The sequence below is a fragment of the Pseudocitrobacter corydidari genome (assembly GCF_021172065.1).
In the GTDB taxonomy this organism is placed as follows: Bacteria; Pseudomonadota; Gammaproteobacteria; order Enterobacterales; family Enterobacteriaceae; genus Pseudocitrobacter; species Pseudocitrobacter corydidari.
Genome location: NZ_CP087880.1, coordinates 3389099 through 3446769, shown reverse-complemented (window position 1 = coordinate 3446769; position 57671 = coordinate 3389099). Strand labels below are relative to the sequence as shown.

At 54.2% G+C, this 57671-nt stretch carries 36 protein-coding genes, 1 tRNA gene and 2 rRNA genes (2 of these 39 running past the window's edge); 15 read left to right on the top strand and 24 right to left on the bottom strand.

Translation table 11 applies throughout. The features are described from left to right. From phnG to kdgT, 8 genes are all read right to left on the bottom strand, one after another. Positions 1-46, bottom strand: partial view of a phosphonate C-P lyase system protein PhnG gene (gene phnG, locus G163CM_RS16035; protein WP_000542796.1) — the 5' end (the start) only. It extends 407 nt beyond the left edge of the window; only the first 46 of its 453 coding nucleotides appear in the window; its start codon is at positions 44-46; the stop codon falls past the left edge of the window. Further along, the gene (gene phnF, locus G163CM_RS16030; protein ID WP_001295387.1) at positions 47-772 is read right to left on the bottom strand and encodes a phosphonate metabolism transcriptional regulator PhnF; all 726 of its coding nucleotides are present in this window, start codon (positions 770-772) and stop codon (positions 47-49) included. A gap of 20 nt (positions 773-792) precedes the next feature. After that, the gene (gene phnE, locus G163CM_RS16025) at positions 793-1572 is read right to left on the bottom strand and encodes a phosphonate ABC transporter, permease protein PhnE (RefSeq protein ID WP_001193500.1); all 780 of its coding nucleotides are present in this window, start codon (positions 1570-1572) and stop codon (positions 793-795) included. A gap of 88 nt (positions 1573-1660) precedes the next feature. Continuing rightward, a complete protein-coding gene (gene phnD, locus G163CM_RS16020; RefSeq protein ID WP_113859062.1) occupies positions 1661-2677 on the bottom strand; it encodes a phosphonate ABC transporter substrate-binding protein in 1017 nt (338 codons plus the stop codon). Between the two features lie 24 nt (positions 2678-2701). After that, positions 2702-3490 carry a phosphonate ABC transporter ATP-binding protein gene (phnC, locus tag G163CM_RS16015; protein WP_231825614.1) on the bottom strand — a complete coding sequence of 263 codons (789 nt, stop codon included), beginning with the start codon at positions 3488-3490 and terminating at the stop codon, positions 2702-2704. 130 nt (positions 3491-3620) lie between these two features. Next, a complete protein-coding gene (gene yjdN / locus G163CM_RS16010) occupies positions 3621-4061 on the bottom strand; it encodes a VOC family metalloprotein YjdN (RefSeq protein WP_015966276.1) in 441 nt (146 codons plus the stop codon). Between the two features lie 136 nt (positions 4062-4197). Then, the gene (locus tag G163CM_RS16005; protein WP_015966275.1) at positions 4198-4533 is read right to left on the bottom strand and encodes a zinc ribbon domain-containing protein YjdM; all 336 of its coding nucleotides are present in this window, start codon (positions 4531-4533) and stop codon (positions 4198-4200) included. A gap of 151 nt (positions 4534-4684) precedes the next feature. Continuing rightward, complete coding sequence (kdgT, locus tag G163CM_RS16000) at positions 4685-5686, bottom strand: 2-keto-3-deoxygluconate transporter (protein ID WP_231825613.1); 1002 nt, start codon at positions 5684-5686, stop codon at positions 4685-4687. Between the two features lie 824 nt (positions 5687-6510). Here kdgT and proP point away from each other — a divergent pair. Both proP and pitA read left to right on the top strand, forming a co-directional pair. After that, on the top strand, positions 6511-8013 hold the full coding sequence (gene proP / locus G163CM_RS15995) for a glycine betaine/L-proline transporter ProP (protein ID WP_015966273.1): 1503 nt from the start codon (positions 6511-6513) through the stop codon (positions 8011-8013). Positions 8014-8292: 279 nt separating this feature from the next. Beyond that, positions 8293-9792, top strand: coding sequence for an inorganic phosphate transporter PitA (pitA, locus tag G163CM_RS15990; protein ID WP_231825612.1), 1500 nt, complete (start codon positions 8293-8295; stop codon positions 9790-9792). 42 nt (positions 9793-9834) lie between these two features. Here the strand turns inward: pitA and G163CM_RS15985 are convergent, their stop codons facing one another. Continuing rightward, on the bottom strand, positions 9835-10542 hold the full coding sequence (locus G163CM_RS15985; protein ID WP_231825611.1) for a dTMP kinase: 708 nt from the start codon (positions 10540-10542) through the stop codon (positions 9835-9837). Positions 10543-10715: 173 nt separating this feature from the next. Between G163CM_RS15985 and G163CM_RS15980 the strand changes: the two genes are divergently transcribed. The 7 genes from G163CM_RS15980 (at position 10716) to lptG (ending at position 17231) form a co-directional block, all read left to right on the top strand. Then, positions 10716-11429, top strand: coding sequence for a nucleoside/nucleotide kinase family protein (locus G163CM_RS15980; protein ID WP_231825610.1), 714 nt, complete (start codon positions 10716-10718; stop codon positions 11427-11429). 39 nt (positions 11430-11468) lie between these two features. Further along, positions 11469-12221, top strand: coding sequence for a nucleoside/nucleotide kinase family protein (locus G163CM_RS15975; protein WP_231825609.1), 753 nt, complete (start codon positions 11469-11471; stop codon positions 12219-12221). Between the two features lie 87 nt (positions 12222-12308). Then, the gene (locus G163CM_RS15970; protein ID WP_231825608.1) at positions 12309-13646 is read left to right on the top strand and encodes a lipopolysaccharide biosynthesis protein; all 1338 of its coding nucleotides are present in this window, start codon (positions 12309-12311) and stop codon (positions 13644-13646) included. Beyond that, positions 13643-14467: a hypothetical protein gene (locus G163CM_RS15965; protein WP_231825607.1), complete on the top strand. Its 825-nt coding sequence runs from the start codon at positions 13643-13645 to the stop codon at positions 14465-14467. Before G163CM_RS15970 ends, G163CM_RS15965 begins: the two co-directional genes overlap by 4 nt. 16 nt (positions 14468-14483) lie before the next feature. Then, entirely contained in the window at positions 14484-15098 is a 615-nt protein-coding gene (locus G163CM_RS15960; protein ID WP_231825606.1) for a YtfJ family protein, read from the top strand. After that, positions 15085-16155 carry an LPS export ABC transporter permease LptF gene (gene lptF, locus G163CM_RS15955; RefSeq protein WP_231825605.1) on the top strand — a complete coding sequence of 357 codons (1071 nt, stop codon included), beginning with the start codon at positions 15085-15087 and terminating at the stop codon, positions 16153-16155. Before G163CM_RS15960 ends, lptF begins: the two co-directional genes overlap by 14 nt. Continuing rightward, complete coding sequence (gene lptG, locus G163CM_RS15950) at positions 16152-17231, top strand: LPS export ABC transporter permease LptG (protein ID WP_231825604.1); 1080 nt, start codon at positions 16152-16154, stop codon at positions 17229-17231. Before lptF ends, lptG begins: the two co-directional genes overlap by 4 nt. A gap of 45 nt (positions 17232-17276) precedes the next feature. Here the strand turns inward: lptG and spt are convergent, their stop codons facing one another. From spt to G163CM_RS15930, 4 genes are read right to left on the bottom strand one after another with little or no spacing between them, the layout of a single operon-like run. Next, positions 17277-18449, bottom strand: a complete 1173-nt coding sequence (gene spt, locus G163CM_RS15945) for a serine palmitoyltransferase (RefSeq protein WP_231825603.1) — start codon at positions 18447-18449, stop codon at positions 17277-17279. Then, positions 18436-18696 (bottom strand): acyl carrier protein, encoded by a 261-nt coding sequence (locus G163CM_RS15940; RefSeq protein WP_015966262.1) that lies wholly within the window; start codon positions 18694-18696, stop codon positions 18436-18438. Before G163CM_RS15940 ends, spt begins: the two co-directional genes overlap by 14 nt. Positions 18697-18727: 31 nt before the next feature. Continuing rightward, a complete protein-coding gene (locus G163CM_RS15935; RefSeq protein ID WP_231825602.1) occupies positions 18728-19639 on the bottom strand; it encodes an NAD-dependent epimerase/dehydratase family protein in 912 nt (303 codons plus the stop codon). After that, complete coding sequence (locus G163CM_RS15930; RefSeq protein WP_231825601.1) at positions 19636-21372, bottom strand: fatty acyl-AMP ligase; 1737 nt, start codon at positions 21370-21372, stop codon at positions 19636-19638. The genes G163CM_RS15935 and G163CM_RS15930 overlap by 4 nt, the downstream gene beginning before the upstream one ends. Positions 21373-21661: 289 nt before the next feature. Between G163CM_RS15930 and G163CM_RS15925 the strand changes: the two genes are divergently transcribed. Continuing rightward, positions 21662-22801, top strand: coding sequence for an N-acetyltransferase (locus G163CM_RS15925; RefSeq protein ID WP_231825600.1), 1140 nt, complete (start codon positions 21662-21664; stop codon positions 22799-22801). Between the two features lie 75 nt (positions 22802-22876). Here the strand turns inward: G163CM_RS15925 and G163CM_RS15920 are convergent, their stop codons facing one another. The 11 genes from G163CM_RS15920 to G163CM_RS15870 all read right to left on the bottom strand — a co-directional run bounded on the left by G163CM_RS15920 (position 22877) and on the right by G163CM_RS15870 (position 45078). Continuing rightward, positions 22877-24241 carry an HlyD family type I secretion periplasmic adaptor subunit gene (locus G163CM_RS15920; protein WP_420851097.1) on the bottom strand — a complete coding sequence of 455 codons (1365 nt, stop codon included), beginning with the start codon at positions 24239-24241 and terminating at the stop codon, positions 22877-22879. Further along, positions 24228-26411: a type I secretion system permease/ATPase gene (locus G163CM_RS15915; protein ID WP_015966257.1), complete on the bottom strand. Its 2184-nt coding sequence runs from the start codon at positions 26409-26411 to the stop codon at positions 24228-24230. The genes G163CM_RS15920 and G163CM_RS15915 overlap by 14 nt, the downstream gene beginning before the upstream one ends. A 114-nt stretch (positions 26412-26525) precedes the next feature. Continuing rightward, positions 26526-27878 (bottom strand): TolC family outer membrane protein, encoded by a 1353-nt coding sequence (locus G163CM_RS15910; protein ID WP_015966256.1) that lies wholly within the window; start codon positions 27876-27878, stop codon positions 26526-26528. A 134-nt stretch (positions 27879-28012) separates the two neighbouring features. Beyond that, positions 28013-33499, bottom strand: coding sequence for a retention module-containing protein (locus tag G163CM_RS15905; RefSeq protein ID WP_231825599.1), 5487 nt, complete (start codon positions 33497-33499; stop codon positions 28013-28015). Positions 33500-33894: 395 nt separating this feature from the next. Next, positions 33895-34236, bottom strand: coding sequence for a tryptophan synthase subunit beta (locus tag G163CM_RS15900; protein WP_149465127.1), 342 nt, complete (start codon positions 34234-34236; stop codon positions 33895-33897). 17 nt (positions 34237-34253) lie between these two features. Next, entirely contained in the window at positions 34254-36197 is a 1944-nt protein-coding gene (lapD, locus tag G163CM_RS15895; protein WP_231825598.1) for a cyclic di-GMP receptor LapD, read from the bottom strand. Between the two features lie 9 nt (positions 36198-36206). Then, positions 36207-36899, bottom strand: a complete 693-nt coding sequence (lapG, locus tag G163CM_RS15890; protein ID WP_015966252.1) for a cysteine protease LapG — start codon at positions 36897-36899, stop codon at positions 36207-36209. Next, positions 36896-39964 (bottom strand): glycosyltransferase, encoded by a 3069-nt coding sequence (locus G163CM_RS15885; protein ID WP_231825597.1) that lies wholly within the window; start codon positions 39962-39964, stop codon positions 36896-36898. Before G163CM_RS15885 ends, lapG begins: the two co-directional genes overlap by 4 nt. Before the next feature lie 161 nt (positions 39965-40125). Continuing rightward, positions 40126-41448 carry an HlyD family type I secretion periplasmic adaptor subunit gene (locus G163CM_RS15880; protein WP_420851447.1) on the bottom strand — a complete coding sequence of 441 codons (1323 nt, stop codon included), beginning with the start codon at positions 41446-41448 and terminating at the stop codon, positions 40126-40128. A gap of 25 nt (positions 41449-41473) precedes the next feature. Further along, positions 41474-43663: a type I secretion system permease/ATPase gene (locus G163CM_RS15875; protein WP_231825595.1), complete on the bottom strand. Its 2190-nt coding sequence runs from the start codon at positions 43661-43663 to the stop codon at positions 41474-41476. A 68-nt stretch (positions 43664-43731) separates the two neighbouring features. Then, positions 43732-45078 carry a TolC family outer membrane protein gene (locus tag G163CM_RS15870; RefSeq protein ID WP_231825594.1) on the bottom strand — a complete coding sequence of 449 codons (1347 nt, stop codon included), beginning with the start codon at positions 45076-45078 and terminating at the stop codon, positions 43732-43734. Between the two features lie 279 nt (positions 45079-45357). Between G163CM_RS15870 and G163CM_RS15865 the strand changes: the two genes are divergently transcribed. The 5 genes from G163CM_RS15865 to G163CM_RS15845 all read left to right on the top strand — a co-directional run. Continuing rightward, entirely contained in the window at positions 45358-52197 is a 6840-nt protein-coding gene (locus tag G163CM_RS15865; RefSeq protein ID WP_231825593.1) for a retention module-containing protein, read from the top strand. 51 nt (positions 52198-52248) lie between these two features. Then, on the top strand, positions 52249-52578 hold the full coding sequence (locus G163CM_RS15860; protein ID WP_231825592.1) for a tryptophan synthase subunit beta: 330 nt from the start codon (positions 52249-52251) through the stop codon (positions 52576-52578). Between the two features lie 530 nt (positions 52579-53108). Continuing rightward, positions 53109-54650 (top strand): 16S ribosomal RNA (locus G163CM_RS15855). Between the two features lie 85 nt (positions 54651-54735). Continuing rightward, positions 54736-54811, top strand: a tRNA-Glu gene (locus tag G163CM_RS15850). A gap of 192 nt (positions 54812-55003) precedes the next feature. Further along, positions 55004-57671: ribosomal RNA gene (locus tag G163CM_RS15845) — 23S ribosomal RNA — on the top strand; it runs 239 nt beyond the window's last position. The 16S and 23S rRNA genes sit together here with 1 tRNA gene alongside, the layout of an rRNA operon.

Here is a 57671-nt window from a genome sequence, read left to right as displayed (position 1 = left end):
CCAGCACGGACATCCAGTGCTGGCGGGTCGCGGTATCTGCGTGCATTCAGTGCTCCATAGTGAATTCAATCATGTCGGCGCGCGTCAGGCTGACGGAGTACTCCGCCGGGCTGCTTTCACCGTCACGGTGGTTAAGGGTGCGCACGCACAGCAGCGGCGACATATTCGGGATTTCAAGGCGCTGGCACTCTTTGGCCTGGGCGCGGCGGGCGCTGATCCGCGTCTGGCTGCGGCGCAGCGCAATCCCCGTTTGCTCGCGTAGAAAATCGTGCAGCGAGCCGCTGTCGAAGCGTTGCAGCGTCGGCCAAAGGGTGAGGTCCGCAAAGTAGTGGTCGATTAAACAGAGCGCGACGCCGTTGACCCGACGCAGGGTGCGCAGGTGGATGACGTTCTCGCCCTCGGTAATCCCCAGTGCGTCAGCGACGTGGCCGGACGCGGGGCGCAATACCGACAGCAGTTTTTCGCTGGTGGGATGGCTGCCCTGGTCCAGCAGGTTCTGGCTAAAACGCGCCTGGGCGTTGAGCGGGTAATCGAACGGGCGCATCAGCACCAGCACGCCGACGCCCTGACGGCGCTGTACCCAGCCTTTTTCCACCAGTTGGTCGATGGCGCGGCGCAGGGTGTGGCGGTTCACCTCAAAGCGCGCTGCCAGTTGCTGCTCGGCGGGAAGATAGTCGCCGCAGCGGTAGTGTTGACGAAGCTCCTGCTCAAGTTTTGCGGCTATCTCCTGATAGCGTGTTGGGTAGCTGGTCGGATGTGTAGACAAGTGCATAGCTATCAATGCCTCGCTTATCAGATAAAGTGCTTACGCAACCGTTGAGAGAGGAAATCCAGCAGGCTGACCGTGACGATAATCAGCACCATCAGGGCGCAGGTTTGCTGGAACTGGAAACCGCGAATCGCTTCCCACAGGGTGACGCCGATCCCGCCTGCGCCGACCATGCCGACGACGGTCGCCGAGCGGACGTTGGACTCGAAGCGATAGAGGGAGTAGGAGATCAGCAGCGGCATCACCTGCGGCAGCACGCCGTAGAGGATCTCTTCCAGCTTGTTGGCGCCGGTGGCGCGAATGCCTTCCACCGGGCCAGGTTCAATTGCTTCTACCGCTTCGGAAAGCAGCTTGGAGAGCACGCCGGTGGTGTGAATAAATAGCGCCAGCACGCCAGCGAATGGGCCGAGACCGACGGCGACCACGAACAGCATGGCGAAGACCATTTCGTTAATGGCGCGGCAGGCGTCCATCAGGCGGCGAACGGGCTGGTAAACCCACCACGGCACCAGGTTTTCGGCGCTCATCAGACCGAAGGGGATGGAGAGAACCACCGCCAGCGCGGTGCCCCAGACGGCGATTTGCAGCGTGACGGCCATTTCGGTGAGGTAATCCTGCCACTGGCTGAAATCGGGCGGGAAGAAGTCGGCGGCGAACGTCGCCATGTTGCCGCCGTCTTTAATCAGCGTGAGCGGGGCCATTTCCGCGCCCTGCCACGAGACGACCAGCACGGCGAGAACAACGGCCCAGCTCAGAAGCGAGAACCAGCTACGCTTGGGTGGGGCGATGGTGATGGTTTGCATAGATTGCTCCGTTTTTTTGCCGGATGGCGGCGTTGCCTTATCCGGCCTACGGTAGGCCCGGTAAGCGTAGCGCCACCGGGCAAAGGGGTTACTGCACCGCTTTACTCACCGAACTCATCGCGCTTAACGCGTTGTTCAGGCGGTCCAGGTCATCCAGTTGCGCCTGAATCTCGGTGGTTTTCGCGAGCTTGTCCTGCTCATTCAGCCCTTTATTGCCTTTCACGCCCTGCATCTCTTTAAACAGCGCGAGCTGGCGAATCGGTACCAGTTGCAGGTCGCTGGAGGCGCGGAACGGGGCCCAGCCCAGGCGTTCCAGCACCGCTTTCTCTTCCGGCGTTTTGCCGTAGTTCATAAAGAAGTCGTAGATCTTGTCTTTGGTGGTTTCGGACAGATTTTTGCGCCAGACGATCGGATCGCCGGGGATCAGCGGCGACTTCCAGATCACTTTCAGTTCTTTCAGCTTCTCTGGCGCGGAGGTTTTCAGCTTGTCGAGGTTCTCGGTGTTGTTGGTGGCGACATCCACCTGCTTGTTGGCGACGGCCAGCGCGTTGGTTTCATGCCCGGCGTTGACGGTGCGCTTAAAGTCGCTGGCGGAGATATTGTTTTTGGCGAAGACGTAGTAGCCGGGGACGAGGAAGCCAGAGGTGGAGTTAGGATCGCCATTGCCGAAGGTGAGATCTTTCCGCTTGGCCAGCAGATCGTTCAGGTTGTTGATCGGGCTATCTTTGTTGACGATCAACACGCTCCAGTAACCCGGCGATCCGTCCGCCGCGACGGTCTGGGCGAAGACCTGGCCATTGGCGCGATCCACCGCTTCCATTGCCGACAGGTTGCCGTACCAGGCGATATCCACTTTATTGAAGCGCATCCCCTGGATAATGCCCGCGTAGTCCGGGGCAAAGAAGGCGTTGACCTTCACGCCCAGCTTCTTCTCCATATCCTGTAAAAACGGCGTCCATTGCGGTTTCAGGTTTTGCTGTGATTCCGTTGAAATAATGCCGAAATTCAGCGCCTTTTCCTGCTCTTCGGCGTGCGCCGGGGTTAACAGGGTGCTGAGGCTGAACATGCTGGTGAAGGCCAGCGAGGCAATTATCTTAGCGTTCATTCGTTTTCCTCAATGATGGGGATGTCAGGCAGCTTTCGCGTTCTCTTCGATGCGATTAATGCTGCGGTAGAGATGGTCAAAACGTTCGTTATCAAACTGTTGGCTGCTGCCGTCGTAGAAGACGTGCCCCTGGCGCAGGGCGACGATGCGTTCGCAGTAGCGCAGGGCGTAATCCACCTGATGCAGCGTGACGACCACGGTGATGCCGTCGTTCTGGTTGATGTCGCGCAGGGTGTCCATCACGATGCGCGCTGATTCCGGGTCCAGCGAGGCGATGGGCTCATCGGCGAGAATCACCTTCGCCTGCTGCATCAGCGCGCGGGCAATCGCCACACGCTGCTGCTGGCCGCCGGAGAGCGTGGAAACGCGTTGGTATGCAAAGTGCGCCATACCGACGCGGGTCAGCGCCTGTAACGCGCGCTGTTTCTGCTCGCGGGTAAACCAACTAAAACAGGTGCGCCAGAACGGCGTGCTGCCGAGCGCGCCAATTAGCACGTTCTCCAGCACGGTCAGGCGGTTCACCAGGTTGAATTGTTGGAAGATGTAGCCGGTATGGGCGCGGCTTTTGCGGATATCGCGTGCCAGACGGCCATTTTGCTGGACGGTACGGCCCAGCAGTTCGACGCGGCATTCTGGCTTTTTATCGCCGATAATCAGGCCGCTTAAGTGACGTAAAAGGGTGGATTTGCCGGAACCCGACGGCCCAAGCAGAGCCACCATTTCACCGTGATGAATGTTCAGATCAACCGCATGCAGCGCCTGATGCTGATTGAAGGTTTTGCTCAGTTGTTCGACGCGGATAATCGTTTGCATGCTGGAGCCTCCCTAAAAAAGTGGCTCCATCGTGGCGAATTTTTGTGACAGTTGGGTTAAGCGTGAGTGACGTAAAGATGAAGAGTTAGGGTGAAAATGATGACAGCGGGAGGGCGTGCCTCCCGCAGAGTTATCCGCCAGGCTGTTTGACGACGTTGATCATCCAGGGCAGGCCGTAGCGATCGGTGACTTTGCCGAAACCGTGCGCCCAGAAGGTTTCCTGCCAGGCCATTTCGATCTGGCCTTCTGCCGCCAGGCTATCGAACCAGCGTTTCCCTTCGTTGACGTCCTGGGTATCCAGCACCAGCGTGAAGCCGCTGTAGCCGGTATTTCCGCTTTGCGCGCCGTCGCTCATCATGATGTCGCTTCCCGCAATTTTCAGGTTGGCATGGGCAATCGCGCTTTCAGGATAGGTTTGGCCGGAGGGGCAGCCGTCGCTGCTTTCCTGCGCATCTTTCGGCATTTCGCCAAAGGTGATTTTGTAGAGCAATTCCGCGCCCAGCGTCTGTTGATAGTAGGCGATGGCATCGGCGCAGTTTCCGGCGAAAGCAATGTAGGGACTTAACGGCATAATCGTTACCTCAGGTAAGAAGAGCCCATTAAGTGTAGTTCGAATTTTGTACAGATGAGGGTGGAGCGGGGATTTGTAGGCCGAATGCGGCGCGTGCGCCTTATCCGGCCTACCGATCGTGTGACAACAGATACAATTAGTTCTTTTTCACAAACTCAGATTTCAGCTTCATCGGGCCGAAACCATCGATTTTGCAATCGATGTTGTGGTCGCCTTCCACCAGGCGAATGTTTTTCACTTTGGTGCCGATCTTCAGCATCGAAGAGCTGCCTTTCACTTTCAGATCTTTCACCACGGTGACGCTGTCGCCGTCGGCCAGCAGATTGCCGTTGGCATCTTTCACAATCAGCTCATCGCTGTCCTGTGCGGGTTCAGCATCGTTCCATTCGTGGGCGCATTCCGGGCAGATATACATGCCGTTATCTTCGTAAGTGTATTCGGAATTGCATTTCGGGCAGTGGGGTAATGACATGGGGATTTCCTCAAAAGTGCGAAAGGGCAATAAGCCCCTAAAAACCGGCATAATGCCGCAAACAGTCGCTAATGATAGCGCAAAACCACACTTTTGTCGGCGTTATTCCAGGGAGGAAACAGAACCCCCTCCGAAGAGGGGGCGGGGGATGTTAGTGATGCGCGGCCTGAGAGACGCTCGCGGTGGTGCTGGTTTCCGCTGCGGGAACCTTGCCGAAACGTCTGGCGTAAAGCGCGGTGATGATAGGTACCAGAATCGCCGTGACGATGACGCTTGCCGCGACCAGCGCGGTGGCAGAGGCGGCAACCGGAGCAAACGATGGGTTAATCTGGGCGATAATCACCGGGTTGGCGACTGCCGCACCTGCCGCGGAGGAGGCCGCAATGCCCGCCGTACCGTTACCACCGCCAATCACGCGGTCAGCAATAATCAGTGGAATACCGGTGATAACGATAACCGCAACGCCCAGGGCTATGCCCAGCAGGCCGGTGTCCATAATCACGCTCAGGTTGATGGTATTCCCCAGCGCGAAGCCGAAGAATGGAATCAGTACCGGCGTTGCTTTGCTGAAGAAGGCACGCAGATCGTGGTCCAGGTTACCTAACGCGAAACCAACCAGGAACGGCAGTACGGCGCCGATAAAGTGATGCGGTTCGAAAGTGGCCAGGCCAGCGGAACCCAGAATAACCATGGTCATCAATGGGCCGGACTCCAGCGACATCAATACGAACGCGCCGGACTCTTCTTTCGTGCCATATTGGTTCATCAGGCTGGCATATAAGCCACCGTTGGTCATATCCATGGCGGAAACAATTGCCAGAACGGACAGACCCGCAAAGAATCCGGTCTGGATACCATTTTCTGGAATAAACATCGCTGCAATCAGTGCCACGATCCAGGCGACGCCAATTTTGGTCAGTACCAGCGTACCGGATTTACGTAACACCGTTCCGGTTGCGCGTAAGTCAATTGAAGCACCGATACAGAAGAACCAGACTGCCAGAATCGGCACCGTTCCGCCAATCATGCCTTTCGTGAATGAACCAAAGTATTCGCCGGTGTTTGGCGCAAAGGTATTTAATACGGCACCCAGCAGTAAAGGGATCAGCATCATCCCGCCAGGGATTCTTTCCATTGTGGCTTTAATTTTCATATTACATCCTCGCTTCTCATCTGAACGACGACGGAAGAGGTTAAGAATAATAATTTCAACCAGTTACCCGAGTCTTTCCTTTCGGGCATCTCTGTCCATGCGGCCGGAACGCGGTGGGTACAACGAGGGAGAAATTCTCCCTGAAAAGCCCCGTGGTGCTGTTCCTGAAACTATGATGCATTTGCTGGAATTATGATTCAATGAAAATAAAACAGTGTTTTAGTTATATCGATCACATATTTTGATGAAATCTTATCCTCTGCACGATGAGATAAATCGGCTGTGAAAACTTTGTGAATTTATATGGTGAGATTTATCTTAAATAAATAATACTGCGGGTAATTATTTCGAGGGTTATTTGACATTTTTGGGTGTGTTTTTGGTAACAATACCGAGCCGCGCTTTGACGGAAAAATCCATTAAGATTGAACTTATTTACGAATATCGACTCAACTTAACAACAGCGTGCATTTATTTGCGAAGTTGATCACAAATTTAAACGCTGGTAGGGTAAAAGGCCTGAGTCCAAACCGGAACCGACATTCCGGGGATTTTTTAACCACCTGTAATTAGCCAGTACAGGCGTCAACAGGTTTGATTGCACCGGTAGCTTTCGGCACTCTATGAACCCTGAGGAGTGTAACGCGAAGCTGTCACCCCCAAATGCGCTCCCGCGCAAGGGGCGCGCTAGCAGTACAAGCAAACCTGCTACGCTTGATAAACAGGAGTCTGCATTTTCCCGACTCCTCCGTACACCATGCGAGCAGCGCGCTGTTCGACTCCACAGGGTGTGCGTTAACGGCGAATGTAAATGAGGAATACCCATGCTTCGAAGGAAAAAAGTAAAGCCGATCACGCTCCGTGATGTCACGATTATCGATGATGCCAAGCTCCGTAAAGCCATCACTGCGGCCTCGCTTGGTAATGCTATGGAATGGTTCGACTTTGGTGTGTATGGCTTTGTGGCTTACGCCTTAGGTAAAGTCTTCTTCCCGGGCGCCGACCCAAGCGTGCAGATGATTGCCGCGCTGGCGACGTTCTCCGTACCGTTCTTAATTCGCCCGTTGGGCGGTCTGTTCTTTGGGATGCTCGGCGATAAGTACGGGCGTCAGAAAATCCTGGCGATCACCATCGTTATTATGTCGATCAGTACCTTCTGTATTGGTCTGATACCGTCATATGCGTCTATTGGTATCTGGGCGCCCGTCCTGCTGTTGCTGTGTAAAATGGCGCAGGGCTTCTCGGTGGGCGGTGAATATACCGGGGCATCAATCTTTGTTGCCGAATATTCACCTGACCGTAAACGCGGCTTTATGGGCAGTTGGCTTGATTTCGGCTCCATCGCGGGCTTCGTACTGGGCGCGGGCGTAGTGGTGCTGATCTCCACCGTCGTGGGTGAGGAAAACTTCCTTGAGTGGGGCTGGCGTATTCCGTTCTTTATTGCGCTGCCGTTAGGGATTATTGGCCTCTATCTGCGTCATGCGCTGGAAGAGACGCCAGCGTTCCAGCAGCACGTTGAGAAACTCGAACAGGGCGACCGTCAGGGTTTACAGGACGGGCCAAAAGTTTCCTTTAAAGAAATCGCCACTAAACACTGGCGCAGCCTGTTGGCGTGTATTGGTCTGGTTATCGCGACCAACGTCACCTATTACATGCTGTTGACCTATATGCCGAGCTACCTGTCGCATAACCTGCACTACTCAGAAGATCATGGCGTGCTGATTATTATCGCCATCATGATTGGTATGCTGTTTGTGCAGCCGGTTATGGGGCTTTTGAGCGACCGTTTTGGTCGTCGTCCATTTGTCATTATTGGTAGCGTGGCGCTGCTGGTGTTCGCGATTCCGGCCTTCATTCTGATTAACAGTAATGTGATTGGCCTGATTTTCGCTGGTCTGCTGTTGCTGGCGGTGATCCTCAACTGCTTTACCGGCGTAATGGCGTCGACGCTGCCGGCGATGTTCCCGACGCATATTCGTTACAGCGCGCTGGCTGCGGCCTTTAACATCTCTGTGCTGATTGCGGGTCTGACGCCGACGCTGGCGGCCTGGCTGGTGGAAACTTCACAGAACCTGATGATGCCGGCTTACTATCTGATGGTGATTGCAGTGATCGGCCTGATTACCGGCCTGACCATGAAAGAGACGGCTAACCGTCCGCTGAAAGGCGCGACGCCTGCCGCATCGGATATCGAAGAAGCGCGAGAAATTTTGCAGGAGCATCACGATAACATCGAGCATAAAATCGAAGATATCGATGCCGAAATCGCGACCTTGCAGGAGCAGAGAACGCGTTTGGTGCAGCAGCATCCAAAAATTAACGAGTAATCATTCGTTCATCATCAAGCCGGGTAGACGCGAGTCTTACCCGGTTTTTTTTTGGAAACATTTAACAAGAATATTCATATGTTCCCGCGACTTTTTAAATCGAATATTATTCATGCTATGGATGTGTGCATAATGATTTATTTATAGTAATTAATTTTTTAACCCAATGGTTTTCTATTTATTGCACAGTCGACAAAAAAACGTAATTCACTTTGCCCGAATGGCTAAACTCCCCGATAATGCGCCTGTTTATAATTTTAATATGGCGCAATTATATATATGCTAAATTTATTTATTGGCTTGGATATATACACCGGGCTTTTATTATTGCTTGCTCTGGCATTCGTCCTGTTTTACGAAGCAATTAATGGCTTTCACGATACGGCCAACGCGGTGGCGACGGTTATCTACACGCGCGCGATGCGCCCACAGTTGGCGGTGGTTATGGCCGCTGCGTTCAACTTTTTTGGCGTGCTGTTAGGGGGGCTTAGCGTGGCTTACGCCATTGTGCATATGCTACCGACGGATTTGCTGCTGAATATGGGCTCTTCGCATGGGCTGGCGATGGTCTTTTCAATGCTGCTGGCGGCAATCATCTGGAACCTCGGCACCTGGTTTTTCGGCTTGCCGGCGTCCAGTTCGCATACGTTGATTGGCGCGATAATCGGGATCGGGCTCACCAACGCGATTATGAACGGCAACTCCGTAGTGGATGCGCTGAATCTGCGCGAAGTCACGAAAATTTTCACCTCCTTAATTGTCTCGCCGATTGTCGGCCTCGCGCTGGCGGGCGGGTTGATTTTTCTGCTGCGTCGCTTCTGGAGCGGCACCAAAAAACGCGCCCGTATCCATCGCTCGCCGGAAGAGCGTAAAAAGAAAGGTGGCGTGCGCAAACCTCCGTTCTGGACGCGAACCTCGTTGATTGTCTCAGCGGCGGGCGTGGCGTTTTCTCACGGCGCGAACGATGGCCAGAAAGGTATTGGCCTGGTGATGCTGGTCCTGGTTGGGATTGCGCCCGCCGGGTTTGTGGTCAATATGAATGCGTCGGGTTACGAAATTGCCCGTACTCGCGATGCCATCAACAATTTTGAAGTGTTTCTTGAGCAGCGCCCTGAGCTGCTGAAAACCATTACCACAACGGAGCAGCCGGTGGCGACTGCGCAATCGGGCGATGTGCAATCCAGCGTATTCCACTGTCATCCGGCAAATACCATGGATGCCTTTGAACGCGTTAAAACCCTGCTGGCAGGCAATGTGACTAACTACAGCGCCTTAGAAGTGGGGCAGCGTAGCCAACTGAGGCGCATCATGCTCTGCATCTCCGATACGGCTGAGAAAGTGGCGAAGTCTGAAGGAGTGAACCGCAATGACCAGCAGATGCTGAAAAAACTGCGAAGCGATATTCTGAGCACCATCGAGTACGCGCCCATCTGGATAATTATGGCCGTGGCGCTGGCGCTGGGTATCGGGACAATGATTGGCTGGCGGCGCGTGGCGATGACCATTGGCGAGAAGATCGGTAAGAAAGGCATGACTTACGCTCAGGGCATGTCCGCCCAAATTACGGCGGCGATTTCTATCGGCCTGGCGAGCTATGTTGGGATGCCGGTCTCCACAACGCACGTGCTCTCTTCTGCGGTGGCTGGCACGATGCTGGTAGATGGCGGTGGGTTGCAGCGTAAAACGGTGACCAGCATCCTGATGGCGTGGATCTTCACGCTGCCAGCGGCCATCTTTTTATCCGGGGTGCTTTACTGGATTGCGCTTCAGCTTATCTAAATTGTTTGGGTTAAGCCCGGTCTACCGGGCTTAACGGGATTATCAGACGTTCGTCAGCGGGATATAACCCCGGCTTTCCATAAAGCGCATCACCGCGTTTTCTGCGTCGTTCAGCACTTCATCCAGCGGTTTATTGGCATCAATATCGATCAGCTCGGCACCGTTAAAGGTCAACTGCGGTGTGATGGCAATCTTCCGCGCCAGCGATTCCCGCTTGTGATCGGGTTTCCGCGCGCAGGCCACTTCAAGGTCAACGTTCAGTTTAATCACTAAATCAGGCTTATAGCTCGCCATCCAGTGGAACGCTTTGCGTTCAAGCTCTGCCAGCCAGGAGACAAAACGGCTGCCGGTAATATTTGGCGGAAAAACGGTACCGTCGTAAGCGCCGGGGATTTGCGCCTGCGGGTAGCGGTCGGTTAACACGATCAGCCCCTTCTTGTGGCACGCCAGCATATGGCGAAAGCGCAGCAGGCGGCGTGCCACAAAAGCGGTAATCACCAGCGCGGGAATGGGGCCGGGCAATTTTTTTGCCGTTTTCACCTGGTTGCGTTCGATGGTTTTATGCAGCGATTTTCCCATTAAGGGAAGTTTTGTGACGGCGCGGCCAACGTTGCCCGCCTGTTTTCCTAAATGCACCTGTTCGGCGGGGCCATATTTTTGTACGGTTTTAATCAGGCGTTCACAAACAGTGGATTTGCCGGAGCCATCACTGCCAATAACGGCAATAACCGGAGGAGTTATTGACTGCATAAATATATCCCTTATTTAATATATTCACATTAAATATTATTTTGATAAATGTATTTAGATACGGCGATAGTTTATGTCGCGCGGCCATTTAATTATTGTCACGACAATGACGAAAAGATATTCTGAGCACAATGCCAGTAATATACAATCATTTCTTTAATAATGGGTTTTCCATGGGCCAATATAATATCCGAAAGGTTAATCCACCTTTTGTCAGAGTGATTGCCATAGTCGGTTGTGATGGTTCCGGGAAATCCACGCTGGCGATGGCGCTACTTGAAAAGCTGGCCCCGAAAATGCCTACGCAATTATTGTATCTGGGGCAATCTTCCGGGCGTATTGGCGAATGGATTTCGCAACTGCCGATTATCGGCGCGCCGTTTGGCCGTTATTTACGCGCCAAAGCCGCCAAAGTTCACTACTTCCCCTCGCAACCTCCTGGCAACGTGAGTGCGCTGGTTATCTTTTTACTCTCCTGCTGGCGGGCCTGGAAGTTTCGCAAAATGCTGCGCCAAAGCGAGCAAGGATATCTATTGATAACCGACCGCTATCCGCAGGGGGAAGTGCCCGGTTTTCGCTTTGATGGCCCGCAACTGGCAAAGACGGAAGGCGGCAACGGCTGGGTGTGTATGCTCAGAAAAAAGGAGCTGAATCTGTATCACTGGATGGCCTCTTATATCCCTGTGTTATTGATTCGCCTCGCGATTGATGAGCAAACGGCCTTCAGCCGCAAGCCCGACCACTCACTGGCGGCGCTGCATGAGAAAACCAGCGTTATCCCTACGCTTAACTTTAACGGCGCGCCCATTCTCGAGCTGGATGGACGTCAGCCCGCGGATGAAATCCTCGCTGAATCATTACGTTCGATTCAGTCCGCGCTTTCCTGACGACCGCACCTGATTGTGACGAACTCAAGAGTAAATACCATGGAAACGACCAACCTCACTCAGGCCGCAATGCCTCAGACCGAATGTATTCCCGGCCTGATTGCGGTGGTGGGCTGTGATGGCACCGGTAAATCAACCCTGACCACGGATCTGGTTAAACAACTGCAAATGCAATGGGTCACCGAGCGCCGTTATCTTGGCCTGCTTTCAGGAGAAGACGGTGTCAAAATCAAAAAGTTACCGTTTATTGGCGTCTGGCTTGAACGGCGTTTGGCCGCCAAGTCATCAAAGACGCAGAGCATGAAAAACCGCTCGCCAGCGATTTGGGCCGCGTTGATTATGTTCGCCTTTTCGCTTCGTCGGCGCGTGAAATTACGCAGGGTTCAGCAACTGACGCAAAGCGGCGTGCTGGTGGTGAGCGATCGCTTTCCCCAGGCTGAAATCTCCGGTTTTTATTACGATGGGCCAGGTATAGGCATTGAGCGTGCAACGGGGAAAATAAAGCAGCGGCTGGCAGCGCGCGAGCAGCAGCTTTATCAGCAAATGGCACGTTATCAACCGGAATTAATTATTCGACTGATGATTGATGTGGAGACCGCGTTTTCGCGTAAGCCCGATCACGATTATGAAGAGCTGAGGGATAAAATCGGCGTAATGTCGAAAATTCAATACAACGGTTCACGCATTATCGAACTGGATGCGCGAGCGCCTTATGCCGAGGTGCTTCAAAAAGCATTAGCCGCAGCATCGACGGTAGCGGCTATTTCAAAACGTCAGCGTGTCGAACATTAATCTAAAAATCATTTGATTTAATTATAAATGCGATGGGATTAATTCCACGCTGAATATAAAAAGCCTGAATGGACTGTTGTTATAACAATGAAAAATTGGTTTTCTGATGGCGCGTTTCGCACCATTATTCGCAATAGCGCCTATTTAGGCTCCAGTAATGTGGTCAGCGCCCTGTTAGGGCTGCTGGCGCTCTCCTGCGCCGGGAAGGGAATGATGCCCGCGATGTTCGGCGTGCTGGTGGTGGTGCAGTCTTATGCCAAATCGATCAGCGATTTCATCAAGTTTCAGACCTGGCAATTGGTGGTTCAGTACGGCACGCCCGCGCTGGAAAATAATAACCCGCAGCAGTTTCGTGATGTGGTGTCGTTTTCCTTTGGCCTGGATATTGCCAGCGGGGCCGTTGCTATTGTCGGCGGAATGGCGCTGCTGCCGTTTCTCTCTCATTCCATGGGGCTGGATGCGCAAAGTTTTTGGTTAGCCATGCTCTATTGCACGTTAATTCCCTCCATGGCGTCATCCACGCCGACCGGCATTTTGCGTGCGGTTGACCGCTTTGACCTGATTGCCATTCAGCAGGCGACCAAGCCTTTTCTGCGCGCCCTGGGCAGCGTGATTGCCTATTTCGGCGATTTTGGCTTTGCCGGGTTTGTGGTCACCTGGTACGCCTCCAATCTGGTGGGCGGCACTATGTACTGGTGGTTTGCCGCGCGCGAACTGCGTCGGCGCAATATTCATGACGCGCTGCGTCCACGTTTGTTTGAATCCGCGCGACGGATACCGGGCGCCTGGGGTTTTGTCTGGTCAACCAACATCGCGCACTCCATCTGGGCGGCGCGCAACTCCTGTAGCACCGTGCTGGTTGGTGTGGTGCTGGGCCCGGCGGCAGCGGGGCTGTTCAAAATCGCGATGACCTTCTTTGATGCGGCCGGCACCCCCGCCGGTTTACTGGGCAAAAGTTTTTATCCGGAAGTGATGCGTCTTGACCCGCGCACAAAGCGTCCGTGGATGCTGGGTATCCGCTCTGCGCTGCTGGCGGGCGGGATCGGCGTGCTGGTCGCGCTGCTGGTTATTCTGGTTGGTAAGCCGCTGATCTCGCTGGTTTTCGGAGTGAAATACCTCGAAGCGTACGACTTAATTCAGGTGATGCTGGCGGCCATTGTCATCTCGATGGTGGGCTTCCCGCAGGAGTCGCTGCTGCTCATGGCGGGCAAACAGCGCGCTTTTCTCGTCGCCCAGACGTTTGCTTCAGCGGGCTATCTCATTTTATTGATTGCGCTGTCGCATGTTTATGGCGTGATGGGCGCGGCCTTCGCCTACTTCTTCGGCCAGTGCCTCGATGTCTTGTTTTCGCTGGCACCGACGCTACGGGCCTATTTTCAGCGCCATTTACTGGTCTTTAAAGGATCGACGGAGGGCGGAAAGTGATAGAGAAACGTTTTGCACCTGAAGTGACCCAACGCCTCTTTACGGCGGTCGAAGAGGACGATTACGTCGACGCGCAGGTCAGCCTGCCGCCGGTGATTGATTTGCACTGCACGTCGGAAATCATTCAAAGCAACTATGCCTTGTGCCTGCAATTCTGGGAAGAGGGCGTACAGCGCCGGGATTTGCTGGATCTCACGTTGAAACAGGCGAGCGGTGTCGAGCTCTCTGCGGCAGAACGATTGCAGTACAAATACATGCGCGCGCGCTATAAACACCTGCGCTTCGCCCAGCGGTTGTATCTACAGAAGCACCAGGCCGGTTTCCTGTTTGGCAAAACGACGGTCTATCTCGGGCGCTTTCAGGACGGATTTCGTAATCAAAAGAAGGATGTCATTACCTTTTACGCCAGGTTGCTGCGGGTGTATTTGAGCTCGCCGATATGGGGGCTGGTGCGCTATCGCCTGCGCCATAGCAGGCTGGCGAGCGTCGACAATTTTGTCGCCTGTCGCCAGGCGCAAATGCAGGCGCTAAAGACGATTATTGCCAAACCGAAGCTCACGGGCCGGGAATTTCATGATGTACGGAAAATCATCAGCCAGCAGGTTTCATACTACGACACCCTGCGGTCAATTGACCCGGAAAACCGCGAAGCGCGGCAGGTCTCCCGTTTTTTAGCCGCCATTAATGGGCTGATGGGTGACAAGCATGATGAGATGGTGGCCGACGACATGGAAAACCGCCTGGCCTACGCGACGCCCGTGGCGCTGGATGAAGACATCCGCCAGCGTTTAGAGCTGCTACTCGCGCGCTTTCCGCTGTAAAAGGATGCACAACACGATGACGGATAATCGAAGGCGCGGCACGCGCGCCATTCTGTTGATAATGGCGTTGCTGTGCCTTCCCGGCCTGGCGATGGCGCACAATTTTGTCGTCGGTAAAGCCGTTTCGCCGATCGCCATCAGCGACGGCGGCGAATTGATACTGAACGACGACGATAGCATTCGCTATCAGTCCTGGAACAGCGCTCAGCTGGCGGGGAAGGTGCGCATTGTTCAGTACATCGCCGGGCGAAAGTCCGCGAAAAAGAAAAATTCGCTGCTGATTAAAGCCGTTGAGAAGGCACACTTCCCCGGCGATGTGTTCCAGCCCACCACTATTGTGAATACCGACGATGTCATCTTCGGCACCAGCTATTTTGTGCGCGGGAAGATTGAGAAAAACAAGCGTCGGTACGCCTGGGCACAGTTCATCATCGACGGCGGCGGCGTGGGGCGAAATCGCTGGCAGCTTCCGGAGGAGAGCTCTACCATTTTTGTCCTTAATCATCAGGGGCAAATCGTGTGGGCCAAAGATGGCGGCCTGACGGAAAAAGAGGTCAGCGAGGTGATTACGCTGTTGTGGAAGCTCATTTCGGAACAAGCAAGATCCGCGGCGAAAAATGAAACTAATTGAGCGTTACATCATGGGCGGAACCTGCCGCCTGATGCTGATCATGGTCGGCTTCTTGATCTTCATTTTCACCTGCTACTGTGCGCAACGCTATCTCACCGAAGCAGCGAACGGCACGCTGGCGCTGGAAGTGGTATTGAGCGTGGTTTTCTATAAAGTGCTGATTGCGCTGGAGATGCTGCTACCCGTCGCCTTGTATGTATCGGTGGGCGTGACGCTCGGTCAGCTTTACACTGACTCGGAAATCACCGCTATGTCTGCCGCAGGCGCCAGCCCGTTGCGCCTGTACAGGGCGGTCGTTTTTCTGGCTATCCCGTTGAGTATTCTGGTGATGCTGCTCTCGGTGTATGGCAGGCCCTGGGCGTATGCGCAAATCTACCTGTTAGAGCAGCAGTCGCAATCGGAACTGGACGTTCGCCATTTGCAGGCCAAAAAATTCAACGTCAATGACAATGGCCGCATGATCATGGCCGAGATGATTAACCCCACCTCGAATCACCTGAATGAAGCGCTGATTTACACCTCGGCAGGCGGCAAAACCAGCCTGTTTCGCGCGCAATCTGTAGATGTGATCGACCCATCCCCCCTGACGCCAACGGTGATGCTGCATGCCGGAACGGCCTACACGCTCGACCATGAAGGCAGCGACGATAACGAGCAAATATACCGTAATCTGGAATTGCATCTGAATCCGCTGACCCAGCGCATTGAAATTAAAAGAAAGGCCAAAGCGGCAGAGGTGCTGGCGATTTCTCCCGATCCGGCTGACCATGCAGAGCTTCAGTGGCGAAAAAGCCGGGGGATCACCGCGCTGCTGATGGCGCTGCTGGCCGTTCCCTTAAGCCGCGTTAAACCCCGGCAGGGGCGCTTTGCCACGTTAATCCCACTAACGCTGATGTTCGTCGCGATTTTCTATGGTGGCAATGTTTGCCGAACGCTGGTGGCGAACGGTGCGATACCGCTGACGCCTGGCGTCTGGCTGGTGCCTGTTCTTATGCTTTTCGGCATGCTGGTGCTGATGGCGCGTGACTTCTCCTGGCGACAGAAACTCTTCCGATGACTCTATTCAGCCGTTACCTGATTCGTTACCTTTTCACCGGTTTCGCGGCGGCGGCGGGCCTGCTGCTACCGCTGTTTAGCACCTTTAATCTGATCAACGAGCTGGATGATGTCAGCCCCGGCGGTTATCACTGGACGCAGGCGGTGCTGGTGGTGTTGATGACGCTCCCGCGCTGCCTTATCGATCTTGGGCCCTTTATCGCGCTGCTCGGGGGGATTGTCGGGCTGGGGTTGCTGTCGAAAAGCAGTGAGCTGACGGCCATTCGTAGCACCGGTTTCTCCGTTTTCAGGATTGCAATGGTGGCGCTATGCGCGGGCGTGATGTGGGCGGTGTCGCTGGGGGCGATTGATGAGTGGGTGGCCTCGCCATTACAGCAGCGCGCGCTGCAAATCAGAAACGTGGCGATGGCCGCCGAGAACGGTATCGATATTACCGGGAATGTGCTGTGGGCGCGCCGGGGTAATACCTTTATGACCGTGAAATCCCTGAACGAACAGGGGCAGCCTGTCGGCGTGGAGATTTTCCACTATCGTGACGATCTCACGCTTGAGTTCTACATCTATGCCCGCAAGGCGACCGTTGTGAAAGACGATAAGTGGGTGCTTCAGGATGTGCGTAAAAAACAGTGGAATAAGGGCAGGGAAACGATTGAAAGCAAAGCAAGTTTACCGTGGAACGCTTTTTTCACCCATATGAGCCTGGATGTGCTTTCGTTGCCGGGGAACACCTTCTCTATTCGCCAGCTCAATCATTACATTGCCTATTTACAGCAAACGCATCAGCCCAGCATGGAATACCGGCTGGCGCTCTGGCAAAAGCTGGGGCGGCCCATTTTGACGCTGGCGATGATTTTACTGGCGATTCCCTTCGCTTTCGTCACGCCGCGCTCGTCAGGGCTCGGCAGCCGTTTAGCCGTTGGCGGCATACTCGGGCTGCTGCTCTACATTAGCTATCAGATTTTGGTTAACCTGGGGTTATTGTTCAGCCTCAATGCGCCGCTAACCGCGCTGGTACTGCCGACGGTATGCGTAATGGTGGCGTTGCTATTAGTGCGGCGATACGATCGGGTGCGGTGAGTGGTTCAGCCATGCGGCGTGATACGCGCATGGCTGAACCTGGTTTCAGGATTTCAGCGTGGCGAATGCCTGAAGAATGGCATCGATCTCTTCATCGCTGTGCGCGGCGTTCATGCTACAACGCAGCAAGGTGATGCCGGCAGGCGCAGCGGGCGGCAGAATCAGGTTCACATAAACGCCTAATGTAATCAGTTCACGCCAGATCCGCAGACCCTCCTCTTTCGAACCGATAATTACCGGCACGACCGGGCTGATATGCGAGCCGAGCTGATAGCCCAGCTTTTCTAACCCTTCATACAGACGATGCGCGTTGTCCCACAGTTTTTGCCGCAGCGCGGGTTGGGTGGCGATGGTATGTAAAGCGGAACGCACGGAAGCGATGCTGGAAGGCGATGGCGAGGCGGTGAAAATATAGGGACGGCTGCCGTAGCGCAGCACTTCCATCTCTTTACCGCCAACGGCGAAGCCGCCGATTGACGCGAGGCTTTTACTGAAGGTACCGACGATGATATCGACATCCCGCTCAACGCCAACCGCTTCAGCCAGGCCACGACCATGCAGCCCCATGACGCCGAAGGAGTGCGCTTCATCCACGATCAAAAAGCCGCCCAGACGACGCTTGATATCGACAATTTCCGCCAGCGGCGCAACGTCGCCGAGCATGCTGTAAATGCCTTCGACGATGATGATGGCTTCATGCGCCCGCTCGCCCAGACGTACCATCCGGCGTTCGAGATCTTTCGCATCATTGTGGCGGAAGCGAATGATTTCCGCGCCGCCCAGCGTGCAGGCATCGTAGATGCTGGCGTGGCTGTCGGCGTCCAGCAGTACCACCGCGTTGTGGTCTGCCAGCGCGCTGATCACACCGAGGTTGGCGGTGTAGCCGGTTGAAAAGACGATCGCGCTCGGACGGTCAAAAAACGCAGCCAGTTCCTGCTCTAAAGCAAGATGCGGCCCATAGCTGCCGTTCGCCATACGAGACCCGGTGGTGCCGGTGCCCTGTGCGGCCAGCGCCGCCTGGCCCTCGGCGATAGCGTCGGCATTAAAGGTCAGGCCGAGATAGTTATTGGTGCCCGCCAGAATGACGCGCTGCGTGCCAATACGCCCCTGCGTGGCGGAGTAGACTTCGTCGATGCAGGTGCCGAATGGCGTAATGCCGGAGGTGGAAAACTGCTCGCGCTCGCTGGCGAGACGCGAAAACTTATCATACAGGCTCATTGCGGTTCTCCAGGAAAGGAATTAAGGCGTCGCGCAATTGCGCAGGCGTTCTGACATCCAGCAAGATGTTGATAGGTATGGAAATATCGAATTCATCTTCAAGCTCCATCAATAAATCCATCACCTTTATCGACTCCAGGCCCAGATCGTTGACGAGGTCACTGTCAGGCTTGATTTCCAGTCCCTTTTCGATCATCTCCCGCAAGCAGGAGAGAATGTAATCCATCACTCTTTCACGATTTACCATAGAAATGTTGCCACACCTGTTATGTAGAAAATCAAAATAGCCTGTGGTGTATTGCGTGCGTCAGGCTAATCCCTGGAGACCAGTTAAAATCGTCGACTGCGTTTTGAATATTGACCGACCAGTCCGGATGCGTGAGTTCGCAGATTTTTGACCGGGTAAGCATTGGTTCTTTTCCGGCAAGCTGGCTTAGCCGCGTGCTGATATCTGCCATAATTTGCAGCAGATAGAGCGGAACAGGGATTAATCGGACCGGGCCATGACGCGCGGTTGAGCCGATCTCCTGAAGATCCTTCCAGCAATAGCTTTTGTTGCCATCGCATAATTCGTAGGTATGCGCCTGCGGAACGTCACTGGATAACCACTGCGTAACGGCCTGCGCGAGGTCGATGGCGTGAATGAAGGTCAGTTTTGTCTCCGCCGCGCTGAGCTGGGGAAGTACGCCCCGCAGCATCCAGTCGAATAGCGGTTTGAGTTCTTTATCGCCCGAACCATAGACGGCGGTGGGGCGGAATATCCCCAGTGAGATACCCGCAGACATCGCCGCTAATTTCTGTTCGGCAATATATTTAGAGTTGGCGTACCACGAGAGTTCAGGATGCCGCGCCGCCAGCGAAGAGATAAACAGAAAGCGCTCGCAATATCCGCCTTCTTTTGCGGCCTGCAGCAGGCGCAGGCTGCCCATTACATTGCACTGGGTGAAGACGTCTTCATTATGCCCACGCACCTGACCCGCGCCATGAACGATATAACGCGCGCCTTTTACCAGCTCCGTGAGGGCGTTTCGGTCTTCCAACGAGCCCTGAACCCAGGTGAGCTGTTGGCTTGAATCATTACGCGGTGCGCGAGTTAAGGCGCGCACCGTAAAGCCGCGGGAAAGCAGACTGGCAAGAATATGCTTGCCGATAAAACCGGTTCCGCCGGTCACCGCGACCGTATGACTCATTGTACGTAACCTGCCACCGACGTTTGTTGCGGGCTGATGGTCTCGCCAGTTGGGGTTAAATAGCGTCGTTTAGCCTCGGCGCGTGCGGGTTTGCCGGAAGAGGTGCGCGGAATGCTGTGCGGTGGGACAAATTCGATGTCCGCCGTCACGCCGAATTCACTTTGAATGCGCGCGGTAAGCGCATGCAGCGTTTGCTGACGATGTTCTTCAGAGCTGATGCGGCATTGAATCTGCAACACAATCCGTTCCTGCGCGGTGACAAACGCAATGGCATTGCCCGAATGAATCCCCAGTTCTTTTTCCGCGACGTATTCAATATCCTGCGGCCAGATATTGCGGCCATGAATAATAATCAGGTCTTTTATGCGCCCGGTGACGTAGAGGTTGTCGTCCAGCAGATAACCCAGATCGCCCGTGTCCATCCAGCCGGTAGACTCAATCTCTTTTTGTGAGGCCAGGTCCTGGAAATAACCGCTCATCAGACTCGGCCCGGAAATATAGATATGACCGATTTCCTGCTCCGCCAGACGTTTACCCATTTCATTACGGATTTCAATAGCATGCCCGGGAAGCGCCTTGCCGCAGTTAACAAAGGTGGAGATGGCGCGTGTTTGTGCGGTGGGGGCAACAGCTTTACCTTTGCACTCAAGAATATCACGGTCAATCTCATGGACCTGCAATCCAGCCGCTTCGGCGGAGAAGCTCACCGCCAGCGCATTCTCAGCCAGGCCATAGCAGGGCATAAATGCATGAGGGTCAAACTGTGCCTGACGAAAGCGTTCGCCAAACTCGGTTAACTGCTGCCCAGGAATAGGTTCTGCGCCAATGCCCGCCACACGCCAGCAGGAGAGATCGAGTTCGGCCAGATCGCGATCGTTGACGCGGCGCAGGCACAGGTCGTAGCCGAAAGGTGGCGCAACCGAGACTGTGCAGCGGTTTTGGTTAATAAGCTTTAGCCACTGGAGCGGGCGCATAGCAAAATCTTGCGTACGCAAATAATCGACGGAGAGCTGCGTCGCGACCGGCGTTAACAGAAAGCCGACTAACCCCATATCATGATAGAACGGCAGCCAGGAGACGCAGCGATCGCTGGCGCGTAATTTTATTCCATCGTGGCTAATTACCTGTAAATTCGCCATAACTTCCCGATGCGTAATAATGACGCCGCGCGGGAAGCGCGTGCTACCGGAGGTGTACTGAAGATATGCAATATCATCGGGAGACGGTAGCGAGAGTTCGACCTCTTTTTCTGTCAGCGCATTAAAATCAGCATGACTTAAAATATGCAGAGAGGCGTTATCTATATTTCCCACATCAATTAATGAAAGCCATTCATCACTGCTAATAATGGCCGCGGGTTTACAACTGGCTAATAAACCCTGAAGTTTAGTGGTGTAAGAATCACGTTGTCCTACGCCCATTGGAATGGCGAGCGGAACGGCCACCAGACCGGCGTATTGACACGCAAAAAAGGCTTCGACAAACCCGGTACTGGTTTCGGCGATCAGCGCGACGCGTTCGCCTTTACGAATGTTCAGCGACAGCAACCGCCGCGCGCCTGCTTTTGCGCGTTGCTGCAGCTGGCGGTATTCCAGCGTGTTCTCAAGCTGGATACGGCGATCGTAGAAATACATACCGGCGCGACCCAGGGCTGCATAGTCCAACGCTTCCACCAGAGTAGGGAAGTCCGCATAGCGCATCGGCAGAGTATGAGTTGGGGTTTTGTTGGACATATACACCATGAATAATATTCAATTAAAAAGTTTCAGGATAATAAGGCGAAGGTAATATAGTTTATATTGTCATGAAAGGTAAAGTTTAGTGCGGTGTTTATTTTTGTCGTCTTAATGATATATTCACCGCGCGTAACGTATTAGCTTTATTTATTATTTTTATCAATTAATAAGTGGTTTCACAGGCATTTATGGTAAATCTATCATGCGGATTTTTTAGTAGTCTGAGATGCTCTTATTTTAATTATTCATTGGTATTATTTTTTAAAATATATAATGCGGGTTGTTTATGATTAGCGTTGAAAAAGTGGTGAGTAAGCGCGAGCGTCAGGCTTTTATCTCTTTTCCGTCTGCACTTTATGGCGACGATCCCAACTGGATCCCGCCGTTGATGATTGAACGCGAAGAGCATCTTTCCGCGAAGAACCCCGGTACCGAACATATCCGTTGGCGGGCGTGGGTTGCGCGCAAAAACGGTGTGCTGGTGGGGCGAGTTACCGCGCAAATCGACACCCTGCACCGCGAGCGCTATGGCGATGACAGCGGGCATATCGGGATGATTGATGCGATTGATGATGCGGAGGTTTTCAGGGCGCTGTTTTCCGCCGCAGAGGCGTGGTTAATCGCGGAAGGCGCGCGAAAAATTACCGGTCCTTTTAGCCTGAACATTAATCAGGAAAGTGGCTTACTGGTTGACGGATTTGACACGCCACCTTCGGTGATGATGCCGCACGGCAAGCCCTGGTATGGCCCGCGCGTAGAGCAACAGGGGTACACCAAAGGTATTGATTTGTTTGCCTACTGGATGAAACGTACTGATTTAACGTTCTCCCCTTCGCTCACCCGGCTGATGGATCAGGTACGTAAAAAAGTGACAATTCGCTGCATTGACCGAAAACGCTTCGCCGAAGAGATGCAGATATTGCGCGAGATATTTAACTCCGGTTGGCAGCATAACTGGGGGTTTGTGCCCTTCACCGAACGTGAATTCGCCGAGATGGGCAATCAGCTGAAGTTTCTGGTGCCTGATGACATGATCTACATTGCGGAGATCGACGCCACGCCCTGCGGTTTTATCGTAGGCATGCCCAATATTAATGAAGCGATTGCCGATTTAAACGGGCATCTGTTTCCCTTTGGCTGGGCGAAGCTGCTATGGCGCTTAAAAGTGAGCGGCGTACGCACGGCACGCGTGCCGTTGATGGGTATTTGTAAAGAGCACCAGTTCAGCCGCATTGGCCCGGTGATTGCGCTATTACTGATTGAAGCGCTGCGCGCGCCGTTTGCGAAGCGCCGCATAGATGCGCTGGAGATGTCCTGGATTCTGGAAACCAATACGGGGATGCGGACGATCCTTGAGAAAATAGGTGCGGTGCCTTACAAACGTTATCGGTTGTATGAGAAGGAGTTAGGTGGGCAATTGCGCTGAATTTTGCCTGATGGCGCTGCGCTTATCAGGCCTACGGAATCTCGTAGGCCTGATGCGGCATTGCGGTTTACACGATTATCGCTCGCGGAAGGCTTCCGCTCTGGCGCGCAGAATCGGTTTTAGCAGATAGGCCAGAATGGTTTTTTTGCCGGTAATGATATCCACCGATGCGACCATTCCGGGGATGATCAGCAGCGGTTTTTGATCGCTGCCGAGGTGATTCTTCTCGGTGCGCAGGCGCACGATATAGAAGCTTTTCCCGTCTTTATCGGTCACCGTATCCGGGCTTATCTGCTCAAGCGTAGCTTTCAGGCCGCCATAGATGGTGTAGTCATAGGCGGTGAATTTCACCATCGCTTCCTGGCCTGGGTGCAGGAACGCAATATCCTGCGGACGAATTTTGGTTTCAATCAGCAGGGTATCATCGAGCGGGACGATTTCCACCAGATCGCTACCCGGCTGGATAACGCCGCCGATGGTGTTGACCATCAGTTGCTGCACGACACCGCGCACCGGCGAGGTCACCAGCGTACGGTTCACCCTGTCTTCGATAGCCTTGCCAGAAGCCTGCGTTTTGCTGAGATCGGTGCGCGCTTCGTTAAGCTGCGACAGCGCTTCGCTGCGATAACGATCGCGCGTTTCGCCAATCTTGTTTTCGATCTCTTTTATCGCCGCCTGCGCGCGCGGGATCGCTAATGTCACCGACTCCAGCTGACCGCGCGTGTCCACTTCCGAGCGGCGCAGGCGCAGGATTTCCACCTTCGAAATCGCCCCCTTAGCGACCAGCGGTTCGGACATGCTGATCTCCTGTTGCAGCAGGCCAAGGCTGCGGCGGGTCTGGCTGGCTTTCGCCTGGTAGTCCAGCAGCTCCTGTTTCTTCTGCACCAGCTGTTCGTTCAGCCCGCCAATTTCGCTTTGAATCCGCTGTTTGACGCTGGTGAAAAGCTCCATTTCTCCGTTGGCGATATCCGGCGATTTCTGCGCGATTTCCGGCGGCAGTTCGAGGGTTTCTTTATCGGCAAGCTGTGCGGTCAGGCGCTGAACGCGCGCTTCCAGCGCCAGGCGGTCGGCCTCCGACTCCCCGGCGTTCGAGCGGAAACGGGTATCGTCCAGACGCAGCAGCGGCGCGCCAGCCTTAACAATTTCGCCTTCATGGACAAACACTTCCGAGACAATACCGCCTTCCAGGTTTTGCACTTTTTGCAGGCGCGATGACGGGATAGCCCGGCCATCGCCGCGCGTCACTTCATCAATATCGGCGAGCGCAGCCCAGGTCAGCATAACCACAAAGAATGCCAGAATCGCCCACAGGGTGATGCGCACCACGCGCGGGGAGTCGTCGAGCAGCGCTTTGTTCACTTCGTTAGCAGCAAAGGTGGAGGTGTTTTTATCGCCAAACAGCCACTTCATCAGGCGGCTAAGCAGGTTACCGGTTTGCATGGATTTGCCCCTTTTTCAGTGCGTTCATCACGCTTTCTTTCGGGCCATCAGCGATGATTTTGCCGTTGTCGAGGATGATCAGGCGATCAACCAGCGTCAACAGCGACGCGCGGTGGGTCACCAGCAGCAGCGTTTTATTGCTGACGATGGGCGTCAGCGCTTTTTTGATCAGGTCTTCGCTGGTGTTATCCATCGAGCTGGTGGGCTCATCCATTAACAAGATTGGCGGGTCGAGCAGGAGTGCGCGGGCGAGGGCAACCGCCTGACGCTGGCCGCCTGAGAGGTTCATCCCGCGTTCGCCAACCTGCATGTTGTAGCCGGAAGGATGGCGACGGGCGAACTCGTGGACGCCAGCGATCGTCGCCGCGCGGATCATGGTTTCTTCATCGACGTAGCTGGCGCCGGTTAACAGGTTATCGCGCAGCGTGCCGTTGAACAGGTGGATATCCTGCGGTGCGTAGCCGATGTTGTGGCGAATATCGTTGACGTCAAGCTGGCGCGCATCAATGCCATCAATCAGCACCGTACCGGCGTCCGGCTGATAAAACCCAACCAGCAGCTTCGCCAGCGAGCTTTTTCCCGAACCGCTGCGGCCAATAATCCCCACTTTTTCACCGGGAGCAATCTTCAGTGAGATCCCGTTAAGCGAGACAAACTGGTTTTGCGGATAGCGGAACGAGACATCATAGAACTCCAGCGCGCCAGAGAGCGTCTCGCGCTTCAGCGGGACTTCCTCGCTGTGCGTTTCCTGCTCCAGGTCCATCATGCTGTCGATGGTGGCTTTGGTCATTTTGGCACGCTGATAGCGGGTAATTAAGCCACAGAGCTGACCCACCGGCATCATTGCGCGGCGTTGCAGCAGGTAGCAGGCAATCAGACCGCCCATGCTGAGGTTACCGGCGATAATCCAGTACACCCCGGCGACGATAATCACCACGCCGCTAAACTGTTGCAGCCAGCTGGTAAAGTTGACCGCGATATAAGAGAGCGATTTAACCCGCAGTTCCAGCTTGCTCAGGCTACCAATCACCTGTTCCCACTGATACTGCCGTTCGCTTTGCGCGTTGTTGACCTTGATGGCGTCCAGCCCCGTCAGGGTTTCTACCAGCATGGCCTGGCGTTCATTGGCCAGGCGATAGGTTTTTTTCACCTGCGCAAGCAGCGGGCGCTGGAGCATCCAGTTCACCAGTACGGCAATCGGGTAGGCCAGGATGGGGATAAACACCAGCGGGCCGCCGATAATGCCGATGACCAGTAAAATAATCAGCGTGAAGGGGAGATCGATAAGCGCAGTCAGGGTCAGCGACGAAAGGAAATCGCGCACGGACTGATACTCCTGGAAGTTCTGCGCAAAGCCGCCCACGCGGCTGGGGCGAAGCTTCATTTTCATGCCCAGCAGGCGCTCGAAAAGCGCCGCCGAAACGATAAGATCGGTCTTTTTACCCGCCAGATCGAGGCAAATGCCGCGCAAAATCTTCAGAACGAAATCAAACGCAAAGGCGATGGTAATCCCGATTGCCAGCATCCATAACGTGGCGGTCGCCTGGTTTGGCACCACGCGATCGTAGACGTTCATCACGAACAGCGGCGTGGCAAGCGCGATCAGGTTGACCAGGAAACTGGCGACAACGGAATCGAGATAGAGAAACTTCGACAGCTTCAGCGTGTCCTGGAACCAGGATTTTGTTCGCGGGATAGAGGCGTTCGGCTGGGTGTCGAACTCATGTTCCGGCTGGATAAATATCACCTGACCGCTGTAGTCGGCGGCCAGTGTTTCCTGCGCGACGGTGATTTCGCCGCCCCGGGTTTCCGCGGAAAGCAGGCGGGCACGCTTCTGTTCGTCCCAGCCAATGAGCACCGCCGCCTGCGAATTTTTTAGAATTAAAATTGCGGGTAGCGAGATAGCAGAGATGGCATCCAGCGGGCGCTGAATGACTCTGGCTTTAAGTCCGGCCCGTTGTGCCGCGCGCGGAAAGGTACTTTTCGTGAGACGATTTTCCTCTAAAGGGAGGCCGGCGGTCAGCGCATTGCGGCTGGTGATGATGTTATGAAGCTGACAGACAACCAGTAAACAATCCAGCAGCGGGTCATCGTGGCTGTGCTGGGGATCGTAGCGGGTGCTGTTATTTTCCGGAGAAGAGTTACCAACTGAATCAGTTTGAGGTGCCATCGTCTGACCTTACATAAACGAAAAAGCGCAGGGCGCATACGGACGGAATCCTTCAATATGGCTGAAGTTTTCCGTCTGTACACCTGTGGGTATCACCCATACATCCCTGAGTCGTTACTTCAATTCCGGCAGGTCGACTTTCGACGTTTTCATCTCTTCCACCGGTTGGGCAGCGGAAGGGGCCGGAATATTCAGTGCTTTTAACAATTCGCCCGTCCGGGCGTTGATGCGGTAGTGCGTAAACATTTCGACATACTCGAGTTCCACGTAGCGGCGCTGCGCGCTGAACACTTCGTTTTCACTGTCGAGCATATCCAGCAGCGAACGGTCGCCGAGGCTGAACTGTTCCTGATAGGCGGTTCGCACCACCATGCTGCGGTCGGCATAATCTTTCGCAATAGGCACCTGTTGTTTCGCGTTCACCAGGGCGTTCCACGCGAGGCGCAACTCTTCGTTGAGCTGACGCAGCGCATTCTTTTTCACATCCTGCGCTTCCTGCATTTTGTAGGCGTAGGAGGTGAGTTGTGCCTGATCGCTGCCGCCGTTAAACAGGTTGTAGCGCATGCGCACCATCGCCTGCCACTCCTGATCGTGGCCGCGCGTGCCGTCGACGTTATTGTCCATCCGGCGTCCAACATCGACATCCACGCTTGGGTAGAAGCGCGATTTCGCCGCTTCATACTGCTGACGCGTGGCTTCTACATCCGCATCCGCCTGTTTCAACAGCGGGCTATTATCCAGCATCACTTTCTTTGCATCTTCCAGCGAGGCCGGGATTTTTGACGGCTGCGGGTTGGTGAGGTCGGTCGCTTCACGGCCTACCACGCTTGAGTAATTGGCGCGAGCATCTTCAAGATTGGTTTGCTCCGTCAGAAGGTTGTTACGCGCCTGGGCCAGACGCGCTTCTGCCTGCTCATAGTCAGCCTGGCGACCAACGCCCTGCTCGGTGCGCAGGCGGATCTGATCGAAAATGCGTTCGTGGTTTTTCAGGTTCTCTTCCGCCAGCCTGACCATTTTCTCCTGCATCAGCACGTTGAGATAGCTCTGGATGGCGGTCAGCGCGGTGCTTTCTGCGGTATTCATCACCGTGAACGCGCGCGAGTTGACGGTCGCTTTCTGGCGCGCCACTTCGCTGGTGGTGGCAAAGCCGTTAAACAGATTCTGGCTCAGGTTGATGCTCGATTCGCTGCGGTGCAAATCGCGCAGGTGATCGCCCGAAGCGCGCGTGGTGGCGTTATCGGTTTGCTCCCAGCCGGTGCCGGCAGAGACATCCAGCGTAGGCAGATAACCGCCTTTGGCCGCTTTTAAATCTTCATCGGCAGAATGACGACTATTGATGGAGCCGCTAATTTGCGGATGCGTAATCAGCGTCTCTTTTACAGCCTGCTCAAGCGTCGTCGCGCAGGCATACCCTGACGTCAATAATGAAAGCGTTAATCCGAAAGCGATCTGATCGCGGTAGTGCATTTTATTGTCCTTATCGTTTCTTAAATTCTCCGGCCTGAGCGCTTTCCTTGCCGGAGACCTTGCCCACTCTCCGCATGTGCGTTTTGGGCAGAATCAGCCCCTCGCGCGCATCGGCTACGAGAGGCTTACCGTGGTCAGGAGTCGGTATCGGGTTTGGCGATTAAGTTATCGACGTGCGCGTCGTCCCCTCCAGTATAGGCATCGTTTCCGTCAGCCGCTGAATCCGCCGAGACGATCTGGTCGGTTGCATTGCTGCTTTCGGCACTTACGTCGGCCACAGGCAGCAGTTTGCCCAGGTCGTCGTCGCTGCTTTCATCGTGGATAATATCGCTGAAATTGAGCGGCTCTTCACTGCTGAGCGTTGTGGCGCTGGCTGGACTGTCGCCGTGATCGGCGTCGCTGTTGTCCGTTGCACTTTCGGCGACATTCGCGGTTACCGTCTGACTTTCTCCTGTGGAAGCATCTTCGCCCCCCACGAGGTTGCTTAACGAGGTCTCAGTGGCGCTGTCAGCCGTGGCCGCATCATTTGGCGTTGATGCACTATCGGCGACAGTTTCTGTTTGCGTCAGATAGAGATCTTCACTATCGATAAGCGAGGCGTGCGAGTTGTCTGCCTCGCTGCTTTCGGTTTGCGTATCGTCACCGCTGACCGTTGTGTCATTTTCCGCGACCGACGCGTGCGTGTCTGCGGTATTGTCCGTTTCCTGACTTGCGACGTCGTGATGAGGGGATTGCTCGTCAACCAGCTCGCTGGACGTCGCCGCCACGCTTTGCGTTGCATCCGTCGTTTCGCTTTGCGACTGCGTATCGTGCGTCGTGTCGCTATCGCTGGTGTCATGATGTTCATCGGCGGAGGTGGTCAGCACATCCGCATCATGACTCTCCTGTGTCGTTGACGTCTCTGCATCACTGCCGGAGAGCGTAATGCTATGGTGATCGTCGCTGACGGCAATATCCCCGCTGTCGTGGTGTTCGCCGTTGACGCTGGTTTCAATATCCACCTTCACGTCATCCAGATTGACCTGATTGTCGGTGGTCAGCGTGATATTGGCGTTCAGATTGGTGGTGTCATCGACGTCGATCACCACATGGCCGTTAGCATCGACGGTGTACGTTTGGCCGTTATATTCAATCGTACCCTGCGGAAGGCCGGAGAGCGTAATGGACGTTATCTGGTCGTGCTCGCCGCCACCGTTGACGGACGCATCCAGCGACAGCTCGTAATGCCAGGACGTTTTACTTTCCGGCGCATTAGGGTCCCAGCCCTGGCCGCCGTCAGAGGAGGTGACGTCCGAGATTGAGTTCGAACCCTGAACGATGGTTTTGTCGCCGATGGTGATTGTGACGTTATCGACATAGTTAATATTGCCGTTAACGTTCGCCGGGCCTTTGTCGGCGTGCCAGCCTTGACCATCATCCTGAACATAGATGGTGTCACGCGCATCGCCATTTGGACCGGAGGCAGAGGTTGTATTGCCTTTAATTGAGTTCAGGTCGCGGAAGTTTCCGTCCTGCCAGTAGCCGCTGCCTTCGTGAACGAGGAAGACATCGCTGTGGCTTTCATCGCCCGACGGGTTGCCGTTGGTATAGACCTTAATTTGATCTTTCGGGATCTGATCGGAAACGCGTCCCGCCTCGATATCCCCTTCGGTGATCCATAGAATCACGTTTTCACCGATGGCGACGATATTGCCATTTTCATCCACGTCGTAGCCGTTAGGATCGCCGCTGCCGCCGTTGATTTCGGTGACCTTTGAGGATTCAGTGCCGCTGAAATCGACTTCTAAGGTGATGGAGTGATCGGCGTCGGAATCGGAATCGGCGTCGCTGTCGGAGTCGGAGTCGCTGTCGGAGTCGCTGTCGGAGTCGCTGTCGGAGTCGGAGTCGCTGTCCGAGTCGGAGTCGCTGTCCGAGTCGGAGTCGCTGTCCGAGTCGGAGTCGCTGTCCGAGTCGGAGTCGCTGTCAGAATCGGAGTCGCTGTCGGAGTCTGAGTCACTGTCAGAATCCGAGTCGCTGTCGGAATCGGCGTCACTGTCGGAATCTGCGTCACTGTCAGAATCGGAGTCGCTGTCGGAGTCTGAATCGCTGTCAGAATCCGAGTCGCTGTCGGAGTCTGAGTCGCTGTCGGAATCCGAGTCGCTGTCAGAATCCGAGTCGCTGTCGGAGTCTGAGTCACTGTCGGAATCCGAGTCGCTGTCTGAGTCTGAGTCACTGTCGGAGTCTGAATCGCTGTCCGAGTCCGAGTCACTATCTGCGTCTGAATCGGAGTCGCTGTCAGAGTCAGCATCGCTATCGGCGTCAGAGTCGGAGTCGCTGTCAGAGTCAGCATCGCTATCGGCGTCAGAATCGGAGTCGCTGTCAGAGTCAGCATCGCTATCGGCGTCAGAGTCAGAGTCGCTGTCAGAGTCAGCATCGCTATCGGCGTCAGAATCGGAGTCGCTGTCAGAGTCAGAATCGCTGTCTGAGTCAGAATCACTGTCGGAATCTGAGTCACTGTCGGAATCCGAGTCACTGTCAGAGTCAGCATCGCTATCGGCGTCAGAATCGGAGTCGCTGTCAGAGTCAGAATCGCTGTCTGAGTCAGAATCACTGTCGGAATCTGAGTCACTGTCGGAATCCGAGTCACTGTCAGAGTCAGAATCGCTGTCCGAGTCGGAATCACTGTCGGAATCTGAATCGCTGTCCGAATCCGAGTCGCTATCGGAATCCGAGTCACTGTCGGAATCCGAGTCACTGTCAGAGTCAGAATCGCTGTCCGAGTCGGAATCACTGTCGGAATCTGAATCGCTGTCGGAGTCTGAATCGCTGTCCGAGTCGGCGTCGCTATCGGAGTCTGAGTCGCTGTCGGAATCCGAGTCGCTGTCGGAATCTGAATCGCTGTCGGAATCGGAGTCGCTGTCGGAATCAGAGTCGCTGTCGGAATCAGAGTCGCTGTCGGAATCTGAGTCGCTGTCGGAATCGGAGTCGCTGTCGGAATCGGAGTCGCTGTCGGAATCGGAGTCACTGTCTGAGTCAGAATCGCTGTCGGAATCCGAGTCGCTATCGGAATCCGAGTCACTGTCTGAGTCAGAATCGCTGTCCGAGTCGGAATCACTGTCGGAATCTGAATCGCTGTCCGAATCCGAGTCGCTATCGGAATCCGAGTCACTGTCTGAATCGGAGTCACTGTCGGAATCCGAGTCACTGTCGGAATCCGAGTCGCTGTCGGAGTCGGAGTCACTGTCTGAGTCAGAATCGCTGTCGGAATCCGAGTCGCTATCGGAATCCGAGTCACTGTCTGAGTCAGAATCGCTGTCCGAGTCGGAATCACTGTCGGAATCGGAGTCACTGTCCGAGTCGGAATCACTGTCGGAATCTGAATCGCTGTCCGAATCCGAGTCGCTATCGGAGTCAGAATCGCTGTCCGAGTCGGAATCACTGTCGGAATCGGAGTCACTGTCCGAGTCGGAATCACTGTCGGAATCTGAATCGCTGTCCGAATCCGAGTCGCTATCGGAGTCAGAGTCGCTGTCAGAATCCGAGTCACTGTCGGAATCCGAGTCACTGTCTGAATCGGAGTCACTGTCGGAATCCGAGTCACTGTCTGAGTCAGAATCGCTGTCCGAGTCGGAATCACTGTCTGAGTCAGAATCGCTGTCCGAGTCGGAATCACTGTCGGAATCTGAATCGCTGTCCGAATCCGAGTCGCTATCGGAATCCGAGTCACTGTCTGAATCGGAGTCACTGTCGGAATCCGAGTCACTGTCGGAATCCGAGTCGCTGTCGGAATCAGAGTCGCTGTCTGAGTCAGAATCACTGTCGGAGTCGGCGTCGCTATCGGAGTCTGAGTCGCTGTCGGAATCCGAGTCGCTGTCGGAATCCGAGTCGCTGTCGGAATCTGAATCGCTGTCGGAATCGGAGTCGCTGTCGGAATCTGAGTCACTGTCGGAATCTGAGTCACTGTCGGAATCCGAGTCGCTATCGGAATCGGAGTCACTGTCTGAGTCAGAATCGCTGTCCGAGTCGCTATCGGAATCCGAGTCACTGTCTGAGTCAGAATCGCTGTCCGAGTCGGAATCACTGTCGGAGTCTGAATCGCTATCCGAGTCGGAATCACTGTCTGAGTCAGAATCGCTGTCGGAGTCTGAATCGCTGTCGGAGTCTGAATCGCTGTCCGAGTCTGAGTCGCTATCGGAGTCTGAGTCGCTATCGGAGTCTGAGTCGCTGTCCGAATCTGAATCGCTGTCTGAATCAGAGTCACTGTCGGAATCCGAGTCACTGTCTGAATCGGAGTCACTGTCGGAATCCGAGTCGCTGTCGGAGTCAGAGTCACTGTCTGAGTCAGAATCGCTGTCGGAATCCGAGTCGGAATCACTGTCGGAGTCTGAATCGCTATCCGAGTCGGAATCACTGTCTGAGTCAGAATCGCTGTCTGAGTCAGAATCGCTGTCCGAGTCGGCGTCGCTATCGGAGTCTGAGTCGCTGTCCGAATCTGAATCACTGTCCGAGTCGGAATCACTGTCGGAATCTGAATCGCTGTCCGAGTCGGAATCACTGTCGGAATCTGAATCGCTGTCCGAGTCGGAATCACTGTCGGAATCTGAATCGCTGTCCGAGTCGGAATCACTGTCGGAATCTGAATCGCTGTCCGAATCCGAGTCGCTATCGGAGTCAGAGTCACTGTCCGAATCGGAGTCGCTGTCGGAGTCTGAATCACTGTCTGAATCGGCGTCACTGTCTGAGTCAGAGTCGCTGTCGGAATCTGAATCGCTGTCTGAATCAGAGTCGCTGTCTGAGTCAGAATCGCTGTCCGAATCAGAGTCGCTGTCTGAGTCAGAATCGCTGTCCGAGTCAGAATCGCTGTCCGAGTCAGAGTCACTGTCTGAATCGGAATCGCTGTCGGAATCAGCGTCACTGTCGGAGTCAGAATCACTGTCCGAATCCGAGTCACTGTCTGAATCGGCGTCACTGTCTGAGTCAGAGTCGCTGTCGGAATCTGAATCGCTGTCTGAATCAGAGTCGCTGTCTGAATCAGAGTCGCTGTCTGAATCAGAGTCGCTGTCGGAGTCAGAGTCACTGTCGGAATCGGAATCGCTATCCGAATCTGAATCACTGTCAGAATCGGAGTCACTGTCCGCGTCAGAATCTGCATCCGCGTCGCTGTCCAGCAGCGTCAGTTCTTCTTCGCGAGTATCATCAGGGAAATCGAGCCCGGTCGTTGGATATCCCGCATTCGGATCGAGAATTTCACCGGTTAGATCGAGAATAACGTGGGTGTGTGAGCCGCCTCCGCTGGCACCGGGTTGCCCTGTTGCGGGTTGTGGGCCAGCGGCGGTAGCCTCTAGAATTTGGGTCGGGTCCTGTCCGTCAGCGATGGCCTGCTGGATGGCGGCAATGTCGGTCGGGTCAACTTCAGGTGTCGAGACGGGGGCAATACCGTTACTGTCCCAGTGGGTGTCGCGGCCCAGATCGAGGGTTTTGCCGTCCGCGAGGGAGACGGTCACCGCGCCAGCGGGGCCGGTTTCAATTTGTTCTCCACTCAGGATGTGATCACCTTCAGTCAGCAGACGCCGGCTTCCATCAGGGGCGATAGCGAAAACTTGTCCTATTATCGCTTTAATTGTTCCGACTATAGCGCTCATGATGTTTCTCCTGACTCTTTACGTGACCCGTACACCTGTGTTTTCGTCCCTGTCATTCGATGATATCAACGAAACCTGTTGACATATAGACGGCCAGAAGGCCAATTTGCTGGGTTTTATAAGAAAATATTGGAATATTAAATAATTAACTGAAAAATCAATGCGAATTTACTTATAAAATAACCGAATGCTTAGGAGTTTTCTTTGATTTAAATAAGGGATTGGTAGGAATCTGAAGTAAAATTCGGGGAAGAGATATTTAAGTCTAATCATTAGCAAGCAATCTAACTATTTTTATATTAAATCCGGGCGTATTGTAAGGTATTTCCGAATATTGAAATCGTGTCGCATTCAGGCGTTATACCTGAATGCGTTTAATCTACGATTAACCCGCTTTAAATCAGCCGGTCTTCCTCTTCGCCAATTAAATCTTCCAGCCCGCCCAGCGTTTGTCGGGCTTTCGCGCGGCTGAGCAATTTGTTTTGTGCCGCAGGCGGGAGATCGGTAATGCTGATCACCCCTTTACTCATCAGCACCTCAATCAGATCCTCAAGGACACGGACCATTTCGAGATCGCTCTGCTGCAACTGCTGTAGCGTGGCGGCACGCAGCGTATTAACCTTTAACCACTCGTCAATTTCAGCGGTGGTTTCATGGCTCTGTTCAGTCGATTCGGGGAATGGAGCAGGCTCCACCCGGACGATCCGACCCTCACTGTCACGTTCGATAAAATGCATGATTATGCTCCTGAGAATTATTTAGTGAGAGTGCTGGCATCGCTAAAATATCGTCCCATTGCACCATACAAACCTATTTTTTCCAATACGGCCAGTTCACCTTCCGTTTCCACTCGCTCAGCGATTAACGGTAAATTGATCTGACGCGTCGCCCAGTAAATGGCTTCGATAAAGAGTTTTTTGTCCTCTTCCTGATCGATATGACGAATATAGCCGCCATCTACTTTAATCCACGCCAGCCCCCACTGCGGCAGGTTGCCAATCAAATGGAAACGCCCGCCGAAGTGTTGAATGCCCAGACGGCAGCCCAGCGTATTGAGTTTTTGTACCAGCAGGCTGACCTGCTCCGGATTCGGCAGCTCATTTTCATCGAGCTCCAGCGTGAGTCGGCCCGCGAGATGGCGCGCGCCTTTTAGCGGTTGCAGCAGCGCGTTCATGCTCTCCTCATCGGCAACACTTTCGCCACTGATGCTCAGCGCCAGCGGCTGGGTGCTTTTCTCCATCGCTTTCAGCGTCTGTTTCAGCATGACGATGTCCATCCGGCGGCTCAGCGCCAGGCGGTGGATCCACGGCATAAAGCGTCCGGCGGGGATGATTTCACCTTCCGGTGTCTTGATGCGGGCGAGGATTTTCTGATGCAGGATGATGTTTTTATTGTTGCACTCATATACGGGCTGGGAGAAAAGCTCGAAGCTCTCTTTCGCCAGTACGGTTTCCAGACGTGTGTGCCAGTGATGGTGATCGTCTTCGTTTTCCACTTCCTGTGGTGCCTGCGTGTCGGCAAAGAAACGCATCTCCGTTTCCGCCATCGCCAGCGCCTGGTCGGCCTGACGCAGCAGCGCCTGCGGCGTATCGCCCATATTGAAACTCACCTGCGAGAAGTGGGCGACGGGGGTGACGTCACTCATGCCGGTTTCATGCAACGCTTTTAATTGTGTGCTGAGGGTGGCAATAAGATTTTCCATCTCCTGCGGCAAAATCGGGGGCGCGATAATCGCGAACTCACCGCCGCGAATACGCGCCAGGAAACCTTCGTTATGGAAAAATCGCTGCTGGAGCTCGTTCAGAATATCGGCCACGGCAACCAGCAACTGATCGGTTTTAGCCCCGCCGAGGCGCTGGTTCAAGCCGATGAGGTCCTGCACGCGCAGTAAAATCAGATGGCCCGCGGCGTGTTCTTCATCGCTCAGACGCGACTGGAGTTTAATATCAAATGAGCGACGGTTGTTCAGCCCCGTCAGGCTGTCATTATAGGCCTCCTGACGCAGCGTTTCGGTACGCGTGGCCTGTTCGCTGAACAGCGCTTTAAGCTGGGTGACCATCATGTTGGTGGCTTCCACAACCCGGCGGAGCTCCGGCGTTTTGGGGCGTTCCGGCAGATTGAGGAACTCGCGGCGGCTGATCGCCAGCGCCTGATCGACAATATGATTCAGCGGGCGCAGGCTGCGGCGTAGCATCAACATCGCGCCCAGTACGCAAAGAATGCTGCACACGCTTAACAGCAGGAAACTGGCGACCAGGCTATCCCACAGGCGCGTCAACGCGAACATCGGATGGCTGATCACTTCCACTTTCGCCACCTGGTTCCAGCCGCGCATCACTACCGCTTCACCCTGGCCGGGGTTCAGACGTACCATGCGCACAAACCAGTTAGGGACGCTGGCGCTTTGCGGCGTGTTCTGGCGTTCAATCAGCGGTTTGCCGGTTTTGATATCGACAACCCGGATCCGGTAAAAGTAGCCGCTGTCGAAGATGGAATTCACCATCAGTTCCGTCATCACCGGATCGTCAATATTGGCCGTGAGCGAAAGGCCCAGTGCGGTGGCGCTATCCTGTGCGTGCGCACTCAGTTGGTTGTGGTACTGTTCGCGCGAACTCTCCAGCGTCACATAAAAGCTGCCGCAGAAGATGATGACCGTGAACAGACAAATACCAATGAGTAGCTGTTTATAGAGAGACATGGCTACTTCCTATTCATTAATTACAAATCCTTCTGCACGCATCTTGGTGAGAAGATCCTGCCAGCGAGAAATCTTTTTACTGTCGCCCACGCGCTTGTTTTTACCTGCCTGCGGGATCCATAACCCCTCGCCGTTGAAGGAGTAAACCGGCAGCAGGTCATTACGCTGTGTCGCGGGTAAAATAGCGGTTTTTAAGTTATCCAGAATTAACGGTACCGCGTCGGGCGTGGCGTACCAGGCGACAACCATATGCGCCTGATTTAACTGCAACGCTTTAACATAGGTAATTCGAAGCTGACTGGCGGGCACGCCCAATTCACGCAGGGTGAAATATTTCGCCAGCGCGTAATCTTCGCAGTCGCCCGCACCTTTGCGTAAGAATTCAATCGGCGTTGCCCAATAATCCTGCTGCCCCCATACGGCGATATCATCACGAAAACGCATGCGGGAATTAAAAAACTGATTAACGCGGTTTAATTTATCCTGAATAGTGCCCTGCGGCGGATTTTTAAGCAATGCCGCCCACTCATCAATGTTGCGCTGCGCCGTTGGCGTGGCGGGGCCGTAGAGCTGTTGGCTGCGCGAGTTGATGGTGTTGAAATCCCAGCTGGCGCCGAGGCCAGGTGAGAGCACGAGCAGTAGCGCCAGCCAGAATGCCAGCCAGCGTTGCCAGAGTGTGCGACGGCTCAGTCGAACGTTCACGCGCGGTTCTCGACCCCTTTATTTTCACGGGAGGCTAGTGCCTGCATCTCCTGCCACCAGGTCTGCCAGAGTGTGGCAACCTGTTGTTCAGAATAGCGCGCGGCGTGGCGCAGGGCGTTTTCCTGCATTTGCGCACGTTGCTGCGGGTTCTGTAAAACCGCGATCAGCGCCTCTGCCAGCGCGGTTTCATCATTCGGTTTCACCAGAATTCCGGCACCGGAATTTTCCAGCAAATCGCGCGGGCCATACTGGATGTCAAAACTGACCAGCGGCGTGCCGTGGGCGAGTGACTCCATGCAAAAAAGAGGGAAACCTTCCAGACTGGAACTTAGTACCGCGCAATTTGACTGCTGATGAACACTTTCGAGATCGTGAGTGAGACCGTGGACGAAAATGTTATTTTCCAGATGGTTATCTATAACCCATTGCGCCAGCTGTGTTTTTAACGGGCCGTATCCCCAGGTGTGAAGTTCTGCCTCCGGAATGCTTGCTACAACCTGAGCAAACACCCGGAAAAGAAGCTGATGCTGCTTTTCCGGAGAGTAGCGGGCCATACAAAGGACTCGATATCCTGTGGTCTTTGTCACCGCGTTCAGCGGTAACGGCGGGGATAAATGATTAGGAATGGTGCGCATGCGTTGCGCTCCTGAGATAACCTGCGCCAAATCATTCTTTTGCGCGTCAGTCAGCACAATAATACGGTCGAGCAGCGTTTCGTCGCGCAACACATGTCGATATGCCTGCTTAAACTCACCGTCTTCCCGTTGATGCGTCGAGTGAATCACCGACGTCAGGGTCGCATTCAGCCAGTTTTTGGGTTTTGAAGAGACAAACTCCCGCCACGGCAGATTTTTATCGACCAGAAAATGCCACGTGGTTTGCCTGTCCAGATTATGCGCCAACATGGCGGCGGCGAACGCCTCTTCGCTCGCATAGCGGCGTTCATGGTCGGTAAAGCGCAGCTCAATGGCGGAAAGATATGCCGTGCCTTTCAGAGAGCGATAGTGCCGACGCAGCACGATTTTCTGCGTGGGCAGATGGACAAAATCTTCGTGGCTGAGATTGCCCTCCCCGTTGACGTAACGTCGGGCCGCGAGAATGTTGCGGCTGTCCTTACGCGTTTGTGCACGCGTGCCGGGGCGCAGTTCCTGCATCGGGCGAATATCACCGCGCTCCAGCATGGCCGGCAGCCAGTCATAAACGGTCAACGCGTTAACCGGTGCGGGCAGTTTTCCGCTTTCATAAAGCGCCTCTACCGTGCGTGCCAGCTGCGGGTTCCAGCTGGAGGTGATCACCCACGGCGAAACGCCAAGCTGGCGAATAAACAGCGCGCAACGGCGGATGGAGGCGATTTCAATTCCGTTGCCTTCATGGCGGAAATTGCCGCACAGGAAAACCAGTTGTTGCTGAGGTTTGGCCTGCTGGAGGCGATATTTACGGTAGGCCACATAGCCGGAAAGATAGTGTTCGACGTCGTCAATGCGCACTCGATAACTGTGATGGCGAATGAAAAAACTGCCGACAATTTTTTGCGGGTTTTTGAAAAACATCGCCAGTTCCGGCCAGAAAAAGCCGTTAGCCAGATAACGGGCGCGGTACTCCAGCGCGCGGTAAAATTTATCGACGTCAAAATCGGCCAGCAGATGCCGGTGCGTTTCATCATTCTGCAGACGCTCAATCATGCGTTGCGCCGCCATCATCAGTTCCAGAAGCGTCGGGTAGGTGGTCACTCTTTTCAGCACGAAATCGAGGTGATCGCGCACGTTGTCCAGCCCGAACTGATAGTAGCGGGCCTGCGGACGATAGCGCGTCAGCTCGTTCACGCAGTAACTTAACCAGTGATCGTGCGCCTGCCAGTGTTTCCGGGCGATAAAATTGTCCATCGCCCGTTCAACAATTGACAGCCAGCGCGGGTTTTTGGTCAGGCCATACAGACGCATCAGCGCGAAGGCAGCTTCTCCGTCGTAGTAAATAATGCGCTGCTCTTCTTTCAGCGAAAGATCGGCGGCATGCAGTACGTGAACAAATGCGCCGCTTTCGGCGTTTTGCATAAAGGCAATGCCGTTCGCCAGGCGTTCCATTTGCGCCAGATAGCGCTCATTTCCCGTCAGTTCGCTGTATTTCGCCATCGCCAGAATGCACACGGCGTTGCCGCCGAGTTTTATCTCATCGCCGGTGTCGACCAGAAAATCGGCGTCGCTGCCGTCGGGCAACGTACAGGTGCGGATAAGCTCGCTGGCGAGATCGTGTAGCGCGCGTTCGATGGCGGCAAACTGCGTGTCGTTCTGCGTGACTTCCCAGCCTTCTAACAGCGCGTAGGTCGAGCTGGCGTGGCGCAGAGCGTTATAGGTGGGGATCGCGCGATCGAAGCAGGGGAACCAGCCGTAATGAAAGCGGCCCGATTTTTTAACCTGCCGCGCCAGATAGTCACTGGCCGAGTGGATCATCGGCTCCAGTTCATCCTGCCAGTGCGGGAGCTGGCGATAGCCCGAATGGGGCCCGGCAGATTCAAGAGGATATGCCCGATTACCATCGCTGAACGCGCCGAGGGTGGTAAAACGCCAGAGGATTTTTTCCGGTGCGTCCGGCCAGTGCCGTTCGCTGCCAAAACGCTGACGCGTATAGCTGACCAGATTTTTATCGTTAGGCGTAGCGACGCCTTCGGTGCCCACGTAGAGCAGCGCGTTGGCGGCAATTTCTTGCTCAAGCAGGGCGTGTTCAAAGCTTTCGCTGAAGCTCAGGCCAAAGCGGAAATAGTTACGCTTGGTTTTGCGCAGTTTATTTTGCAGCGCATCCCAGCGTAGTGCTTCAACGTGGTTGACGACATCCACGCGCAGCCAGCAAGGTTGCGTGGTTTGCTTCTGTGCCCAGCGTTGCAACGCTTTTGCGCCCGCAATCCAGGCGTTGTCCAGCGTATCACCACGGGCTTGTTCGATGTGAGCACGTTCCTGACCATTACTCACGCTAAAAAAGAGCACATAACCCGGAACGTGAGAAGCATCGGCGGCAATATTAAATTGCTCAACCAGAGGCCGGGTTTGCGCGAGCAAATGGCTCAATGACATATCGGTATCCTGCTGCGCGAAGAAAATCCCTGTATTTTATAAGATAACATTATAGTGTTCGGCCTGGATATTCCGCATTCGCATGGATTAGTGCGGGACTTCCTTTTTCAGAAAACCGATCGAGTTATATGCCAGGACGCTGATGCCGTCCTGGCGTGATATTACCTTTCGCGCAGGGCTTCGGCTTTGGCGCGTAAAATCGGTTTCAGCAGGTAGCTCAACACGGTTTTTCTGCCGGTCATGATATCGACCGAAACCACCATACCCGGAATGATCAACAGCGGTTTCTCTTCATTACCGAGATGGTTACGCTCCGTGCGCAGGCGGATCTGGTAGAAGCTGCGACCCTCTTTGTCGGTGATGGTGTCAGCGCTGATGTGCTCCAGTGAACCCTTCAGCCCACCATAGATGGTGTAATCATAGGCGGTAAACTTGATCATCGCTTGCTGGCCCGGATGTAAAAAAGCGATATCCTGCGGGCGTACTTTTGCTTCAACCAGCAGCGTATCGTCCAGCGGAACGATCTCCACCAGTTCGCTACCCGGCTGGATAACGCCGCCGATGGTTGTCACCAGCAGTTGCTGTACCACGCCGCGTACCGGTGAGGTGACCAGCGTACGGTTGACCCGATCCTCAATCGCTTTACCGGAAGCTTCCGTTTTGCTCAGGTTGGTGCGTGCCTCGTTGAGCTCCGCCAGCGCATCGCTGCGATAGCGACCTTTGGCTTCGGCGATCTTACTTTCAATCTCTTTGATCGCCGATTGCGCGCGCGGGATCGACAAGATCACCGAATCGAGCTGGCCGCGGGTTTCCACTTCCGAACGGCGCAAACGCAGCACTTCGACTTTCGAGATAGCGCCCGCGGCAACCAACGGCTCCGACATCCGCACCTCCTGCTGAAGCAGGCCAAGACTGTTACGGAATTGCACCTTTTTAGCTTCGAAATCCAGCAGCTCCTGACGTTTTTGCGACAGCTGTTCTTCGAGGCCGGAAATCTCACTACGGAAACGTTCGCGCTGGGTGTTGAACAACTCGCGCTCGCCGCTAGCGATGCCTGGGGCATCGCGCTCAATTTCCGGGCTGATTTCCAGCGGTTTGTCGTCAATTTGCGCCTGCAGGCGCGAGATGCGCGCAATCAGCGCATTGCGATCGGCCTCGCTTTCACCCACGTTGGAACGAAAACGCGTGTCATCCAGGCGCAGTAACGGCTGCCCGGCTTCCACAATTTGCCCTTCATGAACAAATACTTCCGAGACAATCCCACCTTCCAGGTTCTGGATCTTTTGCAGGCGCGATGAGGGAATCGCTTTTCCTTCGCCGCGCGTCACTTCATCGACCTGAGCGAACGAGGCCCAGACAACGAAGGCGATGAAAAACGCAAAGCAGGCCCAGAGGGTGATGCGTGTTGAACGCGGCGCGCCTTCGGTGATCACGCCGTTGATGTCATTGACCGTGAAGGGCTTCTCCGTGGAGAGGAGACCCATACGGCGCAGGAGTGCTTTGATAGCCTTAGTGACTCGCATGGATTTGCCCCTTCTTCAGCGCCGCCAGGACGTTATCGCGAGGCCCATCAGCGATAATGCGGCCACGATCGAGAATAATCAGTCGGTCAACCAGCGCCAGCATCGACGCGCGGTGCGTCACCAGCAACATCGTTTTGCCGCGCGTGTTTTCCATTAATGCGCGGCGCACTGCGTCCTCGGTGGTGTTATCCATTGAGCTGGTGGGTTCATCGAGCAACAAAATTGGCGGGTCGAGCAGCAGCGCGCGCGCCAGGACCACCGCCTGACGTTGCCCGCCAGAGAGATTCAGCCCACGCTCGCCAACCTGCATGTTGTAGCCATCCGGGTGTTTACGGGCAAACTCATGCACGCCTGCCAGACGCGAGGCGCGGAGCATGACGTCATCATCGACATAGCTTGCGCCGTAGATAAGATTTTCACGCAATGTGCCGCTGAACAGGTGGATATCCTGCGGGCCATAACCAATATTGTGGCGCAGATCGTTTACGTCGATTTGATTCGCATCCATGCCGTCTATCAATATTTCGCCCGCGTCAGGCTGGTAGAAACCGATGATCAGCTTCGCCAGCGAGCTTTTTCCCGACCCGCTTCGGCCAATAATACCCACTCTTTCGCCCGGTGTAATGGTGAAGGAGATGGCGCGGAGCGAAGCGTATTTCTGGTCCGGATAGGTAAAGGTGACATTCTGGAAGGCAATCGCGCCCTGTAATTTTTCGCGCGCGACCGAAGGCGCATCTTCCTGACGCTCCTGCGGCAAATCCATCATGCTTTCGGTGGTTTCCATCGTCATGCGCGCCTGCTGATAACGCGTGACGAGGCCGCTCAGTTGCCCCATCGGCACCAGCGCGCGTCCGTTCAGCATGTAGCAGGCAATCAGGCCGCCCATACTGAGGTTGCCATCAATAATGAGATAGACCCCGGCGACAATCATCGCCACGCCGGAAAACTGCTGGAGCCAGGCGGTAAAATTGACCGCCAGCGTCGAGAGCGTTTTTACCCGCAGCTCTTTTTTGCTCAGCGTGCCCAGCGTTTTTTCCCACAGATACTGACGCTCGCTTTGTGCATTGTTCACTTTGATGGCGTCGAGGCCGCTCAGAGTTTCAATCAACACCGCCTGGCGCTCTGAGGAGAGTTTCATGGTGTCGTCGATGGTTTCATTGAGCGGTCGCTGAATCAGCCAACTGACGACCAGCGCCAGCGGAAACGCAACCAGCGGAATAAATACCAAAGGGCCGCCGATGATGCCAATCACCAGCAGCATCAGCAGGGTGAAGGGCATATCGATAAGCGTAGCGAGCGTCAGTGAAGAGAGGAAATCTCGCAGCGACTGAATTTCATGGATGTTTTGCGCGAAGCTCCCCAGACGCGCAGGGCGCGCTTTCATCGCCATCCCGGTGATTCGACTGAACAGCGACGCCGAGACGATCATGTCGGTTTTCTTCCCGGCCAGATCAAGACAGCGGCTGCGCAAGGTTTTCAGCAGTAAATCAAACAGAAAGGCGACGGTGATACCGATCGCCAGCACCCACAGTGTCGAGGTCGCCTGATTGGGCACCACACGATCGTAGACGTTCATCACAAACAGCGGTGTACACAAGGCGATGACGTTAATCAGGAAGCTGGCAACGATAGAGTCAGTGTACAGCGTCCGCGAGAGTTTTAGCGTATCGCGAAACCAGGTTCGGGTTCGGGGTATGAGCGCTGTTTCGCTGCGTTCGCGCTGATGCATCGGCTGAATAAACAACGCCACGCCGGTGTATTCATCCGCCAGCGTTTGCGCATCAATCGATAGCTCACCACCGAGCGTTTCGCTTGGCAGAATACGCGCCTCGCCGTGTTCGCTCCAGCCAAGCAGTACGGCGGTGCGGTTGCCTTTGAGCAACAAAATGGCGGGCAGAGAGACGGCGGTGATTTTTTTCAGCTCACGCTTGAGCATGCGTACCCGCAGATTCGCGCGGGCGGCGGCGCGTGAGAAAATTGCCAGCGTGAGTCGGTTATTTACCAGTGGTAATCCGGCGGTTAACGAGACGCGACTGGCCGGACTGCCATGCAGCATGCAAATGGCCATCAGGCTATCCAGCAATGGATCGTCGTGAAGTGTACGTGGGTCGATGCCGATATCGTCCTGATTATCAACAGTATCGCCGCCGGAAGAGGGGATTGAATGTAGTGCCATATTTTATGTCCTTATAACAATACCGGCTGTTAATACAGAGGGAGCCGGGCTCCCTCTGTATTAACAATTTATTTCAGGTCCGGTAATGACTGCTGATCCTCAACCCAGGTCGCCTCACTGGCTGATGGCGGTTGAATGGACATTGACTTCAGTAATTCGCCCGTACGCGCTTTAATTCTATAGCCGGAAAATAATTCAACGTATTGCATTTCAATATTTCTGCGCTGCGCAGTGAATACTTCATTTTCACTGTCGAGCAAATCTAATAACGTACGCTCGCCAATACTGAATTGCTGGCGATAGGCGTCACGCACTTTATAACTTTGGTCAGCATATTGTTGCGCAATCGGAACTTGCTGCTGCGCATTTTTTAATGCGTTCCACGAAAGACGTAATTCTTCCGTTAATTGACGCTGCGCATTATTTCGTACATCTTGTGCTTCACGTAATTTATAAGCATTTGATGTAAGATTTGCCTTATCCGTCCCGCCATTAAACAAGTTGTAGCGCATACGCAACATCGCCTGCCATTCCTGGCTGTGGCCGCGGGTGCCATCGATATTGTTATCCATGGTACGGCCTGCCTCGATATTCACATTCGGGTAGAAAGTGGATTTCGACGCTTCATACTGCTGGCGGGTTGCTTCAACATCCGACTCGGCCAGTTTCAGCAGCGGGCTGTTGTTCAGCATCACTTTACGCGCATCCTCGAGGGTGCCCGGTGTGGCGACCGGTGCAGGCTGGTTCAGCGACTCGGCTTCGCTTCCGGTGATACTGAAGAAGTTGGTGCGCGCATCTTCCAGATTGGTTTGCTCGGTCAGCAGATTATTTCGCGCCTGGGCCAGACGGGCTTCGGCCTGCTCGTAATCAGCCTGACGGCCTACGCCTTGTTGGGTTCGCAGGTTGATCTGATCAAAGATGCGTTCATGGCTGGCAAGGTTTTCTTCCGCCAGCTTGACGAACTGCTGGCGCATCAGGACATCCATATAGACCTGAATCGCGCTCAGCGCGGTGGTTTCGCTACTGTTGCTTACCCCGTAAGCGCGGGAGTTAACGGTGGCTTTCTGGCGGGCCACTTCGCTGGTGGTGGCAAAACCGTTGAACACGTTTTGCGTCAGCATCAGTGACGATTCGCTACGGTGCAGGTTACGGCGGTGATCGTTCGCCGCGCGGGTGGTGGCGTTATCGGTTTGCTCCCAGCCGGTGCCGGCATTTAAATTTAATGACGGGAGATATCCGCCTCTTGCGGCTTTCAAATCATAGTCAGCTGAATATCGACTATTGATTGAAGCGCTAACTTCTGGATGTGTGTTAAGAGTGTTCTTAATGGCTTGTTCGAGTGTTAATGCGTGCGCGGAGCCAGTGACAAATAATGGCAACGACAAAGCAAGCATAACCGTATCGCGCTTTTTCATGATGTTATCCCTTCGCGTTGAATATCCTGATTGGCAGCTAAGATAAACCAATTGCGAAAGAGTTCGAGCGATTAAATACGCTGTTTTACAAAAATAATAAAAACATATTATTACTCATGCAGGTCTGAATATATATATTTGAATTACTGGTCTGAATATAGTCTGTTAATGATTAACATGAACTATAAAGATAACCTTATCATTTGTTTCCTGAATATATAAGAGGAAATAAATAAATTTTTAAAATGATACGGAATTAACACCCCAAGGAGAGATGCCATGTCAACGGTTATTGGAACAATCAAAGCAATTATAGGGCAAGCCTGGATTGTTGCCTCAGATGGTACCCGCCGTCAGGCGACAGAAGGTGAGCAGGTGATGCGCGGCGAACAGATTGTGACCGAGCAGGGCGCAGTTACCGTGACCTTGCCGAATGGTAAAAATCTGGATCTTGGCAGGGCAAGCCATTGGGGTGATGACACCACGGTAACGACATCAGCAGAGAGCTCGCCGCCGCAGGATTTAGCGGCTGCCCAACAGGCGATTGCGGAAGGTGCTGACCCCTCACAGGTGCTTGAAGCTACCGCTGCGGGTAACCCGGTTACCTCCTCAGCGACGGGTGAGGCGGGGGACGGTGGTGAGGGGCATACGCACGTCGTGCTGGACCTGACCGGGCAAATCCTCGACCCCACGGCGGGATACCCCACGGACGGCATTGACGCCACGTTCCCGGGGCCGCTGGAAGAGGAGACGTTGCTGGAAACAGACCAGGACGTCAACGATACCGATGATGACCCCATTATTACGCCAGAGCCTCCCGTTCCCCCAGTCCTTCCTGAAGCCAGTATTACCATTGATGCCATCGCCGGCGACAATATTATTAATATGCGTGAAGCAATGCAGGAAACCACTGCTGTCAGTGGTAAGACGGGGCACGACGTTCGCCCTGGTGATGTGGTCACGGTGACGGTCAATGGCCATCATTATCAGACCATCGTGCAGGCAGATGGCAATTGGTCAGTGAATGTGAATACCAGCGACCTGCTTGCCTCGGGCGATGTGCAGGCCAGCGTCACCACGCGCGATGACAACGGTAATGAAGCCACGGCGAGTGCGCAGAGTAGCGTTGGGCAGGCGGCGCTGAGCGTTGAGGTCACGATTGATACGATTGGTGGCGATGGCTGGATTAACGCTGAAGAGGCGAAGGCAGAGAACACAGTAATTTCCGGCACCGTGGGCGGGGATGCCAAAGCGGGCGACGTGGTGAATCTGGAAGTGAACGGTAATCAGTATGAGGCTGTAGTTCGTGAGGACCTGACGTGGAGCACCGAGGTCAAAACTGCGGACCTGCTGGCAGACCCGGAAGTGAACAGCACCATTACCATTACTGATCAAGCCGGGAACGAGGCGACCGCCACAGCGGTTGAGCCGGTGAAAGTGGACATGGATATCAGCGTGACGCTGGATATTGACGTGATTGCGGGTGACGGCTGGATCAACGCCGGGGAAGCGAAGGCGGAGAACACCACCGTCAGCGGCACCGTGGGCGGCGACGCGAAAGCGGGCGATGTGGTGCATTTGGAAGTGAACGGTAATCCGTATGAGGCTGTGGTTCGTGAGGACCTGACGTGGAGCACGGAGGTGAAAACCAGCGACCTGCTGGCGGATCCGGAAGTGAACGGGAGCATCACCATCAGGGATGACGCCGGGAACGAGGCAAGCGCGAAGGATATGACGAAGGTAACTTTTGATATCAATGGGCCGGAAGTGACCCTTGATATCGATGCGGTGACCGGCGATGGCTATATCAACCAGGCAGAAAGCGAGATGGATGAGACGCTGCTGACCGGGACGGTGACAGGGAAAGACGTGGTGCGCTGGGATGAGGTGCAGATAACCATCGGTGACCAGACCTTTACGGCGACGGTGAATGCGGATCTGACCTGGTCAGTGAAGGTGCCGACCGGGCTGCTGCAGGATGGCACGAAGGTGGAGGCCAGCGTGGTGGGGTATGACCGGGCAGGTAACGCCGACGACGGGACGGACAGCACGGGGGTGATCCGCGATGTGACCGGGCCGGAAGTGACCCTTGATATCGATGCGGTGACCGGCGATGGCTATATCAACCAGGCAGAAAGCGAGATGGATGAGACGCTGCTGACCGGGACGGTGACAGGGAAAGACGTGGTGCGCTGGGATGAGGTGCAGATAACCATCGGTGACCAGACCTTTACGGCGACGGTGAATGCGGATCTGACCTGGTCAGTGAAGGTGCCGACCGGGCTGCTGCAGGATGGCACGAAGGTGGAGGCCAGCGTGGTGGGGTATGACCGGGCAGGTAACGCCGACGACGGGACGGACAGCACGGGAGTGATCCGCGATGTGACCGGGCCGGAAGTGACCCTTGATATCGATGCGGTGACCGGCGATGGCTATATCAACCAGGCAGAAAGCGAGATGGATGAGACGCTGCTGACCGGGACGGTGACAGGGAAAGACGTGGTGCGCTGGGATGAGGTGCAGATAACCATCGGTGACCAGACCTTTACGGCGACGGTGAATGCGGATCTGACCTGGTCAGTGAAGGTGCCGACCGGGCTGCTGCAGGATGGCACGAAGGTGGAGGCCAGCGTGGTGGGGTATGACCGGGCAGGTAACGCCGACGACGGGACGGACAGCACGGGGGTGATCCGCGATGTGACCGGGCCGGAAGTGACCCTTGATATCGATGCGGTGACCGGCGATGGCTATATCAACCAGGCAGAAAGCGAGATGGATGAGACGCTGCTGACCGGGACGGTGACAGGGAAAGACGTGGTGCGCTGGGATGAGGTGCAGATAACCATCGGTGACCAGACCTTTACGGCGACGGTGAATGCGGATCTGACCTGGTCAGTGAAGGTGCCGACCGTGCTGCTGCAGGATGGCACGAAGGTGGAGGCCAGCGTGGTGGGGTATGACCGGGCAGGTAACGCCGACGACGGGACGGACAGCACGGGGGTGATCCGCGATGTGACCGGGCCGGAAGTGACCCTTGATATCGATGCGGTGACCGGCGATGGCTATATCAACCAGGCAGAAAGCGAGATGGATGAGACGCTGCTGACCGGGACGGTGACAGGGAAAGACGTGGTGCGCTGGGATGAGGTGCAGATAACCATCGGTGACCAGACCTTTACGGCGACGGTGAATGCGGATCTGACCTGGTCAGTGAAGGTGCCGACCGTGCTGCTGCAGGATGGCACGAAGGTGGAGGCCAGCGTGGTGGGGTATGACCGGGCAGGTAACGCCGACGACGGGACGGACAGCACGGGAGTGATCCGCGATGTGACCGGGCCGGAAGTGACCCTTGATATCGATGCGGTGACCGGCGATGGCTATATCAACCAGGCAGAAAGCGAGATGGATGAGACGCTGCTGACCGGGACGGTGACAGGGAAAGACGTGGTGCGCTGGGATGAGGTGCAGATAACCATCGGTGACCAGACCTTTACGGCGACGGTGAATGCGGATCTGACCTGGTCAGTGAAGGTGCCGACCGTGCTGCTGCAGGATGGCACGAAGGTGGAGGCCAGCGTGGTGGGGTATGACCGGGCAGGTAACGCCGACGACGGGACGGACAGCACGGGAGTGATCCGCGATGTGACCGGGCCGGAAGTGACCCTTGATATCGATGCGGTGACCGGCGATGGCTATATCAACCAGGCAGAAAGCGAGATGGATGAGACGCTGCTGACCGGGACGGTGACAGGGAAAGACGTGGTGCGCTGGGATGAGGTGCAGATAACCATCGGTGACCAGACCTTTACGGCGACGGTGAATGCGGATCTGACCTGGTCAGTGAAGGTGCCGACCGTGCTGCTGCAGGATGGCACGAAGGTGGAGGCCAGCGTGGTGGGGTATGACCGGGCAGGTAACGCCGACGACGGGACGGACAGCACGGGAGTGATCCGCGATGTGACCGGGCCGGAAGTGACCCTTGATATCGATGCGGTGACCGGCGATGGCTATATCAACCAGGCAGAAAGCGAGATGGATGAGACGCTGCTGACCGGGACGGTGACAGGGAAAGACGTGGTGCGCTGGGATGAGGTGCAGATAACCATCGGTGACCAGACCTTTACGGCGACGGTGAATGCGGATCTGACCTGGTCAGTGAAGGTGCCGACCGTGCTGCTGCAGGATGGCACGAAGGTGGAGGCCAGCGTGGTGGGGTATGACCGGGCAGGTAACGCCGACGACGGGACGGACAGCACGGGAGTGATCCGCGATGTGACCGGGCCGGAAGTGACCCTTGATATCGATGCGGTGACCGGCGATGGCTATATCAACCAGGCAGAAAGCGAGATGGATGAGACGCTGCTGACCGGGACGGTGACAGGAAAAGACGTGGTGCGCTGGGATGAGGTGCAGATAACCATCGGTGACCAGACCTTTACGGCGACGGTGAATGCGGATCTGACCTGGTCAGTGAAGGTGCCGACCGTGCTGCTGCAGGACGGCACGAAGGTGGAGGCCAGCGTGGTGGGGTATGACCGGGCAGGTAACGCCGACGACGGGACGGACAGCACGGGGGTGATCCGCGATGTGACCGGGCCGGAAGTGACCCTTGATATCGATGCGGTGACCGGCGATGGCTATATCAACCAGGCAGAAAGCGAGATGGATGAGACGCTGCTGACCGGGACGGTGACAGGAAAAGACGTGGTGCGCTGGGATGAGGTGCAGATAACCATCGGTGACCAGACCTTTACGGCGACGGTGAATGCGGATCTGACCTGGTCAGTGAAGGTGCCGACCGTGCTGCTGCAGGATGGCACGAAGGTGGAGGCCAGCGTGGTGGGGTATGACCGGGCAGGTAACGCCGACGACGGGACGGACAGCACGGGGGTGATCCGCGATACGACCCTACCTGTCGTCAACATTATTATTGATCCCATTACTGGTGATGACTTCTTGAGTACTGCGGAGACCAATCATTGGCAAGGACAAAATGAGCCAACCACAACAATTACTGGATATGTTACAGGTGAGGCCACTGCAGCGGATACAATTACACTCATTGTTAATGGGAAAACGTACGAAAACGTGGCCTTGACGGAGGTTGGGGGAAAATTAGTTTGGGAACTGAAAGTCAACACTGCAGAGTTGGTTAATGACCCAACGGTTCAAGCTAATATCACTATCTCCGATATTGCAGGTAATACAGCATCTGCATATGCAGATCGTACTGTTGATGTTGAAACTGTGAGGGATAAATTAGGCACCTCTGGAGATGATAATATCACTGCGGAAGACGGGGCAAGTAATGTGATAATCAGTGATATTGAAGGCTTACAACCGCAACCGGGGCAGGACTACAATATTGCTTTCTTGGTTGATACTTCTGGTAGCGTAAGTAAAACTGATATCAGTGCGATTATTAATTCATTAAAAACTGTCTTCAGTACGCTCGCGAGCGGTACGGCAAATGCTAGTTCCGGTACACTGAATATCTTATTGGTTGATTTTGATGCAAAGGTGCAGTTTGCCTATGACGTTACTTTTTCCCCGAATATGTCTGAGTCAGAAAGAAACCAGACTTTGAATGATCTTTTTACCCAGATGAGCAAAATGAGCAGTGGCGGTAGTACAAACTACGGTGCTGCTTTCGAGAGTGCGGCCGAATGGTTTTCTAATGTAAGCACGGAAAGTAGCAAGAACCTGACCTATTTCATTACTGACGGTAAGCCTACTATCCATAATACAGGACTTACGGTAATCGATGTGGACTCCCGTGCGAACAGCACAGTTTATCTTGATATAACTAGCATCAATTACACGGCGGGTACTTCCGTTTATATGGAAATTAACAATCGTTCTCGTGAAGTTATTGATAAAGATGGCAATGTTTATGAGTGGTCTACCGGAAACAACTCCAAAAATGTTATAGGGAAAGTAGTCTCAGATGGCAGCGGAGGATACAAGATTTCCGGAACATTTGGTGACGGGAATGCTAACAGTTCGACCAATTCAAACGTTATTGGCGGCTCTCAGCAATCTTTTGCATTATTACTCGGGGTTTGCGGGACAGTTGAAGCTATTGGTATCAATAAGGGGATTGATGCTAGTGATCTTATCGATTATGACTCTAATGGTAATGTCCAGGCAGGCATAAGCGCTGATGAGCTCGCTGAAGCCATTTTAGGTAAGGATGATGTCCGCTTACCTGGGGCTGAAGATATCGTGCATGGTCAATCAGGAAACGACATTCTGTTTGGCGATACGGTAGAATTTAAGGGCATCAGTGGTAACGGTTTTGGTGCAATAAAAGAATTTATCTCGGCAGAAGTGGGTATATCTTCCGGCTCACTGACCACATCCCATATACACCAATATATTTCTGAACACCCTGAATTATTCGATATATCACGTGATGATGGTGGCGATGATGTTTTGTTTGGGGGGCGCGGTAACGATATCCTTTATGGTGGCGGTGGCAATGATGTCTTAGTTGGCGGGGAGGGTGACGACACATTATATGGCGGCTCTGGCGATGATATTATTCTTGGTGATGGGGCTAACGATTACGCGAGTTTTGTTGATTATGTTGCCGGTAAAATGGGAGAAAGCACTGTCACGCTTGAGCAGATTCAAAAATATATTACTGAGAATAGCCATGAGTTTAATACCTCCAGCATAAGCGATGGCAATGATATTCTTGTTGGTGGTGCGGGAAATGATCTTATTTTTGGCGGTGGTGGTGATGATATCCTTCAGGGAGGAGAGGGCAATGACACGCTTTTTGGAGGCACTGGCAACGATACTTTGACCGGAGGCTCTGGCAGTGACATTTTCACCTGGCTTAAAGGTGATGATGGTCATGACATTATTAAAGACTTTAATATTGAGCAAGGGGATCGTATCGACCTGAGTGATCTTCTGGGTGATAGCATTGATAATCTCGCCGACTACATTAGGGTCAGTGATGATGGCAAAGGGAACGCTTTAATTGAAATCAATACTGTGGGGCAGATGCAAAATAGTGGTGCGACGATGAGCATCACTGTTGAAAACCACAGCGCGATGGTCATAAGTAGCTTACTGACCGATCCCGACAATAGCAGTATCGTTATCTAACCCGACCCAGCGCCACGTTACTCACGTGGCGCTACTCTTTCAGGAGATAAGATGTATTACTTACAACGTAATCCCCGGGGAACACTGGTGCGGGTAGATACTCAACCGTTTGAAGGAATGACTGGAGAATCTGAACAAGCCACGCTTGAAATCACTCACTGGGAAAACCATCAGAAGGCGCTGCTTGCCGGGCTGCAAAAAAGCGATCTTGAACTGGTTCGCGTGCTGGAAGACTTGATCTATGTACTGACCAGTAAAGGCATTCTCAGTATCACGGACCTGCCGGTTGCGGCGCAGAACAAGTTATCGAACCGAAGTCTATTGCGCCAGGAGCTGGACAGCCTGGAGAATCTGCTTAATGAGGATGAGATCTTGCTCTAGCCCAGCGATCCCGAAACGCAAAGCCCAACCACGAGGTTGGGTTTCTTCTATATAGAGTACGAAAAGGATCTCTTTTATCGCATAACGATCGCATAAGCGGAGACCGAACGACAAGAAAACTCTCCCTTCTGTGGATAACTCTGTGTGTAAATTGGTATAAAACGGGGTTTTGCTGTGGATTTCAGCAGTCGGTAAAATTACCGCATATTTAGGGTTGCAGCCTCACGAGAACTCCCTATAATGCGCTCCCACTGACACGGCAGATGTGAATCACTTCACACAAACAGCCGCTTCGGTTGAAGAGAAAAATCCTGAAATTCAGGGTTGACTCTGAAAGAGGAAAGCGTATTATGCGCACCTCGCAACGGTGAGCTTCACGCCGCGTTGCACTGCTCTTTAACAATTTATCAGACAATCTGTGTGGGCACTCAATGATACGGATTCTTAACGTCGCAAGACGATAAATGAATACCAAGTCTCTGAGTGAACACGTAATTCATTACGAAGTTTAATTCACGAGCATCAAACTTAAATTGAAGAGTTTGATCATGGCTCAGATTGAACGCTGGCGGCAGGCCTAACACATGCAAGTCGAACGGTAACAGAAAGCAGCTTGCTGCTTTGCTGACGAGTGGCGGACGGGTGAGTAATGTCTGGGAAACTGCCTGATGGAGGGGGATAACTACTGGAAACGGTAGCTAATACCGCATAACGTCGCAAGACCAAAGAGGGGGACCTTCGGGCCTCTTGCCATCGGATGTGCCCAGATGGGATTAGCTAGTAGGTGGGGTAACGGCTCACCTAGGCGACGATCCCTAGCTGGTCTGAGAGGATGACCAGCCACACTGGAACTGAGACACGGTCCAGACTCCTACGGGAGGCAGCAGTGGGGAATATTGCACAATGGGCGCAAGCCTGATGCAGCCATGCCGCGTGTATGAAGAAGGCCTTCGGGTTGTAAAGTACTTTCAGCGAGGAGGAAGGTGTTGTGGTTAATAACCACAGCAATTGACGTTACTCGCAGAAGAAGCACCGGCTAACTCCGTGCCAGCAGCCGCGGTAATACGGAGGGTGCAAGCGTTAATCGGAATTACTGGGCGTAAAGCGCACGCAGGCGGTTTGTTAAGTCAGATGTGAAATCCCCGGGCTCAACCTGGGAACTGCATTTGAAACTGGCAAGCTTGAGTCTCGTAGAGGGGGGTAGAATTCCAGGTGTAGCGGTGAAATGCGTAGAGATCTGGAGGAATACCGGTGGCGAAGGCGGCCCCCTGGACGAAGACTGACGCTCAGGTGCGAAAGCGTGGGGAGCAAACAGGATTAGATACCCTGGTAGTCCACGCTGTAAACGATGTCGACTTGGAGGTTGTGCCCTTGAGGCGTGGCTTCCGGAGCTAACGCGTTAAGTCGACCGCCTGGGGAGTACGGCCGCAAGGTTAAAACTCAAATGAATTGACGGGGGCCCGCACAAGCGGTGGAGCATGTGGTTTAATTCGATGCAACGCGAAGAACCTTACCTACTCTTGACATCCACGGAACTTAGCAGAGATGCTTTGGTGCCTTCGGGAACCGTGAGACAGGTGCTGCATGGCTGTCGTCAGCTCGTGTTGTGAAATGTTGGGTTAAGTCCCGCAACGAGCGCAACCCTTATCCTTTGTTGCCAGCGGTTAGGCCGGGAACTCAAAGGAGACTGCCAGTGATAAACTGGAGGAAGGTGGGGATGACGTCAAGTCATCATGGCCCTTACGAGTAGGGCTACACACGTGCTACAATGGCATATACAAAGAGAAGCGACCTCGCGAGAGCAAGCGGACCTCATAAAGTATGTCGTAGTCCGGATTGGAGTCTGCAACTCGACTCCATGAAGTCGGAATCGCTAGTAATCGTAGATCAGAATGCTACGGTGAATACGTTCCCGGGCCTTGTACACACCGCCCGTCACACCATGGGAGTGGGTTGCAAAAGAAGTAGGTAGCTTAACCTTCGGGAGGGCGCTTACCACTTTGTGATTCATGACTGGGGTGAAGTCGTAACAAGGTAACCGTAGGGGAACCTGCGGTTGGATCACCTCCTTACCTTAAAGAACCGTTCCTTGAAGTGTCCACACAGATTGTCTGATGAAAAGTAAATAGCAAGGCGTCTTGCGATTGAGACTTCAGTGTCCCCTTCGTCTAGAGGCCCAGGACACCGCCCTTTCACGGCGGTAACAGGGGTTCGAATCCCCTAGGGGACGCCACTTGCTGGTATGTGTGAGTGAAAGTCGCCGACCGTCATATCTCAAAACAGACTGTTAAGTCTTGTTTGAGATATTTGCTCTTTAAAAATCTGGATCAAGCTGAAAATTGAAACGACACACTATTTAAGTGTGTTCGAGTCTCTCAAATTTTCGCAACACGATGGTGTTTTACGAAACATCTTCGGGTTGTGAGGTTAAGCGACTAAGCGTACACGGTGGATGCCCTGGCAGTCAGAGGCGATGAAGGACGTGCTAATCTGCGATAAGCGTCGGTAAGGTGATATGAACCGTTATAACCGGCGATTTCCGAATGGGGAAACCCAGTGTGATTCGTCACACTATCATTACGTGAATACATAGCGTAATGAAGCGAACCGGGGGAACTGAAACATCTAAGTACCCCGAGGAAAAGAAATCAACCGAGATTCCCCCAGTAGCGGCGAGCGAACGGGGAGCAGCCCAGAGTCTGAATCAGCATGTGTGTTAGTGGAAGCGTCTGGAAAGTCGCACGATACAGGGTGAAAGTCCCGTACACCAAAATGCACATGTTGTGAACTCGAAGAGTAGGGCGGGACACGTGGTATCCTGTCTGAATATGGGGGGACCATCCTCCAAGGCTAAATACTCCTGACTGACCGATAGTGAACCAGTACCGTGAGGGAAAGGCGAAAAGAACCCCGGCGAGGGGAGTGAAAAAGAACCTGAAACCGTGTACGTACAAGCAGTGGGAGCCTACTTGTTAGGTGACTGCGTACCTTTTGTATAATGGGTCAGCGACTTATATTCTGTAGCAAGGTTAACCGAATAGGGGAGCCGAAGGGAAACCGAGTCTTAACTGGGCGTTAAGTTGCAGGGTATAGACCCGAAACCCGGTGATCTAGCCATGGGCAGGTTGAAGGTTGGGTAACACTAACTGGAGGACCGAACCGACTAATGTTGAAAAATTAGCGGATGACTTGTGGCTGGGGGTGAAAGGCCAATCAAACCGGGAGATAGCTGGTTCTCCCCGAAAGCTATTTAGGTAGCGCCTCGTGAACTCATCTTCGGGGGTAGAGCACTGTTTCGGCTAGGGGGTCATCCCGACTTACCAACCCGATGCAAACTACGAATACCGAAGAATGTTATCACGGGAGACACACGGCGGGTGCTAACGTCCGTCGTGAAGAGGGAAACAACCCAGACCGCCAGCTAAGGTCCCAAAGTCACAGTTAAGTGGGAAACGATGTGGGAAGGCTCAGACAGCCAGGATGTTGGCTTAGAAGCAGCCATCATTTAAAGAAAGCGTAATAGCTCACTGGTCGAGTCGGCCTGCGCGGAAGATGTAACGGGGCTAAACTGTGCACCGAAGCTGCGGCAGCGACACTAAGTGTTGTTGGGTAGGGGAGCGTTCTGTAAGCCGTTGAAGGTGTGTCGTGAGGCATGCTGGAGGTATCAGAAGTGCGAATGCTGACATAAGTAACGATAAAGCGGGTGAAAAGCCCGCTCGCCGGAAGACCAAGGGTTCCTGTCCAACGTTAATCGGGGCAGGGTGAGTCGACCCCTAAGGCGAGGCCGAAAGGCGTAGTCGATGGGAAACAGGTTAATATTCCTGTACTTGGTGTTACTGCGAAGGGGGGACGGAGAAGGCTATGTTGGCCGGGCGACGGTTGTCCCGGTTTAAGCGTGTAGGTGGGAAGTTTAGGTAAATCCGGACTTCTGTTAACACTGAGACGTGATGACGAGGCACTACGGTGCTGAAGTAACAAATGCCCTGCTTCCAGGAAAAGCCTCTAAGCTATAGGTAACATTGAATCGTACCCCAAACCGACACAGGTGGTCAGGTAGAGAATACCAAGGCGCTTGAGAGAACTCGGGTGAAGGAACTAGGCAAAATGGTGCCGTAACTTCGGGAGAAGGCACGCTGATATGTAGGTGAAGTGATTTACTCATGGAGCTGAAATCAGTCGAAGATACCAGCTGGCTGCAACTGTTTATTAAAAACACAGCACTGTGCAAACACGAAAGTGGACGTATACGGTGTGACGCCTGCCCGGTGCCGGAAGGTTAATTGATGGGGTTAGCGGCAACGCGAAGCTCTTGATCGAAGCCCCGGTAAACGGCGGCCGTAACTATAACGGTCCTAAGGTAGCGAAATTCCTTGTCGGGTAAGTTCCGACCTGCACGAATGGCGTAATGATGGCCAGGCTGTCTCCACCCGAGACTCAGTGAAATTGAACTCGCTGTGAAGATGCAGTGTACCCGCGGCAAGACGGAAAGACCCCGTGAACCTTTACTATAGCTTGACACTGAACATTGAGCCTTGATGTGTAGGATAGGTGGGAGGCTTTGAAGTGTGGACGCCAGTCTGCATGGAGCCAACCTTGAAATACCACCCTTTAATGTTTGATGTTCTAACGTAGACCCGTGATCCGGGTTGCGGACAGTGTCTGGTGGGTAGTTTGACTGGGGCGGTCTCCTCCCAAAGAGTAACGGAGGAGCACGAAGGTTAGCTAATCCTGGTCGGACATCAGGAGGTTAGTGCAATGGCATAAGCTAGCTTGACTGCGAGCGTGACGGCGCGAGCAGGTGCGAAAGCAGGTCATAGTGATCCGGTGGTTCTGAATGGAAGGGCCATCGCTCAACGGATAAAAGGTACTCCGGGGATAACAGGCTGATACCGCCCAAGAGTTCATATCGACGGCGGTGTTTGGCACCTCGATGTCGGCTCATCACATCCTGGGGCTGAAGTAGGTCCCAAGGGTATGGCTGTTCGCCATTTAAAGTGGTACGCGAGCTGGGTTTAGAACGTCGTGAGACAGTTCGGTCCCTATCTGCCGTGGGCGCTGGAGAATTGAGGGGGGCTGCTCCTAGTACGAGAGGA

Coding starts and splice junctions, on each gene's coding strand:
- G163CM_RS15975 (WP_231825609.1), top strand. CDS start 11,469: ATGGAAACGACCAACCTCACTCAGGCCGCAATGCCTCAGACCGAATGT.
- yjdN (WP_015966276.1), bottom strand. CDS start 4,061: ATGCCGTTAAGTCCCTACATTGCTTTCGCCGGAAACTGCGCCGATGCC.
- G163CM_RS15970 (WP_231825608.1), top strand. CDS start 12,309: ATGAAAAATTGGTTTTCTGATGGCGCGTTTCGCACCATTATTCGCAAT.
- G163CM_RS15880 (WP_420851447.1), bottom strand. CDS start 41,448: ATGGGTCTCCTCTCCACGGAGAAGCCCTTCACGGTCAATGACATCAAC.
- spt (WP_231825603.1), bottom strand. CDS start 18,449: ATGAGCCTGTATGATAAGTTTTCGCGTCTCGCCAGCGAGCGCGAGCAG.
- lptG (WP_231825604.1), top strand. CDS start 16,152: ATGACTCTATTCAGCCGTTACCTGATTCGTTACCTTTTCACCGGTTTC.
- G163CM_RS15925 (WP_231825600.1), top strand. CDS start 21,662: ATGATTAGCGTTGAAAAAGTGGTGAGTAAGCGCGAGCGTCAGGCTTTT.
- G163CM_RS15905 (WP_231825599.1), bottom strand. CDS start 33,499: ATGAGCGCTATAGTCGGAACAATTAAAGCGATAATAGGACAAGTTTTC.
- pitA (WP_231825612.1), top strand. CDS start 8,293: ATGCTAAATTTATTTATTGGCTTGGATATATACACCGGGCTTTTATTA.
- G163CM_RS15910 (WP_015966256.1), bottom strand. CDS start 27,878: ATGCACTACCGCGATCAGATCGCTTTCGGATTAACGCTTTCATTATTG.
- lptF (WP_231825605.1), top strand. CDS start 15,085: ATGAAACTAATTGAGCGTTACATCATGGGCGGAACCTGCCGCCTGATG.
- phnD (WP_113859062.1), bottom strand. CDS start 2,677: ATGAACGCTAAGATAATTGCCTCGCTGGCCTTCACCAGCATGTTCAGC.
- proP (WP_015966273.1), top strand. CDS start 6,511: ATGCTTCGAAGGAAAAAAGTAAAGCCGATCACGCTCCGTGATGTCACG.
- phnF (WP_001295387.1), bottom strand. CDS start 772: ATGCACTTGTCTACACATCCGACCAGCTACCCAACACGCTATCAGGAG.
- G163CM_RS16005 (WP_015966275.1), bottom strand. CDS start 4,533: ATGTCATTACCCCACTGCCCGAAATGCAATTCCGAATACACTTACGAA.
- G163CM_RS15985 (WP_231825611.1), bottom strand. CDS start 10,542: ATGCAGTCAATAACTCCTCCGGTTATTGCCGTTATTGGCAGTGATGGC.
- phnE (WP_001193500.1), bottom strand. CDS start 1,572: ATGCAAACCATCACCATCGCCCCACCCAAGCGTAGCTGGTTCTCGCTT.
- G163CM_RS15865 (WP_231825593.1), top strand. CDS start 45,358: ATGTCAACGGTTATTGGAACAATCAAAGCAATTATAGGGCAAGCCTGG.
- G163CM_RS15960 (WP_231825606.1), top strand. CDS start 14,484: ATGACGGATAATCGAAGGCGCGGCACGCGCGCCATTCTGTTGATAATG.
- G163CM_RS15900 (WP_149465127.1), bottom strand. CDS start 34,236: ATGCATTTTATCGAACGTGACAGTGAGGGTCGGATCGTCCGGGTGGAG.
- lapD (WP_231825598.1), bottom strand. CDS start 36,197: ATGTCTCTCTATAAACAGCTACTCATTGGTATTTGTCTGTTCACGGTC.
- G163CM_RS15940 (WP_015966262.1), bottom strand. CDS start 18,696: ATGGTAAATCGTGAAAGAGTGATGGATTACATTCTCTCCTGCTTGCGG.
- G163CM_RS15980 (WP_231825610.1), top strand. CDS start 10,716: ATGGGCCAATATAATATCCGAAAGGTTAATCCACCTTTTGTCAGAGTG.
- G163CM_RS15885 (WP_231825597.1), bottom strand. CDS start 39,964: ATGTCATTGAGCCATTTGCTCGCGCAAACCCGGCCTCTGGTTGAGCAA.
- G163CM_RS15915 (WP_015966257.1), bottom strand. CDS start 26,411: ATGGCACCTCAAACTGATTCAGTTGGTAACTCTTCTCCGGAAAATAAC.
- phnC (WP_231825614.1), bottom strand. CDS start 3,490: ATGCAAACGATTATCCGCGTCGAACAACTGAGCAAAACCTTCAATCAG.
- G163CM_RS15920 (WP_420851097.1), bottom strand. CDS start 24,241: ATGCAAACCGGTAACCTGCTTAGCCGCCTGATGAAGTGGCTGTTTGGC.
- G163CM_RS15860 (WP_231825592.1), top strand. CDS start 52,249: ATGTATTACTTACAACGTAATCCCCGGGGAACACTGGTGCGGGTAGAT.
- G163CM_RS15935 (WP_231825602.1), bottom strand. CDS start 19,639: ATGAGTCATACGGTCGCGGTGACCGGCGGAACCGGTTTTATCGGCAAG.
- G163CM_RS15870 (WP_231825594.1), bottom strand. CDS start 45,078: ATGAAAAAGCGCGATACGGTTATGCTTGCTTTGTCGTTGCCATTATTT.
- G163CM_RS15875 (WP_231825595.1), bottom strand. CDS start 43,663: ATGGCACTACATTCAATCCCCTCTTCCGGCGGCGATACTGTTGATAAT.
- G163CM_RS15930 (WP_231825601.1), bottom strand. CDS start 21,372: ATGTCCAACAAAACCCCAACTCATACTCTGCCGATGCGCTATGCGGAC.
- kdgT (WP_231825613.1), bottom strand. CDS start 5,686: ATGAAAATTAAAGCCACAATGGAAAGAATCCCTGGCGGGATGATGCTG.